General features: G+C 67.1%; 56 protein-coding genes and 1 pseudogene (2 of these 57 running past the window's edge). 22 read left to right on the plus strand and 35 right to left on the minus strand.

Annotated elements, in window-relative coordinates:
• Together AC0CH8_RS06665 and AC0CH8_RS06670 are read left to right on the plus strand one after the other, a co-directional pair.
• A pseudogene (locus tag AC0CH8_RS06665) lies at positions 1 to 922 on the plus strand (glycoside hydrolase family 43 protein); its annotated part reaches 101 nt to the left of the window's first position; the annotation flags it as partial.
• Positions 923 to 924: 2 nt separating this feature from the next.
• Positions 925 to 2934, plus strand: coding sequence for an MGH1-like glycoside hydrolase domain-containing protein (locus AC0CH8_RS06670; RefSeq protein WP_465239206.1), 2010 nt, complete (start codon positions 925 to 927; stop codon positions 2932 to 2934).
• 178 nt (positions 2935 to 3112) lie between these two features.
• On the opposite strand, the gene AC0CH8_RS06675 is transcribed toward AC0CH8_RS06670, so the two are convergent.
• Both AC0CH8_RS06675 and AC0CH8_RS06680 read right to left on the minus strand, forming a co-directional pair.
• Positions 3113 to 3883, minus strand: coding sequence for a FadR/GntR family transcriptional regulator (locus AC0CH8_RS06675; RefSeq protein WP_204199644.1), 771 nt, complete (start codon positions 3881 to 3883; stop codon positions 3113 to 3115).
• Between the two features lie 73 nt (positions 3884 to 3956).
• On the minus strand, positions 3957 to 4961 hold the full coding sequence (locus AC0CH8_RS06680; protein WP_465239207.1) for a family 43 glycosylhydrolase: 1005 nt from the start codon (positions 4959 to 4961) through the stop codon (positions 3957 to 3959).
• 153 nt (positions 4962 to 5114) lie between these two features.
• Between AC0CH8_RS06680 and AC0CH8_RS06685 the strand changes: the two genes are divergently transcribed.
• Positions 5115 to 6278: a cellulase family glycosylhydrolase gene (locus AC0CH8_RS06685; protein ID WP_465239208.1), complete on the plus strand. Its 1164-nt coding sequence runs from the start codon at positions 5115 to 5117 to the stop codon at positions 6276 to 6278.
• 55 nt (positions 6279 to 6333) lie between these two features.
• Here AC0CH8_RS06685 and AC0CH8_RS06690 read toward each other — a convergent pair whose 3' ends face one another.
• Genes AC0CH8_RS06690 through AC0CH8_RS06700 form a run of 3 tightly spaced genes read right to left on the minus strand, consistent with a single transcriptional unit; the run spans position 6334 to position 7935 of the window.
• A complete protein-coding gene (locus AC0CH8_RS06690) occupies positions 6334 to 6786 on the minus strand; it encodes a cytidine deaminase (protein ID WP_465239209.1) in 453 nt (150 codons plus the stop codon).
• The gene (locus AC0CH8_RS06695; RefSeq protein WP_465239210.1) at positions 6783 to 7460 is read right to left on the minus strand and encodes a GH25 family lysozyme; all 678 of its coding nucleotides are present in this window, start codon (positions 7458 to 7460) and stop codon (positions 6783 to 6785) included. Before AC0CH8_RS06695 ends, AC0CH8_RS06690 begins: the two co-directional genes overlap by 4 nt.
• A complete protein-coding gene (locus AC0CH8_RS06700) occupies positions 7453 to 7935 on the minus strand; it encodes a UPF0262 family protein (protein WP_465239585.1) in 483 nt (160 codons plus the stop codon). The genes AC0CH8_RS06695 and AC0CH8_RS06700 overlap by 8 nt, the downstream gene beginning before the upstream one ends.
• Positions 7936 to 8005: 70 nt before the next feature.
• On the opposite strand from AC0CH8_RS06700, the gene AC0CH8_RS06705 reads away from it, so the two are divergent.
• A complete protein-coding gene (locus AC0CH8_RS06705; RefSeq protein WP_204199639.1) occupies positions 8006 to 9496 on the plus strand; it encodes a replicative DNA helicase in 1491 nt (496 codons plus the stop codon).
• A 134-nt stretch (positions 9497 to 9630) separates the two neighbouring features.
• Complete coding sequence (locus AC0CH8_RS06710; protein WP_204199638.1) at positions 9631 to 9930, plus strand: hypothetical protein; 300 nt, start codon at positions 9631 to 9633, stop codon at positions 9928 to 9930.
• A 189-nt stretch (positions 9931 to 10119) separates the two neighbouring features.
• Here the strand turns inward: AC0CH8_RS06710 and AC0CH8_RS06715 are convergent, their stop codons facing one another.
• The gene (locus AC0CH8_RS06715; RefSeq protein WP_465239211.1) at positions 10120 to 11223 is read right to left on the minus strand and encodes a helix-turn-helix transcriptional regulator; all 1104 of its coding nucleotides are present in this window, start codon (positions 11221 to 11223) and stop codon (positions 10120 to 10122) included.
• Positions 11224 to 11389: 166 nt separating this feature from the next.
• Between AC0CH8_RS06715 and AC0CH8_RS06720 the strand changes: the two genes are divergently transcribed.
• The gene (locus AC0CH8_RS06720; RefSeq protein WP_465239212.1) at positions 11390 to 12064 is read left to right on the plus strand and encodes a hypothetical protein; all 675 of its coding nucleotides are present in this window, start codon (positions 11390 to 11392) and stop codon (positions 12062 to 12064) included.
• Between the two features lie 324 nt (positions 12065 to 12388).
• Here the strand turns inward: AC0CH8_RS06720 and AC0CH8_RS06725 are convergent, their stop codons facing one another.
• Genes AC0CH8_RS06725 through cobA form a run of 5 tightly spaced genes read right to left on the minus strand, consistent with a single transcriptional unit; the run spans position 12389 to position 16342 of the window.
• The gene (locus AC0CH8_RS06725) at positions 12389 to 13147 is read right to left on the minus strand and encodes a phosphoadenylyl-sulfate reductase (protein WP_204199635.1); all 759 of its coding nucleotides are present in this window, start codon (positions 13145 to 13147) and stop codon (positions 12389 to 12391) included.
• Entirely contained in the window at positions 13140 to 13574 is a 435-nt protein-coding gene (locus tag AC0CH8_RS06730) for a DUF934 domain-containing protein (RefSeq protein WP_465239213.1), read from the minus strand. The genes AC0CH8_RS06725 and AC0CH8_RS06730 overlap by 8 nt, the downstream gene beginning before the upstream one ends.
• A complete protein-coding gene (locus tag AC0CH8_RS06735) occupies positions 13567 to 15198 on the minus strand; it encodes a nitrite/sulfite reductase (protein ID WP_465239214.1) in 1632 nt (543 codons plus the stop codon). The genes AC0CH8_RS06730 and AC0CH8_RS06735 overlap by 8 nt, the downstream gene beginning before the upstream one ends.
• A 47-nt stretch (positions 15199 to 15245) precedes the next feature.
• Positions 15246 to 15542, minus strand: a complete 297-nt coding sequence (locus AC0CH8_RS06740) for a DUF2849 domain-containing protein (RefSeq protein ID WP_465239215.1) — start codon at positions 15540 to 15542, stop codon at positions 15246 to 15248.
• Positions 15539 to 16342: a uroporphyrinogen-III C-methyltransferase gene (cobA, locus tag AC0CH8_RS06745; protein WP_465239216.1), complete on the minus strand. Its 804-nt coding sequence runs from the start codon at positions 16340 to 16342 to the stop codon at positions 15539 to 15541. The genes AC0CH8_RS06740 and cobA overlap by 4 nt, the downstream gene beginning before the upstream one ends.
• A gap of 151 nt (positions 16343 to 16493) precedes the next feature.
• Between cobA and parE the strand changes: the two genes are divergently transcribed.
• The gene (gene parE / locus AC0CH8_RS06750) at positions 16494 to 18470 is read left to right on the plus strand and encodes a DNA topoisomerase IV subunit B (RefSeq protein ID WP_465239217.1); all 1977 of its coding nucleotides are present in this window, start codon (positions 16494 to 16496) and stop codon (positions 18468 to 18470) included.
• A gap of 79 nt (positions 18471 to 18549) precedes the next feature.
• Here parE and AC0CH8_RS06755 read toward each other — a convergent pair whose 3' ends face one another.
• Both AC0CH8_RS06755 and AC0CH8_RS06760 read right to left on the minus strand, forming a co-directional pair.
• Complete coding sequence (locus AC0CH8_RS06755) at positions 18550 to 19974, minus strand: hypothetical protein (RefSeq protein WP_465239218.1); 1425 nt, start codon at positions 19972 to 19974, stop codon at positions 18550 to 18552.
• A 38-nt stretch (positions 19975 to 20012) separates the two neighbouring features.
• Positions 20013 to 20846: a TIGR00266 family protein gene (locus AC0CH8_RS06760; RefSeq protein ID WP_465239219.1), complete on the minus strand. Its 834-nt coding sequence runs from the start codon at positions 20844 to 20846 to the stop codon at positions 20013 to 20015.
• Between the two features lie 151 nt (positions 20847 to 20997).
• On the opposite strand from AC0CH8_RS06760, the gene AC0CH8_RS06765 reads away from it, so the two are divergent.
• Positions 20998 to 21831, plus strand: a complete 834-nt coding sequence (locus AC0CH8_RS06765; protein WP_465239220.1) for a PEPxxWA-CTERM sorting domain-containing protein — start codon at positions 20998 to 21000, stop codon at positions 21829 to 21831.
• Between the two features lie 119 nt (positions 21832 to 21950).
• On the opposite strand, the gene AC0CH8_RS06770 is transcribed toward AC0CH8_RS06765, so the two are convergent.
• Positions 21951 to 22358 (minus strand): hypothetical protein, encoded by a 408-nt coding sequence (locus tag AC0CH8_RS06770; protein WP_465239221.1) that lies wholly within the window; start codon positions 22356 to 22358, stop codon positions 21951 to 21953.
• A 337-nt stretch (positions 22359 to 22695) separates the two neighbouring features.
• Here AC0CH8_RS06770 and AC0CH8_RS06775 point away from each other — a divergent pair, with 337 nt between their 5' ends.
• The 5 genes from AC0CH8_RS06775 to queE all read left to right on the plus strand — a co-directional run bounded on the left by AC0CH8_RS06775 (position 22696) and on the right by queE (position 27382).
• On the plus strand, positions 22696 to 23886 hold the full coding sequence (locus AC0CH8_RS06775; protein ID WP_465239222.1) for an acetylornithine transaminase: 1191 nt from the start codon (positions 22696 to 22698) through the stop codon (positions 23884 to 23886).
• Positions 23887 to 24015: 129 nt separating this feature from the next.
• The gene (gene argF / locus AC0CH8_RS06780) at positions 24016 to 24933 is read left to right on the plus strand and encodes an ornithine carbamoyltransferase (protein ID WP_465239223.1); all 918 of its coding nucleotides are present in this window, start codon (positions 24016 to 24018) and stop codon (positions 24931 to 24933) included.
• Between the two features lie 31 nt (positions 24934 to 24964).
• Positions 24965 to 25879, plus strand: coding sequence for an Hsp33 family molecular chaperone HslO (gene hslO, locus AC0CH8_RS06785; RefSeq protein WP_465239224.1), 915 nt, complete (start codon positions 24965 to 24967; stop codon positions 25877 to 25879).
• A gap of 154 nt (positions 25880 to 26033) precedes the next feature.
• Positions 26034 to 26753 carry a 7-cyano-7-deazaguanine synthase QueC gene (queC, locus tag AC0CH8_RS06790; protein ID WP_204199622.1) on the plus strand — a complete coding sequence of 240 codons (720 nt, stop codon included), beginning with the start codon at positions 26034 to 26036 and terminating at the stop codon, positions 26751 to 26753.
• Positions 26750 to 27382, plus strand: a complete 633-nt coding sequence (gene queE, locus AC0CH8_RS06795; protein WP_465239225.1) for a 7-carboxy-7-deazaguanine synthase — start codon at positions 26750 to 26752, stop codon at positions 27380 to 27382. The genes queC and queE overlap by 4 nt, the downstream gene beginning before the upstream one ends.
• A gap of 314 nt (positions 27383 to 27696) precedes the next feature.
• Here the strand turns inward: queE and AC0CH8_RS06800 are convergent, their stop codons facing one another.
• From AC0CH8_RS06800 to lipB, 3 genes are all read right to left on the minus strand, one after another.
• Complete coding sequence (locus AC0CH8_RS06800) at positions 27697 to 28443, minus strand: hypothetical protein (protein ID WP_465239586.1); 747 nt, start codon at positions 28441 to 28443, stop codon at positions 27697 to 27699.
• Positions 28444 to 28680: 237 nt separating this feature from the next.
• A complete protein-coding gene (locus AC0CH8_RS06805) occupies positions 28681 to 28944 on the minus strand; it encodes a hypothetical protein (RefSeq protein ID WP_204199619.1) in 264 nt (87 codons plus the stop codon).
• A gap of 90 nt (positions 28945 to 29034) precedes the next feature.
• The gene (lipB, locus tag AC0CH8_RS06810; protein ID WP_465239226.1) at positions 29035 to 29703 is read right to left on the minus strand and encodes a lipoyl(octanoyl) transferase LipB; all 669 of its coding nucleotides are present in this window, start codon (positions 29701 to 29703) and stop codon (positions 29035 to 29037) included.
• A 101-nt stretch (positions 29704 to 29804) separates the two neighbouring features.
• On the opposite strand from lipB, the gene AC0CH8_RS06815 reads away from it, so the two are divergent.
• Positions 29805 to 30602, plus strand: a complete 798-nt coding sequence (locus tag AC0CH8_RS06815; RefSeq protein WP_465239227.1) for a hypothetical protein — start codon at positions 29805 to 29807, stop codon at positions 30600 to 30602.
• Between the two features lie 3 nt (positions 30603 to 30605).
• On the opposite strand, the gene AC0CH8_RS06820 is transcribed toward AC0CH8_RS06815, so the two are convergent.
• The 3 genes from AC0CH8_RS06820 to AC0CH8_RS06830 are packed head-to-tail and all read right to left on the minus strand — an operon-like array spanning position 30606 to position 32524.
• A complete protein-coding gene (locus AC0CH8_RS06820; protein WP_465239228.1) occupies positions 30606 to 31190 on the minus strand; it encodes a GNAT family N-acetyltransferase in 585 nt (194 codons plus the stop codon).
• 4 nt (positions 31191 to 31194) lie between these two features.
• The gene (gene hemF, locus AC0CH8_RS06825) at positions 31195 to 32037 is read right to left on the minus strand and encodes an oxygen-dependent coproporphyrinogen oxidase (protein ID WP_465239229.1); all 843 of its coding nucleotides are present in this window, start codon (positions 32035 to 32037) and stop codon (positions 31195 to 31197) included.
• 40 nt (positions 32038 to 32077) lie between these two features.
• On the minus strand, positions 32078 to 32524 hold the full coding sequence (locus AC0CH8_RS06830) for a tRNA (cytidine(34)-2'-O)-methyltransferase (RefSeq protein WP_465239230.1): 447 nt from the start codon (positions 32522 to 32524) through the stop codon (positions 32078 to 32080).
• Between the two features lie 177 nt (positions 32525 to 32701).
• Between AC0CH8_RS06830 and petA the strand changes: the two genes are divergently transcribed.
• From petA to AC0CH8_RS06850, 4 genes are all read left to right on the plus strand, one after another.
• A complete protein-coding gene (gene petA / locus AC0CH8_RS06835) occupies positions 32702 to 33286 on the plus strand; it encodes a ubiquinol-cytochrome c reductase iron-sulfur subunit (RefSeq protein WP_465239231.1) in 585 nt (194 codons plus the stop codon).
• A 10-nt stretch (positions 33287 to 33296) separates the two neighbouring features.
• The gene (locus tag AC0CH8_RS06840; protein ID WP_204199613.1) at positions 33297 to 34583 is read left to right on the plus strand and encodes a cytochrome b; all 1287 of its coding nucleotides are present in this window, start codon (positions 33297 to 33299) and stop codon (positions 34581 to 34583) included.
• Positions 34584 to 34601: 18 nt separating this feature from the next.
• Complete coding sequence (locus AC0CH8_RS06845; protein ID WP_211534533.1) at positions 34602 to 35450, plus strand: cytochrome c1; 849 nt, start codon at positions 34602 to 34604, stop codon at positions 35448 to 35450.
• An 82-nt stretch (positions 35451 to 35532) separates the two neighbouring features.
• On the plus strand, positions 35533 to 36063 hold the full coding sequence (locus AC0CH8_RS06850) for an adenine phosphoribosyltransferase (RefSeq protein ID WP_465239232.1): 531 nt from the start codon (positions 35533 to 35535) through the stop codon (positions 36061 to 36063).
• A 201-nt stretch (positions 36064 to 36264) separates the two neighbouring features.
• Here AC0CH8_RS06850 and AC0CH8_RS06855 read toward each other — a convergent pair whose 3' ends face one another.
• Positions 36265 to 37050: a hypothetical protein gene (locus AC0CH8_RS06855; protein WP_465239233.1), complete on the minus strand. Its 786-nt coding sequence runs from the start codon at positions 37048 to 37050 to the stop codon at positions 36265 to 36267.
• A gap of 167 nt (positions 37051 to 37217) precedes the next feature.
• On the opposite strand from AC0CH8_RS06855, the gene AC0CH8_RS06860 reads away from it, so the two are divergent.
• Positions 37218 to 37817 (plus strand): hypothetical protein, encoded by a 600-nt coding sequence (locus AC0CH8_RS06860; protein ID WP_465239234.1) that lies wholly within the window; start codon positions 37218 to 37220, stop codon positions 37815 to 37817.
• Positions 37818 to 37853: 36 nt separating this feature from the next.
• On the opposite strand, the gene AC0CH8_RS06865 is transcribed toward AC0CH8_RS06860, so the two are convergent.
• The 6 genes from AC0CH8_RS06865 to AC0CH8_RS06890 all read right to left on the minus strand — a co-directional run bounded on the left by AC0CH8_RS06865 (position 37854) and on the right by AC0CH8_RS06890 (position 42599).
• Positions 37854 to 38306: a MaoC family dehydratase gene (locus AC0CH8_RS06865; protein ID WP_465239235.1), complete on the minus strand. Its 453-nt coding sequence runs from the start codon at positions 38304 to 38306 to the stop codon at positions 37854 to 37856.
• Positions 38307 to 38372: 66 nt separating this feature from the next.
• Positions 38373 to 39068: an HAD family hydrolase gene (locus AC0CH8_RS06870; RefSeq protein WP_465239236.1), complete on the minus strand. Its 696-nt coding sequence runs from the start codon at positions 39066 to 39068 to the stop codon at positions 38373 to 38375.
• Positions 39069 to 39099: 31 nt separating this feature from the next.
• Positions 39100 to 40200: a redox-regulated ATPase YchF gene (ychF, locus tag AC0CH8_RS06875; protein ID WP_465239237.1), complete on the minus strand. Its 1101-nt coding sequence runs from the start codon at positions 40198 to 40200 to the stop codon at positions 39100 to 39102.
• 85 nt (positions 40201 to 40285) lie between these two features.
• Entirely contained in the window at positions 40286 to 41527 is a 1242-nt protein-coding gene (locus AC0CH8_RS06880; protein ID WP_465239238.1) for a DUF2254 domain-containing protein, read from the minus strand.
• A gap of 46 nt (positions 41528 to 41573) precedes the next feature.
• A complete protein-coding gene (locus AC0CH8_RS06885) occupies positions 41574 to 42176 on the minus strand; it encodes a TIGR02466 family protein (RefSeq protein ID WP_465239239.1) in 603 nt (200 codons plus the stop codon).
• 54 nt (positions 42177 to 42230) lie between these two features.
• Positions 42231 to 42599, minus strand: a complete 369-nt coding sequence (locus AC0CH8_RS06890) for a hypothetical protein (protein ID WP_465239240.1) — start codon at positions 42597 to 42599, stop codon at positions 42231 to 42233.
• Between the two features lie 146 nt (positions 42600 to 42745).
• On the opposite strand from AC0CH8_RS06890, the gene AC0CH8_RS06895 reads away from it, so the two are divergent.
• Positions 42746 to 43192 carry a hypothetical protein gene (locus tag AC0CH8_RS06895; protein ID WP_465239241.1) on the plus strand — a complete coding sequence of 149 codons (447 nt, stop codon included), beginning with the start codon at positions 42746 to 42748 and terminating at the stop codon, positions 43190 to 43192.
• Positions 43193 to 43420: 228 nt separating this feature from the next.
• The gene (locus tag AC0CH8_RS06900; RefSeq protein WP_465239242.1) at positions 43421 to 43948 is read left to right on the plus strand and encodes an FxDxF family PEP-CTERM protein; all 528 of its coding nucleotides are present in this window, start codon (positions 43421 to 43423) and stop codon (positions 43946 to 43948) included.
• A 117-nt stretch (positions 43949 to 44065) separates the two neighbouring features.
• Here the strand turns inward: AC0CH8_RS06900 and AC0CH8_RS06905 are convergent, their stop codons facing one another.
• From AC0CH8_RS06905 to AC0CH8_RS06940, 8 genes are all read right to left on the minus strand, one after another.
• Complete coding sequence (locus AC0CH8_RS06905) at positions 44066 to 44758, minus strand: FadR/GntR family transcriptional regulator (RefSeq protein ID WP_465239243.1); 693 nt, start codon at positions 44756 to 44758, stop codon at positions 44066 to 44068.
• On the minus strand, positions 44755 to 45504 hold the full coding sequence (locus AC0CH8_RS06910) for a helix-turn-helix domain-containing protein (protein ID WP_465239244.1): 750 nt from the start codon (positions 45502 to 45504) through the stop codon (positions 44755 to 44757). Before AC0CH8_RS06910 ends, AC0CH8_RS06905 begins: the two co-directional genes overlap by 4 nt.
• A gap of 44 nt (positions 45505 to 45548) precedes the next feature.
• Complete coding sequence (locus tag AC0CH8_RS06915; RefSeq protein WP_204199599.1) at positions 45549 to 46859, minus strand: MFS transporter; 1311 nt, start codon at positions 46857 to 46859, stop codon at positions 45549 to 45551.
• Entirely contained in the window at positions 46859 to 47806 is a 948-nt protein-coding gene (locus AC0CH8_RS06920; protein WP_465239245.1) for an alpha/beta hydrolase, read from the minus strand. Before AC0CH8_RS06920 ends, AC0CH8_RS06915 begins: the two co-directional genes overlap by 1 nt.
• An 8-nt stretch (positions 47807 to 47814) precedes the next feature.
• Complete coding sequence (locus AC0CH8_RS06925; RefSeq protein WP_465239246.1) at positions 47815 to 49245, minus strand: FAD-binding oxidoreductase; 1431 nt, start codon at positions 49243 to 49245, stop codon at positions 47815 to 47817.
• A 1-nt stretch (position 49246) separates the two neighbouring features.
• A complete protein-coding gene (locus tag AC0CH8_RS06930) occupies positions 49247 to 51433 on the minus strand; it encodes a TonB-dependent receptor (protein WP_465239247.1) in 2187 nt (728 codons plus the stop codon).
• 114 nt (positions 51434 to 51547) lie between these two features.
• Positions 51548 to 52309 carry an SDR family NAD(P)-dependent oxidoreductase gene (locus AC0CH8_RS06935; protein WP_465239248.1) on the minus strand — a complete coding sequence of 254 codons (762 nt, stop codon included), beginning with the start codon at positions 52307 to 52309 and terminating at the stop codon, positions 51548 to 51550.
• Between the two features lie 12 nt (positions 52310 to 52321).
• Entirely contained in the window at positions 52322 to 53815 is a 1494-nt protein-coding gene (locus tag AC0CH8_RS06940; protein WP_465239249.1) for a carboxylesterase/lipase family protein, read from the minus strand.
• Positions 53816 to 54497: 682 nt separating this feature from the next.
• On the opposite strand from AC0CH8_RS06940, the gene AC0CH8_RS06945 reads away from it, so the two are divergent.
• Positions 54498 to 55287, plus strand: the 5' portion of a protein-coding gene (locus AC0CH8_RS06945; RefSeq protein ID WP_465239250.1) for an aldo/keto reductase. The gene runs 197 nt beyond the window's last position; the window shows 790 of its 987 coding nt (coding positions 1-790); the start codon lies at positions 54498 to 54500; its stop codon lies beyond the right edge, outside the window.

The following is a 55287-nucleotide window of genomic DNA, read 5'->3' on the forward strand; positions in this document are numbered from 1 at the left end:
CCGCCAGCGCGCCGATGCGCAGGTGTTCCGCCACACCGACGGCTGGTATTACTTGACCGGCTCGGTTCCCGAGTACGACCGGCTCGTCCTGCGCCGGTCGAAGACGATCGCCGGGCTGACGACGGCGAAGGAAGCGGTGCTCTGGCGGCACGAGGCGTCGGGGCCGCGGTCCGGCTTCCTGTGGGCACCGGAACTGCACCTGATCGACGGTCGCTGGATCATGTATTTCGCCGCCGGGCCCAGCGGCGGCGGCGAGGACGTGTTCCGCATCCGCACCTATGCGGTCGTGTGTGACGGTCCCGATCCGATGACGGGCAAATGGTCCGTGCTCGGCCAGCTGGAAACGCCGTGGGACAGCTTCAACCTCGATTCCACCAGCTTCGTCCACCGCGGCACGCGCTATCTGGCGTGGGCCCAGCGGGAGCCGGGGATCGAGACCAACTCCAACCTGTATCTCGCGCCGCTGGCGACGCCGCTGACGCTCGCGGCCAAGCCCGTGCGTCTGACGGTACCGACGCTGCCGTGGGAAATCCGCGGCTACAAGGTCGCGGAGGCGCCGGCGCTGCTCGCCCGCAACGGGCGGCTGTTCATGACCTACTCGGCCAGCGCTACCGACGCGCGCTACTGCCTGGGTATGCTCACCACAAAGGACGACGCGGACATCATGGACCCTGCGGCCTGGGCGAAGTCGCAACAGCCGGTGATGAAGACCAGCGCCGCGCACAAGATCTACGGCCCCGGCCATAACAGCTTCACGGTCGACGAGCGCGGGCGGGACATGCTCGTCTTCCATGCGCGCGATTATGAGCCGATCAAGGGCGACCCGCTCTTCGATCCGAACCGCCACACCCGCGTCCAGCCGATCCGCTACGACGCGGCCGGCGTGCCGCAGTTCGACCCGCCCGTCGCCAACGGGCCGGTGCGTTGAAGGCGCTGCTGCTGGCGGCGACCGCCGCGCTTCTCTGTGCGGCGGCGTCACCGCCGGCGCTCGACACGAAGGCGATTGCCAAGTCGCGGTTCGGCAACGATGCACCCTGGTACGAGAACCGCATCCCGTTCTTCGAATCCGCCGACCCGAAGATCGACGCGGTCTATTATTATCGGTGGTCGCTTTACCGGGCGCATCAGCGTGACCTCGGCGAGCGTGGTTACATCTCGACGGAATTCCTCGATGATGTGGGCTGGCAGCTCGAACCCTGGGCCAGCCTGAACGACGCTACCGGCTTCCATCTGGGCGAGGGGCGGTGGTTGAACGACCGGCGCTTCGCCGACGATTACATCGCGCACATGTATAATGGTGGCAACGACCGCCACTTTACCGACTACATGGCCGACAGCGTGTGGGGCCGGTATCTGGTGGACGGCGATCGCGCGGGGGCGACGCGGCACCTGACGGCGATGCGGACGCTCTACGGCCAGTGGGACGATCATTTCGACAAGGCGAAGGGGCTGTATTGGGTCGAGCCGCTGCTCGATGCGACCGAGTATACGATCTCCTCGATCGACGCTTCCGGCGGGCAGGAGGGGTTCACCGGCGGCAACGCGTTCCGCCCCTCGATCAACGCGTATATGTTTGCCAACGCCCGTGCGATCGCGGAGATCGCGGCGCTGTCCGGCGATGCCGCGACGGCGAGGGACTATACCACGCGTGCCGCCGACATCCGGACGCGGGTGCAGCGTGACCTGTGGAGCCCGGCGCTTGGCCACTTCATCGACCGGTACAAGGTCGACAATCAGTTCGTGAAATACTGGGAGCCGATCCGCGGTCGAGAACTGGTCGGCTATCTGCCCTGGACGTTCGATCTGGCCGCCGACGATCCCCGCTTCGCCGCCGCGTGGAGCCACGTCCTGTCGCCGACCGAACTCGGCGGTGCGGGCGGGATGCGGACGGTCGAACCCTCCTACCAATATTATATGCACCAATATCGGTACGAGAACGGCGTGTTCACCGGCGGTCGGCCCGAATGCCAGTGGAATGGTCCCGTCTGGCCGTTCCAGACCACGCAGGTGCTGCTCGGCATGGCCAATTTGCTCGATCACTACAAACAGTCGGTGGTGACGCGCGGCGACTATATGCGCCTGCTGCGCCAGTACACGCAGCTCCATTACCAGGGCGACGCGCTGGATCTGGAGGAGGACTACCATCCGGACACCGGCCGGCCGATCGTCGGGTTGGGCCGTAGCCATCATTACTTCCACTCGGGCTATGCCGATCTGATCCTCGGTGGCCTCGTCGGTATCCGTCCGCGTGCGGATGACGTGCTGGAGGTGAACCCGCTGCTGCCGGACGCGCGCGATCCGCAGGCGCTGGCGTGGTTCCGCGTGCAGGATGTGCCCTATCATGGCCACCGCGTTGCCGTGACGTGGGACGCAACCGGCCGGCATTACGGGCGCAAGGGCCTGTCGATCGAGGTCGATGGCCGCGCGGTGGCGCAGCGCGCGACGCTCGGTCGTCTGACCGTGCCGGTGACGCGCTCCGCCCCGCCGCCCATCGATCGCCCGATCGATCGCGCGGTGCAACTGAAGCGCACCGACTTCCCCAAGGGCAGCGCGTCCACCGCCGACGAAGCGGAAAACGTCCACGACGCGATCGATGGCCGCGTCTGGTTCTTCCCCGAACTCGGCAATGGCTGGTCCTCAAAGCCCTCTCCGGCGCAGCAATGGTATGCGATCGACCTCGGCAAGCCGGTGAAGCTGGAGCGCGCCGAACTCGCCTTCTTCGCGGACGGCGGCCACTTCGCTGCGCCGCGTGCGTACCGGATGCAGGCGTGGGTTGGCGGCACGTGGCGCGATCTGCCCGCACGGGCGGATCCACCGGTGGCGAACGGGATCACGCACGCGCGCTGGTCGGCGACTACGACCAGCAAGGTGCGCGTGATGTTCGACTTGACCCCCAACCGGGCGATGCGGCTGGTGGAGGCGAAGCTGTACTGATCCGGGCTGGCGGCCGGCATCCCACTCTCTCGTCACCCCAGCGAAAGCTGGGGTCTCTGGCTGTCGGAGTACGCCTCTCCACGAGACCCCAGCTTTCGCTGGGGGGGCGGATGGGCGGCTAGGATCGTAAGCGTTCTCGTCATGCCGGGACTAGCCCGGCATGACGTGTCCGACGCTTTCACCCCCCGATCGACAGCTGCGTATCCTCCAGCGCCAAATCGACCAGCGTCTTCATCGCCGCGCTCGCGGCCGGACCGTCGCCCGCTGCGATCGCGTCGAGCACCACGCGATGGTCCGGGATCGGGTTGCGGGGCAGGGCGCGCTGACGCTGCTTGAACTGCGTCGTCCAGTTCACCGCCGCCCCGATGCTCGCGCTCAGCACCATCAGCGCCGGATTGCCGGTGGCATGCAGGATCGCGTTGTGGAAATCGCGGTCCGCCGCGCGACCCGCCTCGCTCGCCAAGGTATGGCGGGTCATCGCCGCCAGCGCGTCCTTCATCGCCTTTAGCTGCACACGGTCGCGCCGCTCGGCGGCCAGCGCCGCCGCTGCCGGTTCGACGATCCCGCGAAGTTCGAACAAGCCACGGATCAGATCGCGGTCGGGCTCGCCCGAGAACGCCCAGGCGAGCACCTCCGGGTCGAGCAGGTTCCACCGGTCGCGCGGCAGCACGCGGGTGCCCGCCTTGGGCCGGCTTTCGACCAGCCCCTTCGCCGCCAGCACGCGCACGGCTTCGCGGTAAGCGCTGCGCGACACGTCGAGCGCTTCGGAAAAGGCGACCTCGCCCGACAGAACTTGCCCCGGCACGTACTCGCCGGACAGGATGGCGATGCCCAGCTTGCGCGCGATGCCGCCATGCAGCCGCCGGCCGGTGCCACGCGGCACGCGCACGCCGTCCACGGTCCGGAGAACGCCCGGCAACAGGGCGTCGGGCAGGTCGGTATCGGTCATCGGCATCTCTCCCCGCCCGACTATTATCAGGCGATCCGGGAGCCTAACAGCCAATTGTCCGAGCGGAAACGGATCATCGCGTCGCCAGCGTGGGGGCCGCCGCGCCGTCCGTCATCCGGACCGGCAGGATCGCCCCGTTCTTCCCATAGCTGAGCCGATCGATCGCAACGACGCGCTCGCCCTTGAACGGGGCGGGACCGGGGCGCTGCTCCCACCGGTGATAGACGATCAGCGTGCGCCCGTCCGGCGTCGGCACGATGCTGTGATGCCCCGGCCCCTGATGCTTCGCGTCGCTCGTCAGGATCGCGCCGCGGTACCGCCACGGGCCGAGCGGCGAGGATGACGTGGCATAATGGACGGAGTAGTCGGGTCCGTTGAAGCGGCCGTGACTGTACGACAGGTAGTAGGTGCCGGCGCGGTAGTTGACGAACGCGCCCTCGGTGAAGTTCTTCGGTGTCGTGACCGGCATCTCGCGTACGACCGACATCATGTCGTCGGCCATCTGCCACACGCGCAGCTTCGCGCCGGCGCTGCCGCCCGCATACAAATAGGCGACGCCGGTCTTCGGATCGACGAATACCATCGGATCGATCGCTTCGAACCCGTTGCCGCCGGTGACGAGCGGCTTGCCGCTGTCGCGGTACGGCCCCTGCGGGCGATCGCCGACGGCGACGCCGATCCGACTGGGCGTCGGGTTCTGCGGCCCGACCGAATAATAGAGATAGTATTTGCCATTGCGCGTCGCGATGCCGGGTGCCCAGAGGAAATGTTCCCGCGCCCCGTCGTCGCCGATCCACTTGATCTGGTCGCGCCGGATCAGTTCGCCGCGCGCGGTCCAGTGCCGCAGGTCGCGCGACGACCACGCGCCGAAGCGGTCGGCGTCCCAGCTTCCGGTCGCGGTGCCGGTCTGGTCCTTGGGGCCGCCAGTTGGAAACACCCATAGCTCGCCGTCGATCATCATCGCGTGCGGGTCGGCGCCTTCGAACTGCGGGTTTCCGGGCGTGCCGCCGTCGCGCGGCAGCGGCGCGGCGGCGCCGAGGGTCAGGACGGCGAACAGGCCGAACAGGGCAGGGCGCATGGCATATCTCTCCCGAAGTTTCGGATGACGTATTTTCGTGCAGCATATCATGCGACGCTGGAATATCGAGGCTTGTTATAAGACTAATATGCCGTGATACTCGGAGCTTAGCGATCAGGCCGCGATAGACGGCGAACTGGAGGAAGAGGCGCGATGAAGATCCTTTGGGCGACCCTGCTGGCGAGCGTGGCACTGGCCGCAACGCCTGCCGACGCGCGCAGCCGCTGGACGGAGGCGCAGGCCAGTGCGTGGTACGCGAAACAGCCCTGGCTGGTCGGTGCGAACTACGCCCCCGCCACTGCGATCAACCAGCTGGAGATGTGGCAGGCGGAGACGTGGGACCCGAAGCGGATCGACTACGAACTCGGCCTAGCGCAAGGCATCGGCATGAACACCATGCGCGTGTTCCTGCACGATCAGCTCTGGCAGCAGGATGCGGAGGGCTTCAAGCGCCGCATAGGTGAGTTCCTGACGATCGCGCAGCGTCACGGCATCAAGCCCCTGTTCGTGCTGTTCGACAGTTGCTGGGACCCGAACCCCGTGTTGGGGCCTCAGCATCCGCCGATCCCCGGCGTCCACAACAGTGGCTGGGTGCAGGGCCCCGGCATGCCCGGCCTGCGCGATCGCAGCCGCTATTCCGGCTACAAGGCCTATGTTCAGGGCGTGATCCGCGCGTTCGCGACCGACGATCGTATCCTCGGCTGGGATGTCTGGAATGAGCCCGATAATGGCGCGGACCAGTATAAGGGGCAGGAGGGCAAGGAGCCGCTGGTCCGCGCGATGCTGGCGCAGGTGTTCGACTGGGCACGCGATGCCGATCCGTCGCAGCCGCTGACCTCGGGCGTGTGGCTGGGCAACGACTGGACGCCGAACGGCAAGTCGTCGCCGATGGAGAAGCTGCAATTGACGCAGTCGGACGTCATCAGTTTCCACGACTATAACTGGCCCGAGACGTTCGAGGGGCGCATCCGCCAGTTGCTGCCCTATGGTCGTCCGATCCTGTGCACCGAATATATGGCGCGCGGCAACGGATCGACCTTCGACGGCAGCCTGCCGATCGCCAAGCGTTACAACGTCGCGGCGATGAACTGGGGCTTCGTCGACGGCAAGACGCAGACGCGGCTGCCGTGGGACAGTTGGCAGAAGCCATACGTCATGGCCGAGCCGACGATCTGGTTCCACGAGGTGTTCCGCAACGACGGCACCCCGTATCGCGCGGCCGAAACCGACCTGATCCGCCGCCTTGCTGCCGCGCCGAAGGGCGTGGTGCCGGCTCCAGTTGCCGCTCCGCCGCCGCCGGCGCGCAAGCGGCGCTGAGGCCACTCTCCCGAACCTTCGTCATGCCGGCTCGCCCCGGCATGACGAAAGTTCGCTACCTGATCCCCAGATCCGCCGGCCCGAACGCATCGGGCAGCAGTTCCGAAAGGCGATAGCTGCGCACCGCATCGCCCTGCGCCGCGCCGCAATGTACCGGCAGGTCGCGTCCGCCGAGTTGCGCGGCCTCGTTCAGCACCTGACGGCATCGGCCGCAGGGGCTGACCGGCACCGTGCCGGTGGCAAGTCCGTCGGCGTCCATCGCGCCGCCGATCACGCCCACCGCCACAACCTCGCGCAATCGTCCCGCGGCGCTGGCTGTCGCGACCGCCACCGTTTCAGCACAGAGCGACAGGCCGTAGCTGGCATTCTCCACGTTGGCGCCCGTCACGATGCTGCCGTCGGTCATCAGCAGCGCCGCCCCGACCGCAAAGCGCGAATAGGGTGCGTGCGCGTGGCGCGCGGCCTCCCGCGCGGCGGCGATCAGGCGAGTCGCTTCGGTGTCGGTCATGGTGCCACTACGTCCCAATTCACGGGTCCTTCGATGCCGTCGACACGGCGGATATCGGTCGCGCGCCATATCTGCCAGGGATGCGCAGGGTAGGCGGGCGTGAAGAAATTGCCCGTCGCCCAAACCGGCCGGGCAAGGGCGGCGGTCAACGTGTACTCACGTTCCACCGACTTCGCGATCCGGAGCAGGGCGGGCTTGCCCGTGTGCGTCTCCACGATCGTCAGGAACCGGCGCAGCTCCGCGATCAGCGCCGTACGCTCCGGCCGGGCGGCGCAATCCTCCCGGAACGACAGGTCGACCGCAGCGGGCAGCGCATCGCCGGTGCGCGGCACCACCGTGTTGAACGCGTTCGCCTGATCCTCCGCCGGTTGGCACAGCGAGTAGAGGTGCACCGCGCCGCGCCGCATCCCCGCGTCGGGCAGAGCCTGCCAGTTCGTCTCGAAATTGGGCGCGCGACGGTCTGTGCCGCTGGTCGCGACCAGATACGCGAAATCCGCGCCGCGGCCGCGCACCGTCGGCCATTCGGGGACGGCGGCATCCTCGCCGAGATCGACCCCCTGCAATTTGTAGCGCTCGGTCGACGGCGCCCAATGCGTGACGAGATGCCAGCCGCCGACCCCTAGCGCGCCGACCGTCGCCAGCCCGCCCACCAGTGCATGCCAGACTTTAACCACGGATATGCAGGACGCAGATCAGCGTGAAGAGGCGACGGGCGGTGTCGAAATCCACCGCGATCTTGCCGTCGAGCCGTTCCATCAACAGCTCCGCCGCCTCGTTGTGGACGCCGCGCCGGGCCATATCGACGGTTTCGATCTGTTGCGGGGTGGAGGCGCGGATCGCCTGGTAATAGCTGTCACAGATCGCGAAATAGTCGCGGATCGGCCGCCGGAAACGCGCCATCGACAGGATGAGCGTTTCGAGCGGCGTATCGTCCTCGCGCTTGATCGCCAGCACCAGCCGACCCTCTTCGACGGAGATCGCCAGCCGGTACGGGCCCTCGTATCCGTCCGGCGCGGGCCGCTGCGGCGCGAAGCTGTTGCCCTCCAGCAGGTCGAAAATCGCGATTCGCCGCTCCTGCTCGACGTCCGCGGATCGCCACAGGATCGTGCGCTCGTCCAGCGTGACGTCGATGATGCGGCGATCGGCCATGACCCCGATTACGGTGAACCGCATGCCCCGGCAATGGCGCGGGGCGGGCCACGGCGCTACAGCACGGCGCATGGCCACACTCGCATTTCCGACTCCCGCTACCCCCGTCGTGGAGCAGCAGCTTCCCCGCAACGTCGAGGCGGAGGCGGCGATGCTCGGCGCGATGATGATCGACAACCGGCTGGCCGACGATCTGGTCGACCGGCTCGAGCCGGTGCATTTCTTCGAACCACTGCACGGCCGCATCTTCGCGGCGATCAAGACGCTGCGCGCCAACGACATGCTGGCGACGCCGGTGACGCTGCGCCCGATGTTCGAGGCGGACGAGGCGATGCGCGAACTGGGCGGACCGTCCTACCTCGCCGGCCTGACCGGCTCGGGCGCCGGCCTGATCGGCGCGCGCCAGTTCGCGACCCAGATCTACGACCTCGCCATGCTGCGCGCGCTGGTGACGGTCGGCCGGACGCTGGTCGACCGGGCGATGGACACGTCGGAAGAGGTCAATCCGCGCGCCCAGATCGAGGCGGCCGAGGAGGAGCTTTACAAGGTCGCGGGCGACGGCGGCGCGGAAAACGCGACGAAGACGTTCGCGCAGGCGACGACGATGGCCGTCAAGATGGCGGAGCGCGCGCTGAACAGTGGCGGCAACCTGTCGGGCGTGACCACCGGCCTCGACTCGATCAACGCCAAGATCGGCGGCATGCATCATTCCGACTTGATGATCCTCGCCGGCCGACCCGGCATGGGCAAGACGTCGCTGGCGACCAACATCGCCTTCAACGCCGCCCGCCGCTGGATGCGCGACATGGCGGACGGGATCGCGCCCGCCGATTCGGTCGGTGCGAAGGTCGCGTTCTTCTCGCTGGAAATGAGCGCCGACCAGCTCGCCACGCGTATTCTGGCCGAACAGGCGCGGATCAGCTCCGAAAACCTGCGCATGGGCAAGATCAGCCGCGCCGAGTTCGCGCAGCTGGCGGCGGCGGCGGCGGAGCTGGAGAATCTGCCGCTGTTCATCGACGATACCGGCGGTCTCAGCATCTCGGCGCTGCATACCCGCGTCCGTCGACTGCAGCGGCGGCATAATAACGAGATCGGACTGGTCGTTGTCGACTATCTCCAGCTGCTGACCGCGGGCGGCAAGGGCTCGGAGAACCGCGTGCAGGAAATCTCCGAAATCTCGCGCGGGCTAAAGACGTTGGCCAAGGATATGAACGTGCCCGTGCTGGCGCTGTCGCAGCTCAGCCGCGCGGTCGAAAGCCGCGAGGACAAGCGGCCGATGTTGTCGGATCTGCGCGAATCGGGATCGATCGAGCAGGACGCGGACATGGTCTGGTTCGTGTTCCGCGAGGATTACTACATCGCCGCCAAGGAGCCGAAGCGCCCGACCGAGGGTGACGACAGCCGCATCTTCGAGGATCACCAGAAATGGGCGACCGAGATGGAGCGCGTCTACGGACTCGCCGAACTGATCGTCGCCAAGCAGCGCCACGGTGCGACCGGCAAGGTGGTGATGAAGTTTGACCCGACGATCACCCGCTTCTCCGATTATGCGGGCTATTGATCGGCCCCAGATCGACGGCCCCAGATCGAAGGCCGCGCTTGAGGCGGATCGATCGGGCGGCGCGCGACGCGTGGCCCGCAACGTGCTAACGATCGCGGCGTGACGGACAGTCCGCCGCGGATCGGGAGTGCCGGATGTACAAATGGCCGTATGCGGATTGGGCGAAAGCGGGCTTCGACGCCTGGGCCCTGGGGATGGAAGCGTCGGCGGTGATCGGCATGCGCGTCGCCAAGATCGCGTCTGGCGGCGACGCCGACCAGCGCGAGACACGTCTGATGATGCAGGAAAAGATGCAGGCTGCATTGGAACTGCAATTCGCGATGGCGACCGGCGGGCTCGGGTCTACGCCGCTGGCCGGCACGCAAAAGGTGCTGAAGCACTACCAGCGCAAGGTCGGCGCGAATCGTCGCCGGCTGGGCAAGGCCGGGGGGTAGGGGCGGAGTTATCCTATCGTATAGTTCCCCTCCCCTGAAGAGGGGCTGGGGTATGACGCACGATCGATCCACCCAATCCGTTCGCCCTGAGCTTGTCGAAGGGCATGGGTTTCACCTGTGCTTCGACAGGCTCAGCACGAACGGATTGGGTTCGTATCAAACTTTAGAAGCCTTGCAGCGACTCCACCCTCAACAAAACGGCCGGATCGCCAGCACCAGTTCCGTCTGACGGTTCGTCCCCGTCTTCTCGAACAGCGCCTTGACCTGATTGCGCACGGTGCCCGTCGCCGCACCCCGATGCGCAGCGACGGTGGCGATGTCGTGTCCTTCCGCCAGCATCAATGCCACCTCCGCCTCCGCCGGGGTCAACGCATAGGCCGCCTGGAGCAGCGCGACGGGATCGGCACTCCGCCGCTGCGTGCGAATCGTCAGCACGGCGCGGGCGGCCGATAACGGTCCTTCTATCCGGGTCGGCAATGGGGCGAGGTCGACGATCGCCGGCTCCCGCCCCCGCACCGGCCGCAGCGCGACGGACACGCGACCGGCCATCGGCCGTTCGGGACAGGTCACCTCGCGGAATGCCGCGTCCAGGGCAGCATCGGCCCCCGGACCGGTGGCGATCACGCGACCGTAGCGGATCGTCAGGTGGTTTGACGTGCGCAGGATCGCCTCCGCCGCCGCCGACAGCGATGCCAGCTTGCGGTCGAAGCCCAGCAGGATCGTCGGGCCCGACAGATGCTCCGCCGTGCGCACCAGCGCCGTGTCGATCGCGGTGCCGAGCATCAGGCTGGCACCCAAGGTCGCGGCGATGGCGGGAGCGACCGCCTCCAGCAGACGGCGTTCCTCGTCGCCCGCGTCGCCGCTGCGCGCCGGCCGCAGCACCGCCATCGCCATCTGCGCGCTGTCGCCGGTGTGGCCCAGCGGCACGATGCACGAATGCGGGATGTCGTAATCGGTGAACAGGCCTGTGTAGATCGGCAAGCGATCGCGCATCGCGTCCGTCGTGAAATCACGGTCGGTCCGACATCGGAACGCCGGCCCCTCGATTGCAGCCCGCGTGCGCGGATTGTGCGTCGGATCGGCCCCGCCGGCGCGCAGATAGTCATGTTCGACGTAGCGACCGAAATCGGACAGCAGGTTGACGAACAGCCCCCGGCGCGGATCGATCGCCGCGATCTGCGCCGCGGCACCGCCCGTCGCGCGGGCAAGCGTCTCCAACGAGTCGGCCCAACTCGTCATGCCCATCGCAGCTTGTCGAAATCGTTCGACCAGCGCCTGTGCGTCCGGCGTCATGCGTATTCCCCCCCATCCGACGTCCCCACGCCGGAATGTTCGAAAATGCATCTAAATATAGGATTTGCAAGGTGGCTTATCCCAAATGGGACATGCGCGGCGCGTCGCCGCATCGCAAAAGCCGGGCGGGGATAGGACAAGTTTTGTTCTAACGGGGGAAATGTTGATGTTAGTGAAATACTTGATCGCCGCAGTGGCGATCGGTGTCGTAACGCCGGCGATGGCGCAGGATGCGGGATCGGATGGGGGCATCCGGTTCAGTGCGGCCGTGACCGGCGGTACTTTGGGCGTCGGGCCGGAAGTCGGCGCCCGCTTTTCGGACCATGTCGGTGTCCGCGCCAGCGCCACGTTCCTGGGCGTCAGCGGCGATATCGATCCGGACGACATCACCTATGACGGCAAGCTGAAGCTGGAAAGCTATGGCCTGATGGCGGACATCTACCCGCTGGGCGAGCATTTCCGCATCTCTGCGGGCGCGCGCATCAACAAGAACCGCGCGCGGGTGAGCGCGACGCCGGCGACCGACGTCGACGTCGGTGACGAGACCTATACGCCGGCGCAGATCGGGACGCTGCGCGGCCGCGCCGAGGTGAAGAAGTTCGCCCCGGCGGTGACGGTCGGCTGGAGCGGCGGCAACCGTCGCGGCTTCATGTTCGGCTTCGACGCCGGCGTGCTGTTCCAGGGATCGGTCAGGATCCGTGAATTTACCTCGACGGGATCGCTGTCCAACAACGCCGCGTTCCGCGCCAATCTCGAAGCGGAGCGCCGCGACGTTCAGGACGATGTCGACGATTACAAGCTCTACCCGATCGTACAGTTCAGCATCGGCTATCGTTTCTGACAGCCGACACTGGGCACGGGTCTGCGGAGTCGGGGCCGCAGACCCGATCGCCCGATCTCCAGGGGGAGACCTCGGCCGGGCACCGCGATCGCGGTGACCCGGCCTTTTTCGCGGGCGCTACGCCGAGCCTAGCCGGTTAGTTCAGCGATCCGACCGTAAGCTCGGCCTGGCGCTGTCGTCCCAGCCTCCGGTCGAGAGCGGGGATCGCACCCAGTCATCCCAGCGGAAGCTGGGATCTCCTTGAGGAGAGGTCGTCCCGCTACGACGAAGATCCCAGCTTCCGCTGGGATGACGCTCCGGGCTCGGGGAACGATAGCCGCCGCCCTAGAACGCCGGCTCTTCCCCCGACGGGCTGGACACGTGGATACCGCATTCCACCTTGTCCCACCCGCGCCAGCGGCCCGATCGCGGGTCCTCGCCCGGTGCGACCTTGCTGGTGCAGGGTGCGCAGCCGATCGACAGATAGCCCTGCGCCTCCAGCGGATGCCGGGGCAGGTCGTGCTCCGCGAAATACGCCTCCAGCCGCTCCTTCGGCCAGTCGGCGAGGGGGTTGATCTTCAGCCGCCCCTCATCCTCCTCGAACCGTGGCAGCGCGATGCGGGTGCCGGACTGGAAGCCCTTGCGGCCCGAAATCCACGCGTCGAACGGCAACAGCGCGCGGCGCAGCGGTTCCACCTTGCGCAGGTCGCAGCAGCCATCGGGATCGTAGGACCAGCGTAACCCCGTCTTGTCCTTCGCCGCCAGCCGCCGCGGGTCGGGCCGGAACACGCGCAGGTCGGTCAGGCCCAGTCGCTCGGACAGTTCGTCGCGGTATGCCAGCGTTTCGCCGAACATCTTCTGCGTGTTGGTGAAGATCACCGGCACGTCGACATCGATGCTCGCGACCATGTGAAGCAGCACCGCCGATTCCGCGCCGAACGAAGATACCGACGCGACCCGCCCCGCCAGTTCGCCGGTCAGCAATTGGCGTAGCATCTCCGGTGCCTCGACGCCGTCGAACCGCACCTGCATCGCCGCCGCATCCGCCGCCGTGAACGCCGGCCGCGCATCAATCATGTCGAGGACGCGTGCCGCCTCAGCCATGACGCAGTTTCCATACCGGCACCGTCGTATCCGCCGCACGCTGGTAACGGAAATCATACCGGTCCAGCGCCCGCGTCAGCGCGTCGGCGTCGATCTCCGCCTCGGGCGCGAAGCTGTCGAACCCGCAGCGGCGCATCAACGGCAACTGGTCGACCAGCACGTCGCCGGCCGCGCGCAGTTCGCCGGCATAGCCCGCCTCGCGCAGAATACGCGCCGCCGAATAGCCGCGTCCGTCGCGGAACGTCGGAAAGCTGACCTCCACCAGCGCCAGTTGCTCCATGTGCGGCAGCAGCGCGCGCGCATCGTCACCCGCCTCCAGCCGCACCGCGGTGGCGTTGGTCTGGCCCGCCAGGAACGCATCGAGCGTCACCGCGGGACCGTCATGCGGGGCATCGTCGCGAAAGCGCAGATCGGCCGCATCAACCATAGATCGCCTCCTTGAACGGCTCCATCCCGACCCGGCGATAGGTGTCGAGGAAGCGTTCGCCCGGCGTCCGTTCCGCCAGATAGCGGTCGGTGACGCGCTCGATCGCGTCGACCACGCCGTCTTCGGAAAAGCCGGGACCGGTGATCTTGCCGAGTGACACGTCCTCCGCCCCCGACCCGCCGAGCAGCAACTGATAGTTCTCCGTGCCCTTCCGGTCGACGCCGAGGATGCCGATGTGCCCGGCATGGTGGTGGCCGCACGCGTTGATGCAGCCGCTGATCTTCAGCTTCAGCTCGCCCAGATCGCGCTGCCGTCCCGCATCGGCGAAGCGGTTGGCGATCTTCTGTGCCAGCGGGATCGAGCGGGCATTGGCCAGCGCGCAGTAATCCAGGCCGGGGCAGGCGATGATGTCGCCGATCAGGTCCAGATTGGCCTCCGCCAGACCCGCTTCGGTCAGCGCCTGCCACACCGCGTACAGGTCGCGCGCGGCGACATGCGGCAGCACGATGTTCTGCGCATGGGTGACGCGCAATTCGTCGAAGCTGTACCGCTCCGCCAGATCGGCCATCACATCGATCTGATCCGCCGACGCGTCACCGGGGATGCCGCCGGTCGGCTTCAGGCTGATCGTGACGATCGCGTATCCCGCCTGCTTGTGCGCCCGGACGTTCTGGTCGAGCCAGACGGCGAAATCCGGGTCCGAACGGTCGACCTCCGCAGAGGCCGCCGGATCGAACGCGGGCGGCGCGAACATCGCGGTGATCCGCGCCAGCTCCGCCGCCGGAGGGTCCAGCCCCAGTGTCTTGACCAGCACGAACTCCTCCTCGACCTGCCGGCGATATTCGTCGGGGCCGATCTCGTGCAGCAGGATCTTGATCCGCGCCTTGTAGATATTGTCGCGCCGGCCGTAGCGATTGTAGACGCGCAGGCACGCCTCCAGATAGCTCATCAGGTCGTCGGCGGTGACGAAGTCCCTGATCTCATGTGCGATCATCGGTGTGCGGCCCATGCCGCCACCCACGAAGATCTTCGCGCCCAGCACGCCGTCGCGCTCCCACAGCTGGATGCCGATGTCGTGCAGCCGCATCGCCGCGCGATCCTCGTCGGCGGCGATCACCGCGATCTTGAACTTGCGCGGCAGATAGCTGAATTCCGGGTGGAAGGTGGACCATTGCCGGATCAGTTCCGCCCAAGGGCGCGGATCGGTGACTTCATCGGCGGCGGCGCCGGCGAACTGGTCGGACGAAATATTGCGGATGCAATTCCCGCTCGTCTGGATCGCATGCATCTCCACCGTCGCCAGCTCGGCGAGGATGTCCGGCGCATCGTTCAGCGTGATCCAGTTATACTGGATGTTCTGGCGCGTCGTGAAATGGCCGTAGCCGCGATCGTACTTGCGCGCGACATGCGCCAGCATCCGCATCTGCCGACCGTCGAGCGTGCCGTACGGCACCGCGACGCGCAGCATGTAGGCGTGCAACTGCAGATACAGACCGTTCATCAGCCGCAGCGGCTTGAACTGGTCCTCCGTCATCTGCCCGGACAGGCGACGCTGCACCTGATCGCGGAATTCCTCCACGCGGGCATCAACGATCGCCTGATCATACTCGTCGTACTTGTACATGTTACCTCAATTCCCCGGCGTGCCGGGGAGGAGCGCCGTTGGCATCGTCATATCACCCAACTCCCCGCCGCCGGGTCCGCCGGCTTCAGCGTCAGGTCCGGCCGCACGGTGGGACCGAGCGCGCGGATGCGGTCCTTGATATGCGCCGGCCGCGGCCCCTCCGGCGTCGCGGTCGCGTCGATCACATAGGGTCCGTTGACCCGCCGCGCGCCCTCTTCGGCGCGGCCGATCGCCTCGCCGTCCGCGCCGACATCGTCTGCATCCTCGACATGGCGCGACCAACCCGAGCCGGTCCACCAGATCACGTCGCCCGTGGGCAGGTCGTTCCCGGTCAGCAGCTTCATGCCGCATCCTCCACCGCAACGGCTGCGGCGACGCGCGCCCAGCGCGCCAGCTTGTCCTCCGCGTCCGATAGCTCGACGACCTCGCCGACGACGATGATCGCCGGGCTACGCACTGCCTCCCGCGTCACCATCGGGCCGAGATCGGCGAGCAGCGTCTTCATCGCGCGGTGCCCCGGCTGCGTGCCCTTCTCCAGGACCGCGACCGGCATGTCCGGCGCGACGCCGTCCGCCATCAGCTTGTCGGCGATGTCCGACGCGGTCGCGACGCCCATATAGATCACCAGCGTGCGGCCCTGGCCGGCCAGCCCCGACCAGTCCTGTTCGGACAGGCCCTTGCACTGGCCCGCAACAAAACTGACCGCGCTGGAATGATCGCGGTGGGTCAGCGGGAGCATCGCCTCCGCTGCGCAACCGAGCGCGGCCGAGACTCCGGGAATGACCTCGACCGGCAGGCCGGCGGCGCGCACCGCCTCGACCTCCTCGCCGCCGCGACCGAACACGAACGGGTCGCCGCCCTTCAGCCGGATGACGACGCTGCCCGCCTTCACATGCGCGACGATCAGCGCGTTGATCGCGTCCTGCGGCAAGGTATGGCGCGCCCGCGTCTTCGCGACCGAGATGCGGTGCGCGGTCGCGGGTGCCAGATCCAGCACGCGCGGATCGATCAGCCCGTCGTGGACGACCACCTCCGCCGTCTTCAGCGCCTCCACGGCGCGCACGGTCAGCAGGCCGGGATCGCCCGGTCCCGCCCCGACGAGGATGACGCGCCCGCGCGCCTGCGGATCGAGTAACGTTGCCATGATCCCGGAGATGGCGCCCGGGGCGGCGTGGCGCGAGGCACATCTGCTTGGCGAAGGGCTAGTTGGGCTTCACCCGCTATTCTCGTCGGAGGCGAGGGAGTTCGAATCGCCCGACTTGCCCTCCGCCCCACCGTACCCCATACGTTCGCGCATGGCCGAGGACCTGTTCGCTGCGCCGCAATCCGGCACCCCCTATGATGCATCGTCGATCGAGGTTCTGGAGGGACTGGAGCCCGTTCGCCGCCGTCCCGGCATGTATGTCGGCGGCACCGACGAGCGCGCGCTGCACCACCTCGCCGCAGAGGTGCTGGACAACGCGATGGACGAGGCCGTCGCGGGTCACGCCACCCGTATCGAGGTCACGCTGGAACCGGGCAACCGCCTGACCGTGGTCGACAACGGCCGCGGCATCCCGGTTGATCCGCATCCCAAGTTTCCCGACAAATCGGCGCTGGAGGTGATCCTCTCGACACTTCATTCCGGCGGCAAGTTCGCCGGGAAAGCCTATGCCACCAGTGGCGGTCTCCACGGTGTCGGCGTGTCCGTGGTCAATGCGCTGTCCAGCGATACGGTGGTGGAAGTCGCCCGCGAACGCGTTCTCTACCGCCAGCGCTTCAGCAAGGGCGTGACGCTCGGTCCGCTGGAAACCGTCGGCGCTACACCCAACCGGCGCGGCACCTCGGTGACCTTCACGCCGGACACGGAGATTTTCGGGCCGGAACTGAACTTCAAGCCGCAGCGGCTATACAAGCTCGCGCGCTCCAAGGCGTATCTGTTCGCCGGCGTCGAGATCCGCTGGAAATGCGCGCCCGAACTGATCGATGGCGACACCCCGGCAGAAGCGGTGTTCCAGTTCCCCGGCGGCCTCGGCGATCACCTGCGCGAACAGATCGGTACGCGCGAATGTGCGACGACCGACTTCTTCGCCGGGCGACAGGATTTTCCGGGCGATCAGGGCCGCGTCGAATGGGCGGTAGCGTGGCCGCTTTGGTCGGACGGCAGTTATAGCTGGTATTGCAACACCATCCCGACTCCCGACGGCGGCACCCACGAACAGGGGCTGCGGCAGGCGCTGGTGCGGTCCTTGCGCCACTTCGCCGAGTTGGTGAGCAACAAGAAGGCCAAGGACCTGACCGCCGACGACGTGATGGTCGGCAGCGAGCTGATGCTGTCCGTCTTCATCCGCGAACCGCAGTTTCAAAGCCAGACCAAGGATCGGCTGACCAGCCCGGAGGCCGCCGGCCTAGTCGAGCGCGCCGTCCGCGACCATTTCGACCATTGGCTCGGCCACAATATGGAGCGGGGCAAGGCGCTGCTCGGCTACGTCCTCGACCGGATGGACGAACGGCTACGCCGCAAGGCGGAGCGCGAGGTCAAGCGCAAGACCGCCACGTCCGCGCGCAAGCTGCGCCTGCCCGGCAAGCTGACCGACTGTTCGGCGGACGATCCCGCCGGGACCGAGTTGTTCATCGTCGAAGGCGATTCGGCGGGTGGTTCGGCGAAGCAGGCGCGCGACCGAAAGACGCAAGCGATCCTGCCGATTCGCGGTAAAATTCTGAACGTCGCATCCGCGACGATGGCCAAGATCATGGCCAATCAGGAAATCGCCGACCTCGCTCTCGCGCTCGGCTGCGGTACGCGCAAGGACTGCAACGCCGACCTGCTCCGCTACGAACGCGTCGTCATCATGACCGACGCCGATGTCGACGGCGCACACATCGCGACGCTGCTGATGACGTTCTTTTTTCAGGAAATGCCCGACATTGTCCGGCGCGGGCACCTGTATCTGGCGCAGCCGCCTTTGTACCGGCTGACCGCGGGCACGAAGTCGCTGTACGCCCGCGACGACGCACACCGCGCCGAGCTGGAACGGACCGCGTTCAAGGGCAAGAAGGTCGATGTCGGCCGCTTCAAGGGGTTGGGAGAGATGAACCCCGGCCAGCTCCGCGAAACGACGATGGACCCGAAGACGCGCAGCATGATCCGCATTACCCTGCCGCAGGAATATGAGGAGCGGGCAGGGGTGAAGGACCTCGTCGACCGCCTGATGGGCACCAATCCCGCCCACCGTTTCGCCTTTATCCAGGAGAATGCGGCCCGGCTGGACGAGGAATCGCTCGACGCTTGAAAACGCTATCTCCCTCTTGGGAGAGGGAAGGGTGCGGCCGGCTTAGCCGTTGGGAATGGTGAGGATGACCCCGCGGCCCTCAGTCGAAGCGCGCCACCGCCCCTCCAGATCCAGGCGCGCGCCGCGCATACACCGCCACCATTTTTCGCCCCAGCGTCACCCGCGTCGTGAGCCGGTATTCGCGCGCGATCAGTGCCAGCGCCAGCGCCCGGACGTCCGCCCGCTCCCCCCTGTACGGCGGCCCGACGACCACGACGGCCGGCCCCGCCGCCAGAACGCGGCGCAGCTCCGTCGCCTGATCGACGCCGATCGCGCCCTGTTCCCGCAGTCGCGTCAGATGGCTGGGAAAGACGTAGCGCGACAGCGAGCAGCGGCCGGTCGCCGGATACAGCATCGCCGTGGAGGAATAGACGTAGAGGCAGCCCGGCCCGCCCCCCACCGCGCGCACCAGCGCGGCGAACTGCGCTGGCGTCCCGCGTCGGACTCGGTCGACGACCAGCGACACCTGCCCGATCACGATCACCAGCGCGACGAGTCCGTATCCTCTGCGCCGCCAGTCCGGCCGCGCCAGGAAACCCGCCGCCAGCGCCGCCGCGGGCACCATGACCGGGAGCGTATAATGGTCGAACCACGGCGCCACGAGCCCGAACGCGATCAGCGCGGCGGTCAGCCAGCCCTTGAGGAACCGGCGGACGAGGACATCGCCGCCCTCCACCGGCCCCCGCAGCACCGCCATCGCCAGCAACGGCCCGAGGATCGCGGCGCAGATCGCCAGATTGCCCGCCAGCTCCCCGAATGCATCCGGCCGCCGCCCCAGGATCGACAGGACATTGGCGTAGAAGAACGCCGGCCAACTTCCGATCGCGACATAATACAGCGCCACCGCCAGCGTCGGGATCAGCGCGATCCCGACCAGCAGCGCGCCGCGTGCGACGGCCGACCACGCGCCCCGCTCGCACTGGCAGCGGTGCATCAGCCACAGGCCGATCCACACGCCCTCGACGCCGGCGGTGTATTTGATCTGGATCGCGATGCCGACCAGCAGCATCGCCGCGGTCGCGTCGCGCGCCCGCGCCTCCGGTCGTGTCGCGAACCATGCCGCCGCCGCGACGAACAGGTTGTAGAAGACCGGCGACTGCCCGCCCTGACCGCCTGCGACGGTCAGCCATGCGAGATATGCGACCCCTGCCGCCGTCCCGCCCCGGACCCAGCCGGCTCGGTCGGCCAGTCGTGCGATCAGCCACGCCGTCGCCGCCGCGCTCGCCAGCGCCATAGCCTGGTATAGCCAGATACCCCACGGCCACGCCAGTGCGGCGGGTAGCAGGTATAGCGCGAACAGCCCGACCGGCTTGCGATCCCAGATGTCGACGAACGGGACCGCCCCGTTCCCGATCGCGCGCGCGGCGGCGAAATAAAATTCCTCGTCCGAATACAGGATCGGGTTGCCCAGCGTCAGCGCCCGCGTCAGCAGCGCCGCCAGCACGATGACGAGCAGGCGAGGCATTCCCGAGTTATAGAACGCCCCGCCACGCTGCGACATCATCAGTCGTTTCCGCCGATCCAGTCCCCCAGCGATCCCAGCGCCGAACCCTCGCCGCGATTCTGCCCGCCGCGGCTACCCGCCGCCGCCAGCATCCGGCCGGCGAGGCGAGAGAAGGGCAGCGACTGGATCCACACCTTACCCGGCCCCCGCAGCCGCGCGAAGAAGACGCCCTCGCCACCGGAGAACATCGTCCGGATGCCGCCGACCGTCACCAGATCGAAATCGACCGACGGCGTATAGGCCGCCAGGCACCCCGTATCGACGTGCAGTTCCTCGCCGCTGCGCAGCTCGCGCTCCACCACGGTGCCGCCCATCTGCACGAACACCCAGCCGTCACCGTCCAGCCGCTGCATGATGAAGCCTTCGCCGCCGAACAGGCCGGTCATCACCCGCCGCTGAAACTGGACGCCGATCGACACGCCCTTCGCCGCCGCCAGAAACGCGTCCTTCTGGCAGATCAGCGTCCCGCCCAGATCGGCAAGGTTCAGCGGCAGGATCGAGCCGGGGGTGGGGGAGGCGAACGCGACCCGCGCCTTGCCGCGGCCTTGATGCGTAAAGACGGTCGTGAACAGGCTCTCCCCCGTCACCAGCCGCTTGCCCGCGCCGAGCAGCTTGCCCATGAACCCGCCGCCGCTATCGCCCGACCCGTCGCCGAACACCGTCGTCATGTCGACCGACGCGTCCTTCCAGACCATCGCACCGGCTTCCGCGACCGCGCTTTCACCCGGATCGAGTTCGATCTCGACGAACTGCAACTCCTGTCCCTTGATCTCGAATTCGACATCGTCGGCAACGCCGCTGCTACGGTGGTGAGCCCAGGGGGAAGAGGTCATGACTGCATTCTCCGCAATGAAACCGGCGCGCGTCCCTAGCGCAAGCGCCGGCGCACGCGCCATGCTCTATGTCCCGCATCGGGACGTTAACCCCAAATTGACACTTGTTCGGGACTCGTCTTAGCGTCCGCCCAAACGGGGGATGATTCTGATGCGTAAGATGTTTGCGGCGCTCGCCTTTGCCACGACCCTTCTGTCCGGGGCGGCCGATGCCGGAACGCTGGTGGTGGGTGGCGATACCACGCCGACCTTTTCGCTGAACGCCTTCGATGCGGGCAACACGGGTAACCGCGCCTTCTACGACAATGTGCGCGGCGCGGCGACGCGCGTGGTGATTTCGGAGCGCAGCTTTTCGCCTCCGGGTTTCCCCAGCTTCGTCAACGCCAATCTCGCAAATTTCTACCGCGCAACGGCCGGCGTCGACGTCGTTCAGACGGCGGGCGACATCACTACGGACATCCTCGCCGGCACGGGCCTGCTGGTGCTCCAGTTCCGCAATGACGCCTTCGCCGGCGACGAGATGATGGCGATCGAGCGCTATGTGCGCAGCGGCGGCAGCCTGTTGCTGGTCGGCGAGGCGTCGATTATCAACAGCACCTTACCCGCTCCCGCCTTCACCGAAGGATCGCAAGCGAACGCGATCGCCAACGGGTTGCTCGCCGGCATCGGTTCCTCGATCCGTCTGGTCGACGATACGATCGGCTGCTGCGGAACGTTCGACGCCACCGGCGCGCAGATCGCCGCCGACCCGTTGACCGCTGGCGTCACCCGGTTCCGCTACGGCGCCGCGACCTCGGTGTCGGGCGGCAAGGCCCTCTTCTTCGCGCCTGACGCCAGCGGCGATCTCAAGCCCTTCTTCGCCACCGAGATGCTCGACGCGATCGCTGTCGTCCCTGAACCCACGACCTGGGCGATGATGATCGTCGGCGTCGGCCTCGTCGGCGGCGCGACCCGCCGCCGCCGTAGCGCGCCAGCACTCGCCTGAAGCTTCGGATACGGGCCTTTGGCGCTGGCGATTTAGGCGCCCCACGACGAGAGCGACCCGTCAGACAACGGTGCCAGTCCCGTAAGCACCGGCGGACCTTCAGGTAGGGGCGACCTGCTTCACTTGCCGGGACGGCAGGTCAGATAGCGTCCCTTCATGCCGACCTCGGCGGTTTCGCCGCTGGCGAGGTCGACGGATGCGTTGCCGCGCTTGGTGCCCACGATGATCCTCGCAGGACCGGACACGCGGCAGGCGATGGCCGCTTCCTCCTGCTGACACGCCTTCTCCAGCGCTTGCTCCGCCGTCGATCCCTCGATCGGCTGCACCTGAAACGTCGCGCCGGTCGTACCGCCGAACAGGGCCGCTCCCACGCCGCCCAGCATGTTCGCGCGCCAACTGCCATCGCTCTGCTGTTTCAGCCCCGTCTGCGCAGCCAGTCGCGCGCAGGCCCCGCCGGCATCGGTGGTCTGAGCAGGGGCCGAAGCCGCGGCGACCAAGGCGACCAGCGCCAGCATCGTTTTCAACACCGAACGGCTCCCCGAATTACTCGGCGCGGTGTTACGGGTGAAAGACGATAGCTGCCAGTGAAATTCGCCGCCTGCGGTGTTCTGCACACGGTGCGTGATTTATATCGCCTACGTTGTAGACGGGTCGCATCTGGCAGCCCTTCCGGGTCTGTTGTTCCACCCACTATGGAATGGTCCCGGCTTAACGCGTTCTCCCGTGACCTTTGCGACCATTCGCCAGTTCCACTGGTTTCGCCGGGCGATACCCGGTGTTGACGCCCTACTACCGCCCCCGGTATCGTCTATGTCGGGCGGTCCGGTTCGGGGCCGCCCTTTGCTGTTTGAAGGAGTCGTCGTCGTGACCATCACCCCCCTGATGCCCGTCTATCCGCGGTGCGGGGTGCGTCCGGTCCGAGGCGAGGGCGTTTACCTGTACGGCGAGGACGGCCAGCAGTATCTGGATTTCGCCAGCGGCATCGCGGTCAACGCGCTCGGCCACGGCCATCCTCATCTGGTCAAGGCGATCGCCGATCAGGCGGCGACGCTGATGCACGTGTCGAACCTCTATGGCAGCCCGCAGGGGGAGCATCTGGCGCAGCGGCTGGTCGACACGACCTTCGCCGACACGGTGTTCTTCACCAATTCGGGTGCCGAAGCGGTCGAGTGCGCGATCAAGACCGCGCGCCGCTATCATTTCGCGGGCGGCAATCCGGAGCGTCATACCCTCATCACCTTCAACAACGCGTTCCACGGCCGCACGCTGGGGACGATCTCCGCCACCAATCAGGCGAAGATGCGCGACGGCTTCGAGCCGCTGCTGCCCGGCTTCCAATACGCGCCCTTCAACGATCTCGCCGCCGCGCTGGCGTTGGTCGATGACAACACCGCCGGCTTCCTCGTCGAGCCGATCCAGGGCGAAGGCGGCCTGATGGCGGGCAGCGAGGAGTTCCTGCGCGGCTTGCGCGCGGCCTGCGACGAGCACGGCCTGCTGCTGGTGCTGGACGAGGTCCAGTGCGGCTACGGGCGCACCGGCAAGTTCTTCGCGCACGAACTCTACGGCATCACGCCCGACATCATGGCGGTGGCGAAGGGTATCGGCGGCGGCTTCCCGCTCGGCGCTTGCCTCGCGACCGAAGAGGCGGCGCGAGGCATGGTCGCGGGAACGCACGGCTCGACCTATGGCGGCAACCCGCTGGCGATGGCGGCGGGCGAGGCGGTGCTGGACGTGATCCATGGCGAAGGCTTCCTCGACCACGTCACGCAGATGGGCGAGCGGCTGCGCGCCTCGCTCGAACAGATGATCCCCAATCACGATCACCTGTTTCAGGAGGTGCGCGGGCGCGGGCTGATGCTCGGGCTGAAGCTGAAGAGCGACAGCCGCCGCTTCGTCGCGCATTGCCGCGATCATCACGGGCTGCTGACCGTGGCGGCGGGCGACAACGTCGTCCGCGTCCTGCCGCCGCTGGTGATCGACGACAGCCATGTCGCGGAATTCACGCAGAAACTGTCGGATGCGGCGCGGGTGTATGTCCCCGTCAGCGATGATTGAAACGCTCCTCCCCTGGAAGGGGAGGTGGCAGGCGCAGCCTGACGGAGGGGTGTCTCGCGTCGTAACGGAGGGTTTCACCCCTCCGTCGCGCTTCGCGCGCCACCTCCCCCTGCAGGGGAGGACTAGATAATGCCGCATTTCCTGAACTTGACCGATGCGGGCGCCGACGGCGTCGCGGCGATGCTGGCCGACGCGCTGGATCGCAAGGCCGCCCGCGCCAGCTGGCCCAAGGGTATGGTCGATACCGACGCGCCGCTCGCCGGCCGCGTGCTGGCGATGGTGTTCGAGAAGAACTCCACCCGCACCCGCGTGTCGTTCGACATGGCGATCCGTCAGCTCGGCGGCACCTCGATCGTCATGGATGCCGGCTCGATGCAGCTCGGTCGCGGGGAGAGCATCGCCGATACTGCGCGCATCCTGTCGGGCTATGCCGACGCGATCATGATCCGCACCGACGATCATGCGAAGATCGAGGAGATGGCGGCGCACGCCTCCGTCCCCGTCATCAACGGCCTGACCGACGCGTCGCACCCGTGCCAGATCATGGCCGACCTGCTGACCATCCTCGAAACCGGCCGGGCGCTGCCCGGCCTCAAGGTCGCGTGGCTCGGCGACGGCAACAATGTGCTGGCCTCGATCGTCGAGGCGGCGTCGCTGATGCAGTTCGACGTCGTTGCGGCCTGCCCCCCGGGCTTCGCCCCTGCGGAGCAGGCGATCGCCGCCGCCTCCGGCCGCGCCCGCGTCGTCACCGACCCGTACGAGGCGGTGGCGGACGCCGACATCGTCGTCACCGACACGTGGATTTCGATGGGGCAGCTTCATGCCAAGGAGAAGCTGGCGGCACTCGATCCATATCAGGTCGATGCCGCGCTGATGGCCGCTGCGAAGCCCGGTGCGGCGTTCCTCCACTGCCTGCCCGCGCACCGTGGCGAGGAAGTCACGACGGAGGTGATCGACGGTCCGCAGTCGCTGATCTGGCAGGAGGCGGAGAACCGGCTGCATGCGCAGAAGTCGGTGTTGCGCTGGTGCTTCGGTCAGATCGGTTGATCGCTGCCGCCGCCTCCCCACATCGGGCCGCATGCACGACATGACCGATACTCTCGACCGCTCGCTCGGTTTCGCGATCCCGGAGCGGCACGCCCGCGGCCGGATCGTGCGGCTCGGCCCGACGCTCAACACCATATTGGCGGCGCACGCTTATCCGCCCGCGATCGAGGCCTTGCTGGCGGAGGCGCTGACCCTGTGTGCGTTGATGGGGGCGACGTTGAAGGACGAGGACGCTCAGTTAACGATGCAGACGCGGTCGGAGACCGGCGTCGTGCAGTTGCTGGTGTGCGACTATCGTGCCGGCGAATTGCGCGGGTACATCCAGTACGATGCCGATCGTCTCGCCGAGGCGCCGGAGCAGCCGACGCTGTTCGCATTGTTCGGCAAGGGATACCTCGCGATCACGTTCGACATGGCGACCACCGGCGAGCGCTATCAGGGCATCGTCCCGCTTGACGGCGAGACGCTGGCCGCCGCCGCGCAAAGCTATTTCGTGCAATCCGAACAGATTCCGACGCTGGTGCGGTTCGGCATGGCGCGCCGGCCGGACGGTTCACTGGTGTCCGGTGGTCTGCTCCTCCAGCATCTGCCGGAGGGAGAGGAGGGTCGCGAGCGCCTGCACACCAAGCTCGACCATCCGGAATGGGAGCATGTCGCCGCGCTGGGCGCGACGATGGGTGTCGACGAACTCGCCGATCCGGCCCTGCCGCTGGAGACACTGATCTGGCGATTGTTCAACGAAGAAAGCGAGATCCGCGTCCTTGCCGGGCAAGAGCTTTCGCGCGGCTGTCGCTGCACGCCGGAGCATATTCTGGGCGTGCTGGCGAAATTTTCCGTCGAGGATCGGCAGGAGATGGCCGATGACAAAGGCGTCATTGCCGTCGACTGTGCCTTCTGCGCGACGACCTTTCCGGTAAATGCCACCGATCTTGCTCCGGTTCGTTAACCATATCGTAACGTTACTGCCGTTATGAAGCGGATGTGCTTCTTGATTGCAGCATGGTTTTCTCCCTCGATGGGCTCGGCCCATACACCTCCAAGGGCCGCGGACGTCGCGGCCCTTTCTTTTTGGGGAAGAGCGGAGTAGCCGCCCGCGGATCATGACAGTCTCGAATCTCACGTCTTCCCCTGCGGCGACGGGGTCGCTCGCCGTGGCCCTGGTGTCCGGCGGCCTCGATTCGCTGGTCGCCGCCGCCCGCGCTCGGGAGGATGGCCACCGCCTCCTCGCCCTGTCGGTCGACTACAACCAGCGCCACCGCGTCGAACTTGCTGCTGCGGCGCGCGTCGCGACGATGCTGGGTGCCGAGCGCCATGTCGTCCTGCCGCTCGACCTGTCCGCGTTCGGCGGCTCCGCGCTGACCGCCGACATCGCCGTGCCAAAGGGCGGCGTCGAACCGGGCATCCCGGTTACCTACGTCCCCGCCCGCAATACCATCTTCCTCAGCCTGTCACTCGGCTGGGCGGAGGCCGCGGGCGCCCGCGACCTCTATATCGGCGTCAACGCGCTCGATTACTCCGGCTATCCGGACTGCCGCCCCGAATTCATCCGCGCCTTCGAAGGGCTGGCCGAACTCGCCACCAAAGCCGGCGTCGAGGGCGAACGGTTCCGCATCCAGGCCCCGCTCCAGCACATGAGCAAGGCCGACATCGTCCGCGAGGGCGTACGCCTCGGTCTCGACATGGGCGTGAGCTGGTCCTGCTACGATCCGGTCAAAGGTGCTGACGGAGAGGACCTGCATTGCGGCCTCTGCGACAGTTGCCGCCTGCGATCGAAGGGGTTCGAGCAGGCGGGCGTCGTCGATCCGACCCGCTACGCATGACCTATGCGGTCAAGGAGATGTTCCTGACGCTGCAGGGGGAGGGCGTCAACGCGGGCGCGCGGGCGGTGTTCGTGCGGTTCGCGGGCTGTAACCTGTGGTCGGGCCGCGAGCAGGATCGCGCAACCGCGGTTTGCCGGTTTTGCGACACCGATTTTGTCGGAACGGATGGACTCGGCGGCGGCAAGTTCGTCGATGCCGATGCGCTGGCCGCGGCGGTCGCGGATCATTGGGGCGAGCACCTCGAGCGACGTTTCGTGGTCCTGACCGGCGGCGAACCGATGCTCCAGATCGACGATGCGATTGTCGAGGCGCTGCACGCCAGAGGTTTCCGAATCGCGGTCGAGAGCAACGGCACCTTGCCCGTGCATCCCGGCATCGACTGGATCTGCATCAGTCCCAAGGCGGGCAGCGATGTCGTGCAACGATCCGGCGACGAGCTGAAGCTGGTCTGGCCACAGGCGGGGATCGATCCGCTTGCGCTGGAGGATTGGGGATTCGAGCATCATCTGGTGCAGCCGCTCGACGACCCTCAGGCGGACGCCAACCGCGATGCGTGCGTGGCGCTGGCAATGGCACGCCCCCGCTGGCGGCTGTCGCTCCAGACCCACAAGTATCTGGGGCTCCGCTAGGGCGGCGGTTATGTGTCCCGCGAAGGCGGGGACACAGTACTAGGCTCCCGCTTTCGCGGGAGCAATTGGATGCCGAGCATCGGTCCGAAATCGCGCCGCTGCCTGTGTCACCGAGCCCTCTCCGGTGAAGGTCAGAGTACAGTTGGGCAGCGTTCTCGGTCGATGACCAGCGTCATCCCTACCGGACCCCGACCTTTACCGGGGTGGCAGAAAAGGTCGTGCAACGATCTCTGCGGAGGAGAGATTGGGAGGGGGCTTCTTGCACGCGAACCGCCAGCAATCTCGCCCCCATTCCGTCCGCGAGGAAGTGACCGTCAGCGCGAGGCAGACACCACCGGTGCGGGCTGCGCCACCAGCGGCGCGGGCGCCGCCGCGATCGTGGTCGCCGCCATGGGCCACGTCAGCGGGCCGCACTTCTTGTCCTGCCAGCGTGCCTTCTTGTCCCAGCACAGCGCGTCGAGGCGCGGGGTCGTCGCGCGGTCGAAACCGATCGAACGTGGGAAATGCTGCTCGCCATAGGGCGTCAGGCTGTTGCGCAATTCCTTCATCCGCGTCTGCGCCAGCGACGACAGGCCACCGCGCGGGCTGAACAGCGCATCCCGTCCTATCGAATTGGCAGTGCGGCAGAAACCGTATTGCGATGCGACGGTCGCAAAGCTGGAATAGGTACGGGTTCCGAACTGGTCGAGCGCACCCTGCGCAGCGCGAGGCACCTTGTTGGTGCGCTGGAAATACTTCGTCAGCGTCGTCCAGGATCTTGCCAGCTCTTCCTTGTGATCGGTCAGGATGGCGTTGTAATTCCCCACTGTCAGCAGCGTCGGCTCGAACTGGCACTGCAACGCGGCTACATTCAGCGCAGACCGCATCGTCCAGACCAGCGCCGCCTGCGTCTCGTCCGCCGTCGCGCCCGGCAGCGGCTGCATCATGCCCGGCTCGTCGCCGCGCACGGCATCGCCGGCATATTGAAAACTGCGCAGGAAGAACTGCGCGGATGCCGGTGCCGCTACCAGCCCACTCGTCGCCGCGATCGCAAAAGCCGCGATCCGAACCGCCCCCATCATATTCGTCACCCCGAAGGCTCCCACAGAAGCAATATACGTCCGAATCTACCGCATTCGCGCGGATCGCGCATCCGGAATTAACGATAACGATCGACCGAACGAGTCAGGTGCGCGACGAACCGCCGGTCGCAAGCGGAACGATTGCAGTTCCAGAGCGCGGCGGGGCTTGCTGACATGAAAAGGGCCGCCCGGTCGCCCGGACGGCCCTTCTCGCATCATGTAATCCCAGACGGGAATTTACATCATGTTGTTCGACATCGCGGTGTCGTTCGACATCATCGTGTCGTTCGCCATCATCGTGTCGTTGGCCATCATGCCACCGTTCGACGCGCCGTCGACGGCGGTCATGTTGTCGGTCATGGTGTCCATGCCCTCGGTGGCGTTCATGTCGGTGACCATCGTGTTGTCGGTGGTCTCGGTCTTCGGACCGCAAGCGGCGACCGCGAGCGCGGCGCCGGCGATCATCGAGCCGGTCAGGACCTTGGAGAGGATTGCACGCATTTTGGAAGCTCCCTAGATAGAGGATTTGGTTTGGCCTGTTGCCGTTAACACCCAAATCGACGTAGACATTAACTGGATATCACTGCGCCCTCAAGCCACGATTTCCGCGGCACAAGAAAGAGTTTCGAGAAACCCTGACGCGGTCAACGCCAGGGCGGCGTCAAAGGTTTCCAAGGGGATAGCGCGACCCAGCGCAGCCAGACTGGTGACCGGGTACTCCGGCAGTCCGCACGGCACGATTCCGCCGAAGTGGCTGAGATCGGGTGAAACGTTGACCGAAAAGCCGTGCAGCGTGACCCAACGCTTCACCCGCACGCCGATCGCGCCGATCTTCGCCTCCCGCCCCTCGCGGTCGATCGTCCAAATGCCGACGCGCCCGTCCGCGCGAAACGCATCGACACCGACCTGCTTCAGCGCGGCGATCACCCATCCCTCCAAGGCATGCACGAAGCATCGCACGTCGCGGCCCCGCTTGTTGAGGTCGAGCACCAGATAGCCGACGCGCTGGCCGGGGCCATGATAGGTGTATTTGCCGCCGCGTCCGGTCGGCACGACAGGGAAACGCGCATCGATCAGGTCGCCCGCCACCGCGCTGGTACCTGCTGTGTACACCGGCGCGTGTTCCAGCAGCCACACCAGTTCGTTTGCCGTACCGGCGACGACGGCAGCGGCGCGAGCCTCCATCTCCGCCAGCGCGTCGGAATAGGGGATCAGGCCGGTACTGTGCCGCCACTCGGGCGCGGGAAGATCGCTGGACATCGCGGTCGCATCTGGCGCGGAGCGCTGGCCCTTGCAAGCTGGCGGGTGCGTGCGTGCTTCGCTATGCGGGTCGGAACACGGGAAATGGAGTTACGGGCGGCATGGTCAGCATGGGCAATGTCTGGGATCGCACGGTCGAGGTCCTGCGAGGGCGGGCGAGCATCCTGGCGTCGATCGCGGGCATCGGCATCCTGCTGCCCTCGGTCCTGCGCGACCTGATCGGGCTGGTGGCACCGACCTCGTCCGGCCTGTACGCGCTGATCGGCCTGCTGGCGCTGGTCGCGACCGTGTGGGCGCAGCTGGCGATGCTGGCGGTCGCGACCGATCCCGCGACCGACCGGGCGGAGGCGAGCCGGCTCGCGCTGTCCCGCCTCGGCGTGGCGCTGGGCGTGGTGATCCTGCTCGGGCTGGCGTTTGCCCTGTTGTTCATCCCGGCGGTCATCGCCCTGGCGCAGAGCGGCGTGGACTATTCGACCGGTGCCATCGACCCGACCTCGATCCCCGCGGGGCTGCGCAGCTTCCTGACGATCTATTTCCTGCTGTTCTTCGCTGCGGCCTTCTGGCTTGGCGCGCGCCTGCTGCTGCTGAACGCGGTGATCCTGCGGGAGCGTCTGGGGCTGGGCGCGATCATGCGGTCGGTACGGCTGACCCGCGGCGCGACGTGGCGGATCATCGGCGTGATGTTGTTGTTCGTGATCCTTCTGCTTGTCTGCGCCGGCGCCGTCCAGGTGGTGATCGGACTGATGCTGCGGCTGCTGTTGGGTGCAGGCTCGATCGCGACGGTCGCGTTCCTCGCCAGTCTGGTCGCATCGATCGTCACGACGGCGTTCAGCGTCGTTGCCGCGGCGTTCACCGCGCAGCTCTACGTCGCCGCGCGCGAGGGGCAGGACGCGGCGTAGCCGTCAGCCCAGCAACGGAACCTGAGGCGCGGCGTCGCGTGGCAGGATCCCGCTGACGCGGGGGTCCGGGAACGTCTCGGTCGTGCGTTTGATCGCGATGAAGCCATGCCGCCGGTAGAAGCCCAGCGCGGCCGGGTGGTCCAGCGTGCAGGTATGCACCCAGACGCGTGACACATTCGGCCGCCATGCGCGCATCAGCGCCTCCGCCATCAGCCAGTCGCCGTGACCCTTGCCGGCGAGTTCGGGGACCAACCCGACATAGCCGAGCTCGCACGCACCGGTGGTACGGTGATCCAGTTCCAGCATGCCGATCTCCACGCCGGCACGGTCGACCACGGCAAATACCGTGATGCCCGGATCGTGGATGATCGCGGTCAGTGCCCGGTCGTCCATGACCAACCGCGAAAACCATAGCCAAGGCGAGCCGACGCGGCGGAACAGCGCCCGGTAACGCTCGGGGGCGGGCGACGGCCAGTTTATCAGCCGAAAGGGAGAGACGGGAAGCGGGCGCAGGGGAGGGCGGCGGGTCATTTCGAGCGTCGTGACGATCGTCGCGACGTGATCGTCCGGGACGGCGGTCAGACCCACTCGATCACTCCCAGGTCGCGAGGGGGGGCAAGCTCATCAGGATCGCATCGATGTTGCCGCCGGTTTTCAGCCCGAACAGCGTCCCGCGATCGTAGACGAGGTTGAACTCGGCATAGCGCCCCCGCCACGCACGCATCGCTGCGACATCGGCATCCGTGAAGGTGTCGTGCATGCGGCGGCGGACGATGCGCGGGTAGGTGGCGAGGAATGCCTCTCCCACGTTGCGGACGAAGGCGAAATCACGATCGAACCCGTGTTCCAGATGGTCGAAGAATATCCCGCCGACGCCGCGGTGGACCTTTCGATGCGGCAACCAGAAATACTCGTCCGCCCATTGCTTGAAGCGCGGATAGTAATCCGCGTCGTGCGCGTCGCATGCCGCCTTCAGCGTGGCGTGGAAATCCTCGGTGTCCTCCACGACGGGCAAGGGCGGGTTGAGGTCGGCGCCGCCGCCGAACCACCGCTTCGTCGTTGCCAGGAACCGGCAGTTCATGTGCACCGCCGGCACGCGCGGGTTCGCCATGTGCGCCACGAGGCTGATGCCGGTGGCGAAGAAGCGCGGATCCTCCGCCGCGCCGTTGATCGAGCGGGCGAAATCCCCTTCCAGCGTGCCGCCGACAGTCGAGACGTTGACGCCGACCTTTTCGAAGACGCGCCCCTTCATCACGCCGCGCACGCCGCCGCCGCCGGGCTCGCCCGACGGGTCGACCCGGTCCCACGTGAAATAGTCGAACGCGGCGTCCGAACCTGCCTCGCGCTCGATCGCCTCGAACGCCGTGCAGATGCGGGTGCGGAGCGATTCGAACCAGTCGCGGGCGGTCTGTTGTTCGGCGTCGAGCGTCAGCATGGCGCGGCCGCTAGCAAATCCCGTGCGAGTACGGGAGCGGTCAAATTGTCCAACCCGTCTGGCGTAACGCCTCGGCGAGCACGATTCCGCCTGCTACCGCAACGTTGAGCGATCGGAAGCCCGGTCGCATGGGGATCGCGACACGCAGGTCGGCACGGTCGTGGACGGCCTCCGGCACGCCGGCGCCTTCCGATCCCAACAGCAGCACGTCGTCCGTGCGGAAGCTCGTGTCGGGCAGCGGGACCGCGCCCCTCGTCGTCAGCAGCACGATCCGTCCCGCGACCTGTCGCTCGAACGCCGTCCAATCGGCATGTCGCGCCACATCGGCGGTACGGGCATAGTCCATCCCGGCGCGGGCGAGCGCGCGGTCGCCCCAGGGAAAGCCCATCGGTTCGATCAGGTCGATGCCGACGCCGAAGCAGGCGGCGGTGCGGATCAGGGTGCCGACATTGCCCGCAATGTCGGGTTCGTGGAGGGCGAGGCGCATCCCGCGGCGATAACCCACGCGGCTCGCCGGGCAAAATGCTGTTGGCAAATCCGTGTTACGGCGGCTAACAGGGCGGCGGGCTCGCCGTGGGGACGGTATGGGGCCCGGCGGGCGATACGCAGCCGGATGGCGCGGTTTTCCGTGAAATATACGGGTTCTGAGCAAGGGTTCAGGTGAATGGCGACTGTCGACGATAGGCTTCCTCCGGGCGAAGACCCCACGCTTCTGCACGAGGAGGTTCCTGATCCGCGTCGTCGCGACTTCATCAACATCGCCGCCGTCTCGTTCGCGGGCGTCGGTGCGGTCGCGATCGTCCTGCCGCTGGTCAACCAGATGAACCCCTCCGCCGATGTGCTCGCGCAGTCGACGACGGAGATCGACATCTCCAAGATCGAGCCCGGTCAGGCAGTGAAGTCGTCGTTCCGCAAGCAACCGTTGTTCGTGCGCAACCTGACGCCGGCAGAGATCGCCGAGGCGAACAAGGTCCCCGTGAACAGCCTGCGCGATCCGCAGACCCTGGCCGAGCGGACCAAGCCCGGCAAGGAGAACTGGCTGATCACGCTGGGCGTCTGCACCCATCTCGGCTGCGTGCCGCTGGGCGCGGGCGAGGGCGAGAACAAGGGGCCGTTTGGCGGCTATTTCTGCCCGTGCCACGGTTCGGCCTACGACACCGCCGCGCGCATCCGTCAGGGACCTGCGCCGCGCAACCTCGAAGTGCCGCCGTACAATTTCAATTCCGACACCGTCGTGACGGTGGGTTGAGGTCGCCGATATGAGCTTTCCCTGGGCCAAGCAGTACGAGCCGAAGCAGCCGCTGATGCGGTGGCTCGACGAGAAGCTTCCCGTTCCGCGTCTGGTCTACAACGCGGTCGGCGCGGGCTATCCGGTGCCGCGCAACCTCAACTATTTCTGGAACTTCGGCGTGCTCGCGGGCGCGGCGCTCGGCATCCAGATCATCACCGGCATCGTGCTGGCGATGCACTATGCCGCCAATGCCGGCGTCGCCTTCGGGTCGGTCGAGGGCATCATGCGTGATGTCAACGCAGGCTGGTTCCTGCGCTATGCGCACGCCAACGGCGCGTCGATGTTCCTGCTGGTCGTCTACATCCATATCGCCCGCGGCCTCTATTACGGGTCGTACAAGGCGCCGCGAGAGATGGTGTGGCTGCTCGGCGTGACCATCTTCCTGCTGATGATGGCAACGGCGTTCATGGGCTACGTTCTTCCCTGGGGTCAGATGTCGTTCTGGGGCGCGCAGGTCATCACCGGCTTCTTCTCGGCTATTCCGCTGGTCGGCGAGACGATCCGCATCTGGCTGCTGGGCGGCTATGCGCCGGACAACGCCGCGCTGAACCGCTTCTTCTCGCTCCACTATCTGCTGCCGTTCGTGACCGCGGGCGTCATCATCCTGCACATCTGGGCGCTGCACATTCCGGGTTCGAACAACCCGACCGGCGTCGACGTGAAGGGCGAGCAGGACACCGTTCCGTTCCACCCCTATTACACCGCGAAGGACGCGGTCGGGCTGGGCGTGTTCATGCTGATCTTCGCGCTGCTGATCTTCTTCAGCCCGAACCTGCTGGGTCACCCCGACAACTACATCGAGGCGAACCCGCTCTCGACGCCCGCGCACATCGTGCCCGAATGGTACTTCCTGCCGTTCTACGCGATCCTGAAGAGCTTCACCGCGGACTTCATCCTGCCGGCGAAGCTGTGGGGCGTGCTGGCGATGTTCGGGTCGATCCTGCTGCTGTTCTTCCTGCCCTGGCTGGATAGCTCGCCGGTCCGCTCGGCGAACTATCGCCCGAAGTACCGTGCGTTCCTGATCGTGCTGCTGTTCGACGTGCTGCTGCTCGGCTATGTCGGCGGTGCGGAGGCGAATGCCCGCAACGTGGTGCTCGGCCAGATCGGCAGCGCCTATTACTTCCTGCACTTCCTCGTGATCCTGCCGCTGGTCGCCGCGTCGGAGCGGCCCCGTCCGCTGCCCAACTCGATCACCGAGGCGGTGCTGGAGAAGCATGCAGGTACGAGCCCGGCCAAGACCGCGCTGGCGAACTGATAAGGACTGACACGCATCATGGTTCGCTTCATCGCAATGCTGGTCGGCGCGGCGTTCACGTTCGTGCTCGCCCTCGCTCTCTGGGGCACGGTGTCTACCGCGATCACCGATCCCGCTCCGGAGTCGGCCGAGCACGTCTTCCACCTTCATCCGAAGGATGCGGAGCTGTCGTCGGCGGGCTTCTTCGGCAAGTTCGACAATCGTCAGGTCCAGCGCGGCTTCCAAGTCTTCAAGGAAGTCTGCGCCGCCTGCCACTCGCTGAAGTATGTCGCCTTCCGCGATCTCGCCGAGATCGGCTATTCCGAGGCCGAGGTAAAGGCGATCGCCGGTCAGTGGGTGATCGAGCAGCCGTCGGTGAATCCGGACACGGGTGAAGCCGCGACGCGCAAGAATGTCGCGTCGGATCGCTTCCCGTCGCCCTTCGCCAACGAGGTCGCTGCCCGCGCCGCCAACAACAACGCGCTGCCGCCAGACCTGTCGCTGATCGCCAAGGCGCGTCATGACGGTGCGAACTACGTCTATTCGCTGGTCGGACCGGACGGTTACCGTCCGCAGCCGGCGGCGCTGGTGAAGGAGTTCCCGGGTGCGAAGACGCCGCCGGGCCTGCACTACAACCCGTATTTCGCGAACCTCAACATCGCGATGCCGCCGCCGCTGACCGCAGACGGTCAGGTCACCTACACCGACGGAACGAAGGCGACGCGCGACCAGATGTCGAAAGACGTCTCGGCGTTCCTGACCTGGACCGCGGAGCCGAAGCTGGAGTCGCGCCACGGTGCGGGTCTGGCTGCAGTGATCTTCATCGCGATCTTCTGCTTCCTGGCATGGGGCGCGTACCAGAACGTCTGGCGCGACGTGAAGCATTGATCGGACAGGCCTAAGGCCGCGATCGAACAGGGGGGCGGGGCCGGTGGCTCCGCCCCTTTTGCGTGCAGCGAAGGAGTTGGCGATGAACGACGATCTGAAGGCGCTGATCCGCACCATTCCCAACTTCCCGAAACCGGGCATCCAGTTCCGCGACATCACCACGCTGCTGCTCGACGCGCATGGGCTGGCGACGGCGGTCGATCGGATGGCGGCGGCCGCGCCGGGATCGATCGACCTCGTCGCCGGGATTGAGGCACGCGGCTTCCTGTTCGCGGCGGCGCTCGCCGTGCCGTTGAAGGCGGGATGCCTGCTGATCCGCAAGGACGGCAAGCTGCCGGGAGCTACGATTGCGGAGGATTACGCGCTGGAATATGGTGAGGACCGGATCGCGATGCACGCCGACGCCTGCGCGCCGGGTGCCCGTGTCCTGCTGGTCGACGACCTGATTGCCACCGGCGGCACCGCCCGCGCCGCCGTCCGCCTGCTCCGCAAGGCCGGTGCGGAGGTGGTGCAGGCGCAATTCTTGATCGACTTGCCCGATCTGGGCGGCGCGGGCGCATTGGCGGCGGACGGCGTTCCGGTCGCTTCGCTGGTGGCGTTCCCGGGGCACTGACAGTTTTACGTCTGGCGCAGGGACGACGAAGGATCATGCCCCCTGGCCCGCCGCAGCGAGGAGGCAGAGAAGCGATCTCCACACCCGCCGCGGTTTGAAGGGCGGGGAGCTTCAGCATGACGCCGTTCCGCCCTGGCCTTCGTCAGAGCCGGTGAGGCGCAGCATCCCGCCCGCTCCCATGCGATCGAACCCGCACGTCGGTCAGTGCGTAATCGCCGGCGCGGCTGCCGTCGTACCGCCGCCCAGATGATAGGTCGCGTCCCATGATCGTTCGGCATTCTTGTCGAACGTGATGCCCGCCACCGCGGGCTGCGGCGGGCCGCTGTCATGTTCGCGACATCCGTCGCTTTCGCACGTCCACGCCGTTCCGCCGATGCCGATGACATTGATCGACACAGTCTGCCTTCGCGGCATCAGCGACCCGGCGGTGATGATCGTCCGATCTCCAAAGATCGCGGGCTTGCGCATGGCATGGACGTTGCCGACGAGGATCAGGACGAGGTCGCGGTCGTTCTTCGGAATGGCGGTCCATGACGCCGCCATCGCCGCGTCGCGGGTTTGTCCGGGCGGCGTCGAACGCCCCACATCCGACGCGACGACGCCGGTGATCGTGCCGGACTGCTTCATCACCCGCAGCGTGTTCCAGAGTCGCAGAAAAGCGACGCTGCTCCGACCGTCTTGGGATTCTTTGCTCCAGATCGGCAGGGTGAGCAGCGCCGATGGTGCCGCGGTATCACCGTCGGATGCCAGCCATGCGTCGATCACGGCCTGCCCATCCGCCGGATATTCCAGCGCGACCGTCACGGGGCGGCCGGTCGCCGCCGCGAGGCAGACGAGATTGGCGAAGGCGTCGGGCGTTTCGTTGGTGCCGTGGAGCTCGCCGGCGATGACCCAGCGCGTGGTCGCGCTCCATAATCGATCCGCCCCGGCGACCGGAATGCAGGGCGCGGTCGTGGCACCGAGCAAAGCAGCGAGCATCGCAATCATGCCGGTAAATCTCCCGAGGGAAGCGGCAGGTGTCGCATGATGCCAGCAGAGCTTCAATCCCTTGGCGCGCCATGAACGGCCTAAACGGAACGAGAGCCCCCGCCTCTCGTTACACCCTCACTGGCGGCGCGTTTTCGCCGCGAGCCTCATGTACGGGAGGTTCCTTCATGTTCCTGAAACGTCTCGGCCTCGTCGGCGTCCTTGCCGGCCTGGGTATTGGATTGTCCGCCTGTGCGGACGGCTATGGCTATGGCGGCATCGATGCCGGCTATGGCAGCGCCGGTTATTACGACGGCTATGGCGGCGGCTATCCGGGATATGGCTATGCCGGTGGTTATGCACCGAGCTATTACGGCTGGTACGGCGACTATTACTACCCGGGGACGGGCGTGTATGTCTACGACCGCAACCGTAGAGCGCATCGGTGGAACGACCGTCAGCGCGGCTATTGGTCGGGGCGTCGGGGTAACGGCCAAATCCGCGACAATTGGGCCGACTTCCGCCGGGATTACCGCGGTGAGAGGCGGGATTATCGTGGCGATCTTCGGCAGAACCGCCAGGCTTATCGCGACGGCACGATCGACCGCGGCCAGTTCCGCGACGGTCGCCGCGCCGCCCGGCAGGAGTTTCGCCGCGATGTGAACCGCGATTATCGTCAGACCCAGCGGGAAAACCGCGGCGTTCGGCAGGGCGGCGGTGGAGACCGGGCAGCGCGCTCGGGCTTCGGGGCGCGTGGCGGTGGGCGGGGTGCGCGCAACGCGCAGTGACGAGCCACCGATCCGGGCGCGACCCTACCCGACGCGTCAGCAATCGGCGGGTCGCGTCCGGATCAGCCCGTTGGAGATGAAGCGCAGCACGGCGACATCGTCCTGGTTGAACACCGTCATCCGGGATTTGTAGAGGCCCATCTCCGGCCGACTGGCGGATCGCCGCTTTTCGGTCACTTCCGCTTCGCAGCGCAGCGTGTCACCGGGATAGACGGGCTTGAGCCATTTGAGTTCGTCGATGCCGGGGGAGCCGAGGCCGGCCTCTTCGCGTCCCTTCAGGTCCTCAACGATCATCGCCATGGTCATCGCACAGGTGTGCCAGCCCGAGGCGGACAGCCGGCCGAAATGCGTCTTCGCGGCGGCCTCGTCCGACAGATGAAAGGGTTGCGGATCGTATTTGGCGGCGAACTCGGTCACCTCCTCGCGCGTGACGGCGTAGTAGCCGAAGGCGCGTCGGGCGCCGACCTCGATATCCTCGAACCAGTGCATGCGCGCTCCTCCTTCGTTGCGGGCGTCATCGGCCAAACGGGGGGCGGGGACAAGCGCAGGAGGGTGTCACGCGATCGCGTCGATCCAGTCGGGAAGGTCTCCGAGCCGGCTGAGACGGCGGTAGCGCGGGTGGTCCGACGGCTCCCGGCCCTGTTCGTGCGACCAGCCGCCCGGCTGGGGCACGAACGCGGCCCATGCACCGGCATCGAGCGCGGGAAGCACGTCGGAGCGCATCGAATCGCCGGCCATGACCGCATGTTCGGGTGCGACGCCGTACCGTTTGAACAGGCGCAGAAACGTGTCGGGTGTCTTATCGCTGACGATCTCGACGCCCGCAAACCGCTCGCCCAGACCGGATGCGGCGAGTTTCGCCTCCTGATGGAGCAGGTCGCCCTTGGTCACGAGCACCAGCCGGCCCCGCCGGGCCAGCGCGTCGAGCGTCACGGCGATGCCGTCCAGCAACTCGACCGGATGCGCGAGCAGGCGGCGACCGGCGGCGAGGATGTCGGACACGACCGACACCGGCAGATCGTTGCCGACGAGTTCGATCGCGGTTTCGATCATCGACAGCGTAAAGCTTTTCGCGCCGTAGCCATAGTGGCGCAAGTTCGCGATCTCGCACCGTTCCAGCGCGGCGCGCGCCGCCTCGTCGTCGGTGAACGGCGCGAGCATGGCCGTGAACGCCGCCTCCGTCTCCGCAAAGAAGCGCATGTTGTGCCACAACGTGTCGTCGGCATCGAGGCAGATGAGGTCGATGGGCATCGCTGTGTGGTCCTCTATCGGCTCCGGCTGCTCACACGTTGAAGCGGAACAGCATCACGTCCCCGTCCTGCACGACATATTCCTTGCCCTCGGCGCGCAGCTTGCCGGCATCGCGTGCGCCGGTTTCGCCGCCCAGCGCGACGTAGTCGTCGAAAGCGATCGTCTCGGCACGGATGAAGCCGCGTTCGAAGTCGGAGTGGATCGCGCCCGCCGCCTGCGGGGCCCTGGCGCCGACATCGACGGTCCAGGCGCGGGCTTCCTTGGGACCGACGGTGAAGAAGGTCAGCAGGTGCAGCAGTTTGTAGCCGGCGCGGATGACGCGGGCGAGGCCGGTTTCGGATAGGCCGAGTTCGGACAGGAACTCGCCGCGGTCCTCGGCGGGCATCGTCGCGATCTCGGCTTCGATGGCGGCCGAGACGACGACGGCTTCGGCTCCCTCCGCCTTGGCCTTGTCAAAGACGCGCGCGCTGAAGGCGTTGCCGTCGGCGGCGTTGGCCTCGTCGACGTTGCAAACGTACAGGACGGGCTTGGCGGTGAGCAACTGCGCGGCGGCGAAGACGCGCTGCTCCTCGGCGTCCTTGATGTCCGTCAGGCGGGCCGGCTTGCCCTCGCGCAGCAGATCGAGCGCGCGGCCGAGGACGACGGCCCCCAGCTTGGCCTCCTTGTCGCCCTGCTGGCCCTTCTTGGCGAGATTGGGGACGCGCTTTTCGAGGCTTTCCAGGTCGGCGAGCATCAACTCGGTCTCGACGGTTTCCGCATCGGCGATCGGGTCGACCTTGCCCTCGACGTGAGTGACGTCGCCATCCTCGAAACAGCGCAGAACGTGGACGATCGCATCCACCTCGCGGATGTTGCCGAGGAACTGGTTGCCGAGCCCCTCGCCCTTGGATGCGCCGCGAACGAGGCCGGCGATGTCGACGAACGCCAGCTGCGTTTCGATGATCTTGGCGGAGCCGGCGATCGCCGCCAGCTTCTGCAGCCGGTCGTCCGGCACCGCGACGTTGCCTACGTTCGGTTCGATCGTGCAGAACGGATAATTGGCCGCCTGTGCCGCCGCCGTCTCGGTCAGTGCATTGAAGAGGGTGGACTTGCCCACATTGGGCAGGCCCACGATGCCGCAGCGGAAACCCATGCGTCGTTCCTGGGATGTGTGAGGATCAGCGTGCGCCGTTACGCCAGCAGCCGGGATATGACCAGCCCGCGGTCACGCGTCGGCGTCAGGTCCACAAGGCAGCGTGGGCGGCGCTGAAGGCCCTTCGGTCGCCATCCTCTTCGATCGCACGTGCTGCACGATGGGCGACGCCATCGGCGAAGCCGTGAATCTTTGCCCGCGCCTGTGGTAGCTGTGCGGCGAGGGCGGCGAGCGTTTTCGTGAGGCGGATCATCACTTCGACCGAGCTGGCGCCATCGCGGGCAATCGGCCGGAACGCGTCGACCAGCATCGTCGCGACGTCGTGGCTCGGCACGTACACCGATGCGCGTTCGGCCAGCACTTCCGGCGAGGGTCGTTCGGGTGGCAGGCATTGGAGCACGCGGTGCAGGGCGTTGAGCACTTCGATCGCGGTGCCGGGATCGTTGACGGCAGGGGACAGCGCGCGGCTGCCGATCTCCGACAGCGCGATCAGGCCGAGCCTTGGGTCCTGATCGAAGCTGCGATGACGCTCCACGGAGAAGGCGCGGCGGAGAGTGTTCTGTACGACATCGTCGGCGGCACCCTCGATCCGGAGCAGCGCGCGATTGGGATGCACGAGCGTGCCGGGCAGCGCGACGACGTGGATGGTGATGCCGGCATCGGCCGCGCACTTGCCCAGCGCGGCGATGTCGATGTGCGCGACATAGCCCACCGTCTCACAGGTCAGCGACGCGGCGTCGTCCGGGATCGGCACTGGCGGTCGTGCGCCCATGAACGGGGCAGCGGCGAAGGCGGTCATCGTCTTCGTCGCGGCATCCTCGACACGGTCGATCACGTCGGCCATGCGGCCGAAGGCGGTGATGTGCGCGATCCAGCGCAGCAGCGTCACCACGACGACAGCGACCACCAATACGGTCCCGCCGAACAGGATGATCCGGCCCTCCTCCCCATACGCGCTCGTCTGCAAGCCGATGATGCCGACGACGGAGAACACGAACGCGCCGAGGAAGGTGGACAGCGCGTTCTGCGAGGTCGGGTCGCTGATCATCAACTGCGTCGCGCGCGGCGTCGCCAACTGGGTCGCGGAGGAATAGGCGCTGACCATGGCCGTCAACGAGAAGGTCGTCACCGCCAGCATGCTCGACGCCATGATCTGGAGGATCGTGCCGACCGAGTCCTGCCCGACCTCTCCGCCGAAGCGGTAGGGGAGGTAGGGGCCGATCAGGGCGGCGGCGACGGCCAGCGCTATGCTCAGGGCACTGATGACGGCGGCGCGGAACCAGATCTGCCGCACGACCCGGCTGAGAACCCACGACCAATGCCCCATCGACCACTCCCTTTCGCCGCCAACGCGCGGCCGGGGCGAGTCGGGCTCAGCGATAGTTGAAGCTGATGCTGATCCGGTCGCCCTTGGCCCCGTTCGGCACCACTTCGTGCCGCAGCCAGCTTTCCCAAAGCAGGACCGTGCCGACATCGGGCTGGATCGTCTCGAACGTGCGCGACCCCTCCGGCGCGTCGGCGCGGCGGGGTGGGGCGGCCATCAGCATCGGCAGGCGCGGGTCCTCCAGCTTCAGGCCGCCGGCACCTTCGGGCACGGCGATGTAAACGGTGCCGGACACGACGCTGTGCGGGTGGAGGTGGGCCGAGTGATGGCCACCCGGCTTCATCAGGTTGACCCACAGGCTGTCGAGTTTCAGCCGCTTGCCGCCGAGATCGAACGCACACGCCTCCGCGAATTTTGCGACGTGACGGTCGAGGACGCGCTTCAGGTCGGCAAAGGCGGGATCGCGCTGGGGCAGATCGTTGAGCGAGGCGTAGCTGGTATAGCCGCGATAGCCGTGCTCCTTCGACCAGCGTCGCCCGGCCCCGTCATCGGCAGCCAGCGCGCGGACAGAGTGATCCAGATCGGCGAGCAGCGCCGCGTCGTCGAGTTCGGCGCGGTATAGCAGCGTGGGAAACAGCGCGCGGACGGTCATGCCGGCGACCTGCCCCGCGGATCGGCTCGCGTCAATCGCTCGGGTCGCAGTCGCTCAGCGAGCGGTGAAGACCGGCAGGGCGCGCATCATGCCTGCGACGAACTCGCGCGCGGCATCGGGGGCGACGAGTGCAGCCGCAGCGGCGCGAGCGGTGCCGATCCGGTCGGCGCGGGCCAGCCGCCAGAGAGACAGCACGACCGCCTCCGTCTCCTCGACGGTGGCGTGGCAGGGGCGCTGGAACACCAGCGTTTCCGACGAGCCGCGGTCGAGCGCGCGCATCGCGTCGTCGAACGGCTCGCCATCCGGGCCGGCGGGCGCGTGACCGGCGAGCGTCAGGGCATGAACCCAGCGGCGCGTGGCATTCAGCACCCGCGCCTCGAAGGCAGGAAGGTCGGCGACGGGACGGTCGATCAGATCGTACATGCCAGCTCCGGAGCGACCAACTGCCGCTAATGAGAATGCCTCTCACTAAAAGCTGGCCGGTTAAGAGTCAATTACGATCGACGAACCAATGGGCGGTTCGCCGCACCTATAAACCGGCTCGCAATGTATTGAAGCTATCGAAGCGAATGGACATTTCGCTCCCTCTTGCCGCCCTGACCGATCATCAGAACCGGGCACTGGACGTGCTCGCGCGAAGCTGTGCATGCGTCGCCGAAGGGCCGGACGCGGTAGAAGCGCGACCGGCGACCTTACGCGCCGAGATGGCGACGGTGCTTGGCGACTATCAGGTGTTCAAGCACGAGCGAATCTTCAACCCCGCCCTGACGCACGCGGATCCGGAACTGGCGGGGTTGGCGCGCGAGATGAAGGTGGAGTGCATCGCGGCAGGGGAGACGTTTCGCGCCCATCTTCAGGGTTGGCGCGTGGAGGATATTCGAGGGGCTTGGACAAATTATCAGGCCGCCGCGCGACTGACCATCAACCAACTTCGACGGCATATCGATCGGGAGGCGGAGGGCATAACGGTGTTGTTGACCGCCCTGCAGGCGACATCAGCACGCTCCAAGCCGTGAACGATGAGTAAAGCGACGATGAATTAGTGTTCATTAATTATATCTCGTGAGCGATTGATGGTTACTGCCCTTGTGAGCATTTCACCCGACCGGTAATCGATATTTCGAAGGTATTTTTGGGGTGCGAAAAGGCGCTGAGCCTACTCCCCCTATTTTCCGCCTTTGGCGTTAGTAAGGGTGAGTGGCATGATTGATCTACGGAAATTACTTGGAGCTGCAGTTGCGGCGATGTTGTTGATACCGGCTACTGCCGGCGCGGTGACGACGAACGTCGGCACACCGTTCAACAAGTTTTCGACCATCGCATCGAGCGGGACGTTCGGTAACAATGGCGGGCTCGCGAATCGCAATTTCATCAACACCTTCACGTTCGTCATCACGCGCGCAGGTGATCTGGCGGCCGATTTCACCAACTCGGCGTCACGCAACAATGCGAACGGCGATATCGATTTCACATCCGCTAGGCTGACCGGCGGATCGCTGAGTACACCATTGTCATTCAGGCGGTTGCTCGGCGAACCGGTATCGCTGACCGAGGCGTGGGCACTTGCGCAGCCCCAGCGGATCGCTGCCGGGACATACACCTTGACGATCGCCGGCCGGGCTTACGGGGCGGCATCGACCTTTTCGGGCAATTTCAACGTGGCCGCAGTGCCGGAACCCGCCACCTGGGCCATGATGATCGCCGGCGTGGGCATGGCCGGCGGCGCCCTCCGTCGCCGCCGCGTTACGAAGGCGGAGTTCCGCCTGGCCTGAGGCATTGCCAAAAGATTGCGGAGAGATGCGCCGCCGGAATCGGGAGGTTCCGGCGGTATAACTCTGTGCCAGTGCACCCACGTCGGCGCAGAGCGATCATCGACGAGGCAGAAGCGGTTACAGGACGGCCCCAATGGCGGTGTCGAAATGGGCGTTCATTAGCAGGATCGCGCCTTCGGCATCCCGGTCTCCGATGGCGCAGGCAATTTCCGCATGACGATGCAGGACGATACGCCGGGCTTCGTCGGTGTCGCGTGTCTTCCACGCCAGCGGCACGGCCTCCACCATCAACGGTTCGAAGGAGCGCACGATCTGGAGGAACAGCGCGTTGCCACTGGCGCGCGCCACCGCCTGATGAAAGACGATGTCGTGGCGGGTGACGGCAGCGATGTCAGGAGCGTTCGCCATCGCCGTCGCCGCGGTCAGAATGATCGCCGCATCCTCGTCGGAGCGGCGGGCTGCGGCGAGTTCGACGGTGCGCAGCTCCAGTGTACGACGAACGTCCCACACTTCTGCGACGGACACCTGCGCGGTCGAGACAGCGTGATCGAGCGACGTGCCCATTACCGACCCGTCGATCGCCCCGACGCGGGCGCGGCGGCCATTGCCGACATCCAGCAAGCGCAGCGCAGCGAGTGCTCCGAACGCTTCGCGCATTACCGCGCGGCTGACGCCCAGCTCGATCGCGAACTGGCCTTCCCCGGGCAGCGTGTCGCCGACCTTCAGATCGTGGTCGCGGATATGGTCGCGGATGCGGCGGACCGCGAAATCGACCAGGGAGCCGCTTTCCTCCACGCGCGCCGCCCTCACGCCGCCAGCTCCAACGCGCGCAGACGGGTTGGGGCAAGACCGAAACGGCGCGTGAAGGCGCGGCTGAAGCTGGCGTTGTTCTGGTAGCCGCAGCGATAACCGATCGAGGACACCGGTAGGTCGGTAGCGAGCAGCAGGCCGTGCGCGCCGTGCAACCGCCGGTCGGCGATGGTGGTGGCGACGGTGGAGTTGAAGAGGGTGCGGAAGCCGCGTGTGAGCTTTGCGCGGTTGAGGCCGCAGGCGCGGGCGATGGAATCGAGCGTCAGTTTCTCCTGCCAGCGCTCGTCGATCAGGCGGCGGGCGGCGACCAGCCGCGCGGCGTCGAGTTCGGAGAGTTCGCCCGATCCGTCGGCGGGGACCAGGTCGTCCAGCCGCGCGAAGGTGGCGCAGAGCAGTTCGATGCTCTTGGCCAGCCGCATCGTGTGGCAGGCGGGTTCGGGAAAAGGGCAATCGCGCACGGCGAGCACCAGCGTGCGCAACTCGCTGGGCAGGTGCCAGGCGGCGGGCGCATCGGGCAGGGCACCGAACAGGCGGCGGCAGGCGGCGGCGCTGACCGACAAGATGACGGTGGCATCCGTGTCGGCCCCTTCGCCGTAACGGCAGACCGGCGGGTGATCGGCATCGCCAAGCTGAAAGCGCAGCGTCACCGCATCGGCGAGTCCATGATCGTCAGCGACAGGCCCGCTGCCGACGAAGGCCAGCATTTCCGGTGAAACGTCGATCCGTTGTTTGCACGCCACCGCCATGATCCTCTCCTTATCAGACCATCATGCACCTTTATGAAAGGTCGTCAATAGCTATCTGACAGGTCCGCTGTTGCAGATAGCGGTGCACGGCGGATCGCGAGGAAGAATGCGCCGACCGAGAGCACGCCCGTGACCCCGCCGACGATCGCCAGAGCGGGGGCGAGATGGCCCTCCCCACCCAGCAGCGCGCTGACGCCGGTCACCAGCGACGGTGCGATGCCGAAGCCGATCAGGCCGGCAAAGGCGATGAACGCCCCGATGCACAGGCCCCGCAACTCGTTCGGGATGAGGACGGTGAGCGCGACGGATGTCGCGAGCCCCGTCACCGCGCCGCACAGCGACAGCGTGCCGAAGGCGAGTGCGAACCCCGTGACCGAAGGCGCGATCGGGAACAGGGCCGCCGGCACGCCGATGATCGCCGCGACCAGTGCCCCGATCAGCAGGCCGCCGCGCCGTCCGCTCTTTTGCCCTAAATCAGCGGTGAAGCCGCCCAGCAGCGTGCCGCCCAGACCGCTGACCAGCACCAGCGCGCCCATCCAGCCGGCGAAATCGCCCGGTTGCAACCCGAAGCGGCGCGACAACACGGGTGCGGCCCAGACAAGCGCGGCATTGTCGGCCATGACCACCGCGACCTGCCCTACGAACAGGGGCAACAGGAACCGGCGGCGCGACCAGAGTTCGGCCGCCAGAACCTTGAACGGCGCGTGCGTGGCCGCAGCGACTTCACGCCGGGCGGGTTCGCGCAGGAGCAACAGCGGCAGGATCAGCGTCAGGCTGATGACGGCCAGCACTGCATGCGTCGCGCGCCACGGTGCCAGGCCGGCGATCGACGTCAGCGTGCCGCTGGTAAACGCGCCGAACAGCCAGCCGCCGACCGCGAATGCGCCGGCAAGGCCCATCATCTTGCCGATGTTAACGACCAGCATCCCGCGCCCGCGTTGCGCCGGCAGGCAGAGGTCGGCGGTCAGCGACAGCGCGGCGGTCAGCGCGCCGGTCACACCGGTGGCGGTCAGGACGCGCGCGATGAACAGCATGACCGCACCCTGCGACACCGCCGTGAGGACGGTGCCGAGCGTCCAGACCAGCGCCAGCGCGATCATCAGCCGTACCCGGTTGAACCGGTCGACCAGCAGCCCGACCGGGATGGAGAATACCACCAATGCCAATCCCGCACTGACCCCCTGAATAGCGCCCAGCGATGCGTCGCTAAGGCCCAGTTCGGCCTTCACGCTTTCCTGCACGGTGCCGAACGATCCCATCATCGCAAAGCCGATCGTCATCGCCAGCGTCAGGGCGAGAAGCGAGGGCAGCGCGCTGCGGAAGCCGGATTTCGGTGCGAGTGCGATCGTCGCCATTATGCGATTGCTCCTGACAGGGCGCGGGCCAGCGCGTCGATACGGGCGGCCTGTGCGCGGTTCGCCACGGCGGGGCCGGGCAACGCGTCGAAGCCGTGGAAGCCACCGGAGTGGACGTGAAGTTCGGTCGGTACGCCCGCGGCGATCAGGCGGCGGGCATATTCGATATCCTCATCGACGAAGAGGTCGAGTGCGCCGGTCATGATGAAGGCCGGCGGCAGACCGGACAGGTCGTCGGCGCGCGCCGCGGCGGCATAGGGCGACACGGCGTCCATGCCGGGTTCGTGGCCGAGCAGCGCCGACCAGCCGAAGCGGTTGTTGTGCGGCGTCCAGATGAACTCGCCCGCGAAGGGATGCGGCGGCCGGATGCAGGTGCGGTCGTCGATCATCGGATAGGTCAGATGCTGGAACGCCAGTCCGATCTCGCCCCGGTCGCGCGCCATCAGCGCGAGGGCCGCGGCGAGGCCGCCGCCCGCGCTTTCGCCCATCACGCCGAGGCGGGCCGGGTCGATGCCCAGTTCGTCCGCATACGCGACGGTCCAGCGCAGGCCGGCATAGCAATCCTCGATCGCGCCGGGGAACACCGTCTCCGGCGCGAGCCGATAGTCGACTGACACGATGACGCAGCCGAGCGTGCCGGCGAGCGGGCGGTGGACGAACTCCAGCTCGCGCGCCGATCCGCCGACATAGCCGCCGCCGTGAATGTGATAGATGCAGCCGGTCGAGCTGGTCGCGTCGCGCGGGCGATAGATGCGCAGGCCGATGTCGGGCGCGCCGTCCGGGCCGGCGATGCGCCGCTCCGTCACGTCGACGCCGCTGTCGGGGGCCGGCGGCAGGGGCAGGTCGCGGGCGCGGAGTTCGGCCAGCGTCGCGTCCGTCAGCCGCACGGTGGGCCACGCCGCCAGCAGGGGATTGAGTTCCGGATCGACGAGATGCCGGCTGGTCATTGGTCGGGTCACAGGGTGAAGATCTTGCCGGGGTTCATCAGGTTCAGCGGGTCGAGCGCGCGCTTGATCGTCCGCATCGTATCGACCGCGTCGCCCAGTTCGGCGACCAGCCAGTCCTGCTTGCCGATGCCGATGCCGTGTTCGCCGGTGCAGGTGCCGTCCATCGCAATCGCGCGGTCGACGAGACGGCGGTTGATCGCCTCCACCTCCGCGAACTCGTGCGGGGCGGCGGGGTCGATCGAGAAGATGACGTGGAAATTGCCGTCGCCGACATGGCCGAGGATCGAGGCCGGGACGCTGCCGGCATCGATGTCGGCCCGGGTCTGGAGGATACATTCGGGCAGGCGGCTGATCGGCACGCAGACGTCCGTCGTCCAGCCGACGGCACCGGGGCGGACGTTGACGGCGGCGTAATAGGCCTCGTGCCGCGCCTTCCACAGCTTCGCGCGTTCCTCCGGCTGGTTCGACCATGCGAACTGGCCGCCGCCATTCGCATCGGCGAGGGCGGCGACGATCTCCACCTGCTCCGCGACGCCGTTGGGCGACCCGTGAAATTCGAAGAATAGCGTCGTGATCTCCGGATAGTCGAGCTTCGACCAGCGATTGACCGCCGCCATCTGGCGGTCGTCGAGAATCTCGACGCGGGCGAGGGGTACGCCGCACTGGATCGACTGCACGACGGTATCGACCGCGCCCTGCAAGGTCGTGAACCCGCAGACGGCGGAGGATATCTGTTCGGGGATCGGGTGCAGGCGCAGCGATACCTCGGTGATGATGCCCAGCGTGCCCTCCGCACCGACGAACAGGCGGGTCAGGTCGTAGCCGGCGGCGGACTTGCGCGCGCGGGTGCCGGTGCGGATGACTGTCCCGTCTGCAGTAACGACGGTGAGCGACAGCACCGCGTCGCGCATCGTGCCGTAGCGGACGGCGTTGGTGCCGCTGGCCCGCGTCGAGGCCATGCCGCCGATCGTCGCATTCGCGCCCGGATCGATCGGAAAGAACAGGCCGGTGTCGCGGAGATGGGCGTTGAGTTCCTCGCGCCGCACGCCCGCCTGCACGGTGCAGTCGAAATCCTCGGCATGGATCGCGAGGATCGCGTCCATCCGCGACAGGTTGATGCTGACCCCGCCGTTCACCGGCAGCGCGTTGCCCTCGATCGAGGTGCCCGCGCCGAACGGGACGATCGCCACCCCCGCCGCCATGCACAGCCGGACGCAGTCGGCGACCTCCTCCGTCGAGGCGGCGAAGACCACCGCGTCGGGAAGCGCCTCCGCGAAATGCGCCTCGCTGGTGCCGTGCTGGCGGCGGATGCCCTCACCCAGTGCCAGCGCGTCGCCGAAGCGCTGGCGGAGGGAGGCGACGAACGCCTCGTCTAGCGGCGGGCGGACGGGGTTGCCGGACTGGCCAGGTCCGGACTGGGGGAGAGGTGCGTGGATCATGTCAGAACCGGATCGTGCCGCGGATACCGATGCGCCGGCGTGGCGACTGGATCGCGAGGTTGGAGACGAGCGGCGCCGGCAGGCCGGCGCGGCGCAGCAACGAGGCGTCGAGATACGTCTCGACATATTTCTCGTTGAGCAGGTTGGTGGCGAAGGCGGCGACCTCCAGCGGCCCGGCCTGCCAGCCGAGCGACGCGTTAACGAGGTAATAGGGCGACAGGATCGGCACCGATGCGGCATCGAGCGAACCGCCGGTGCGAGCGCCCTTGGCGACGACGTTGGTGTCCAGCACGATCGCCTGATCGCCGTGGAAGGGCAGGCGCAGGTTGGTGCCGACCGAGTAGTTGGCGTCGGGCACGAACAGGATGCGGTCGCCCGGATAGGCATAGCCGGTCACCGCCTGGAACTGGCGGGCGTCGGTGACGCGCGAGTGGAGCAACGTGGCATTGGCGTAGACGCGCCACAGCTTGCTGATGCTGAACGACAGTTCCGCCTCCGCGCCGTAGCTTTCGACGTCGCCGGAATTGAGGTTGATCGCGACGAAGCCGACCGGCTGGCCGGTTGCGGGGTTGAGGATGGTCGACGGGGCGAGGGCGTTCGCGCCGATGAAGTTCTTGTAGTCGTTGTAGAAGGCGGCGACGTTGGCGGTCAGGCGGCCGTCGAGGGCGCTGGCCTTCGACCCGACTTCGTAGGTCCAGACGCTGTCGCCCCGGTAGGTCAGGTTCGGTGCGCCGGGACCGTTCTGGCCACCGCCGCGCACGCCGCGCGCGACCGAGGCGTAGGTCATGAAGTCGGGCGTCCAGCGCTTGGTCAGCGTCGCGCGCGGCTGCCACTCGTTCGCCTTGTAGGCGGCGGGCAGGCCGGCGGTGGAGGCGCTGAGCGTCTGGTGGTCGTAGCGGATGCCGACCGCGAGATCGAGGCCGTCGCCGAAGTTGAGGAAGCCGGTGGCGAAGCCGGCAATGTTCTCGTTCTTCGCGGTGGCGGTCGCCGGCACGGTCAGGTTTGCGGGCACCACGGTCGTGGTCGAGACCGCATCGGTGGTCGAGCGGCCGTAGAATGCACCGATCAGTGTCGAGAAGCGGTCGCTCCATTTGGTGTCGAAACGAAGCTCGCCGGTGCGCGTCTTCAGCGTGCGGTCGGAGGTGACGCGGAAGAAATCGAGCGCGCTATAGTCGCCGTCGCCCGCGCTGACCGTGTCGCTCTGGTTATAGGCGGCGATCGCGGTGATGGTGGTGTCGATGCTGTCGACGTCGAACTCGCCCTTCAGGTTGGCGGCGTAATAGTCGATCGTCGCGAGGCTGCGCTGGTTGGTGCTGTTGTCCAGCGTGTAGTCGCGCGGGCCATTCACGTGGAAATACGGCGTCGAGCCGCCGAAGACGCGGTCGTAGCCGCCGTTGAGCGTGAAGCGCGCCCAGCTGGCGGGAACGAAGCGCAGCGTGCCGTTGATGCTCTGCGTTTCCAGCGGGTTCTGGTTGCCGCCGGCCAGCAGGTTGCGCTGGAACCCGTCCTCGCGGTGGTATGCGGCGCCGATGCGGAATTGCAGGACATCGTCGACGATCGGGCCGGAGATGCTGCCCGACACGGACGCATAATTGTCGCCGGTCGCCAGCGCGCCGTCGATGCGGCCCTGCCAGTCGTTGGTCGGCTGGCGCGTGACGACGTTGATCGCGCCGCCCAGCGTGTTGTTGCCGAACAGCGTGCCCTGCGGACCGCGCAGTACCTCGACGCGGGCGACATCCACCAGCGGTGAATTCAGATAGGTCGTGTTGGGCTGGTAGATGCCGTCGATGAAGATGCCGACGCCGGGCTGGACGGTATCGATCAGCGTCGTGCCGACGCCGCGGATCGACACGAATGCGCGGCCGACCGAGTCGGAATTGATGTTCAGGCCGGGCGTGTAGGCGGCGACGTCGCGCACCACGACCAGTTGCTGCTGCTTGATGGCGTCGCCGGAGATGGCGGTGACGGCGATCGGCACGTCCTGCAACCGCTCCTCGCGACGGCGGGCGGTGACGACGATGTCGGAGGCGGCCGGATCGGTACCGGCTTCGAGGTCGACCTGCGGATCGGCGGGCGTGCCCCGATCGGTGGTCTGGGCGTCCTGTGGCTCGGCCGTCTGTGCCTGCGCCAGGGCGGGCATGACGAGAGCGAGGGCGGTGGATAGCGCGAACAGCGAACGACGACGCATGCAGAACCTCTCCGTGAGCGGCGGATCGTTGTCGTCCACCTGTCAGAAAGGTATGCGCTCGTCGCTACCTATCGGAAAGGCCGGCGGCTGTGCCGATCGGCTCTCCGGCTTGCCTCACCAGCAGGAATAGCCGCCGTCGACGAGGACGATGCTGCCCGTCATCAAGCTGGCGGCATCGGAGGCGAGGAAGTGGACGACGGACGCCACCTCTTCCGGTTCCCCAAGGCGGCCCTGTGGTGTGGCGTCGATCCAGCGGCGGTACATCTCGCTCGTGCGGTCGGCGAAGGCGTTGAGCGGGGTCGCGATGTAGGTGGGGGCGACGGCGTTGACGCGTACGCCGCGGCCCGCCCATTCGGCGGCGAGGCTCTTCGTCAACTGATGCACCGCGGCTTTCGAAGCATTGTAATAGCTTTGCGGTTGCGGGCGGTTGACGATGACGCCCGACATCGAGCCGATGTTGACGATCGATCCCGATCCTTTCGCCAGCATCCGCCGGCCGAAAGCGCGCGCGCACCAGAAGGTGCCGTTGAGGTTCACGTCGAGGACGTTCAGCCAATGCTCGTCCGCGACATCCTCCGCCGCGGTGTCGCTGCGCGCGATGCCGGCGTTGTTGACGAGGATGTCGGTGCCGCCGCTGCGCTCCGCCGCCGCCTCGACCGCGGTGGAGTCGGCTACGTCGAGGACGCAGCCGTCGACCCGGTGGCCCTTCGCGCGCAGCCCGTCGAGGCCGCGTTCCAGCAGGGCGGGGTCGCGGTCGGCGATCGTCACCGCCGCGCCGAACTCCGCCAGCGCGTCGGCGCAGGACCAGCCGATCCCCTGCGCGCCGCCGGTGACGAAGGCGGTGCGGCCGTCCAGCCGCAGGCGTTGAGCGTACATCGGGTCGATCCTTCAGGGCAGGTAGGCGGCGGCGGGCATCGCCGGTTCGTGCGCGGCGCTGCCCGCCTCGATGCGGTAGACCTGCCGCGTGTCGCGGTCGAACTCGGCCCACGGCAGCGAGCCGTCGCGTGCGAAGTCGATCCACAGGCGGTGCATGCGATCCGCCAGCTCCTGCGGCGCGGTCTGGCCGAGCAGACCCTCCGGCCCGGTCGCGGTCGCCAGCGTATCGAACACGAACGGGATCTCCACCGCGTGCGCCGCGCCGAGTTCGCCGCCGAACGCGGTCGAGCGCCATTCGAACTCGTAGACATGGGTGCGGCCGCGATGCTCCTCCGCGAAGCGACGCGCGGGCCAACGGAAGACGAGGTCGGTCATCGCATCGGTCAGCGCGCGTCCGCCGGACTGGCGACCCGCGCCGTACGCGTTGAGGACGCTCCACGCGCGCGGCTGCGACCGGCGGAGCGCCAGCCACGCGATGAGGCGGCCGATCTTGTCGCGTACTCCGCTGGAGACGAGGTACAGGTTCATCTCCTCCGCGTTCGATCCGATCAGCACGTCGATCTCCGCCCCCGCGCCGGTCTTCAAAGCGTCGAGCGGCTCGACCGGCAGCACGTCGTCGCCGTGGACGGGCACGAAGCGGCTGATGCCGAACACCGGCTCCCGCCCGTCCGATCCGCGCAGGTCGATGCGCGTGGTGGGTAGCGACACCGTTTCGATTGCGTCGAGCACAGCCTCGATCGGGGCGGAGGCGAAGCCGTCGCGAGTCGCGGCGACGCCGAGCAGCTTGGCCATCCTGGCGACGAGGCGCCGGGCGACGCCTATGTCGCGCGTCATGCCGCCGTGCCCGCTCTGGATGATGGCACGGCGGAACAGGCCCTTGGCGAGTGGCGAAGTGACGAGGTCGGCGATGGCCATCGCGCCGGCGGACTCGCCGAACACGGTGACGTTGTCGGGATCGCCGCCGAACGCCGCGGCCTCCTGCCGGACCCAGTGCAAGGCTGCGATCATGTCGCGCAGGCCGAGATTCGTGGGCACGCCCGGGATCGGCAGGAACCCGTCGACACCCATGCGGTAGTTGATCGCGATGCACACGACCCCGTCGCGCGCGAAGGTCGCGCCGTCCTGCACCGGCGCGTCCTTGCTGCCGACCACGAAGCCGCCGCCGTGGATGAAGACCATCACGGGCAATCCGGTGCGGTCGTCGTCCGGCCGCCAGACGTTGAGCGTCAGATAATCGTCGCCGGGTGCCCAGCCGTCGCCGATCAACGCCGCCACGTCGAGACCGGGGACGGCCCTGGTCCGTTGCGGGGCGTTCGGTCCCGGTTTCAGCGTATCGCGGATGCCCGCCCAGGCCGCGACCGGCTGCGGCGCGGCGAAGCGATGTTCGCCGGTCGGCGATGCGGCATAGGGGATACCGAGGAAGCGTCGGACACCGTTGATCGAGCGGCCGCGCAGTTCACCCGCCGCGACGCGAGCGATGACCGTGCTGTTGGAGTCGGATGACATACCGCGACGCTAGCCGATGCCGGTGGCGGCGGGGCGGCGAACAGTTTGCCGATCGGCAAGTTGCGCGTGCCGGCACAGCCCGTCAACCGCCGTTCATGCCCAAATAGCGGATGACGGTGTCGGTGCCGGTAGGCGGCGCTGTTGAGCGTCATCGTCGATAGCGTGATCCGCTCTATCAGCGCGTCGATCGGATCGTGATTTTCGGACGTGAACGACAGCGCGTCGTCGTTCTCCGCGTCCAGGACGGTGAAGCCACCGTCTTGACGATGCCCAGCCCCTTGCGCGTCGCGCGCTGTGGGTGGGAGGTCGCGCCGACGAACGCGCCGCCGCCAACGATCGTGACGTTCGACAGCCGACCGCGGGTGCGGTGGTCGGGCAATAGTGGGTGCCGACGGCGGGGCCGGGGTCGTTGTACAGGTCGCCGGCCGGCGCGCTGGGAGACGGTCCGGATCGCCGTGAACGACGGCGCCCAGTTGGGTGGCTCCGGCAGCAGCAGGCGCACGTCTCATCTGGCGGTCGAACCCCGCCGCCGGTTATCATTCGACACATCGCGAACCGCCTGCCGGGTGGCGTCCAGAGGAATGTCGCCGAAGCGGCACGGGCGATCGCGGGGCGTGGAACCTGCGCGATCCTGATCCGCTGTCGCCCGATCGCTCCCCGGTTCGGAAGAAGAGGTTCGGCTATGGAAATGCGCAAGCTCGGCTCGCAAGGGCTCGAAGTGTCCGCTCTCGGTCTCGGTTGCATGGGCATGTCGGAATTCTACGGGGACCGCGACGACACCGAGTCCGCGGCGACGATCCACCGCGCGATCGACCTGGGCGTGACGTTCCTCGACACCGCCGACATGTACGGGGTCGGCCGCAACGAGGAACTGGTCGGGCGGGTCGTGCGCGAGCGGCGCGAATGGGTCGTGGTGGCGACGAAGTTCGGCAACGTTCGCGGCGACGACGGCAGCTTTCAGGGGATCAACGGCCGCCCGGACTATGTCCGCCAAGCCTGCGACGCCAGCCTGAAGCGGACCGGGCTGGACGTGTTCGACCTCTATTATCAGCACCGCGTCGATCCCGACGTGCCGATCGAGGAGACGGTGGGCGCGATGGCGGAACTGGTGACGGCGGGCAAGGTCAGGTTTCTCGGCCTGTCCGAAGCCGCGCCGGAGACGATCCGGCGCGCGCATGCGGTGCATCCGATCAGCGCGTTGCAGACGGAATATTCGCTGTGGAGCCGCGACCCGGAGGCCGACATCCTGCCGACCGTGCGCGAACTGGGTATCGGTTTCGTGCCCTACAGCCCGCTGGGCCGCGGTTTTCTGACCGGGCAATTCCGGACGCCCGAGGACATTCCGGCCGACGATTACCGGCGCAACAATCCGCGCTTTCAGGGCGAGGCGTTCGCAAAGAACCTGGATCTGGTGAAGGAGATCGAGGCGATGGCAGGCGAGAAGGGCTGCACGCCCGCGCAACTCGCGCTCG

The sequence above is a fragment of the Sphingomonas sp. AC435 genome, assembly GCF_979253005.1.

Coding starts and splice junctions, on each gene's coding strand:
- AC0CH8_RS06675 (WP_204199644.1), bottom strand. CDS start 3,883: ATGACCGATACCGACCTGCCCGACGCCCTGTTGCCGGGCGTTCTCCGG.
- AC0CH8_RS06680 (WP_465239207.1), bottom strand. CDS start 4,961: ATGCGCCCTGCCCTGTTCGGCCTGTTCGCCGTCCTGACCCTCGGCGCC.
- AC0CH8_RS06685 (WP_465239208.1), top strand. CDS start 5,115: ATGAAGATCCTTTGGGCGACCCTGCTGGCGAGCGTGGCACTGGCCGCA.
- AC0CH8_RS06690 (WP_465239209.1), bottom strand. CDS start 6,786: ATGACCGACACCGAAGCGACTCGCCTGATCGCCGCCGCGCGGGAGGCC.
- AC0CH8_RS06700 (WP_465239585.1), bottom strand. CDS start 7,935: ATGGCCGATCGCCGCATCATCGACGTCACGCTGGACGAGCGCACGATC.
- AC0CH8_RS06705 (WP_204199639.1), top strand. CDS start 8,006: ATGGCCACACTCGCATTTCCGACTCCCGCTACCCCCGTCGTGGAGCAG.
- AC0CH8_RS06710 (WP_204199638.1), top strand. CDS start 9,631: ATGTACAAATGGCCGTATGCGGATTGGGCGAAAGCGGGCTTCGACGCC.
- AC0CH8_RS06715 (WP_465239211.1), bottom strand. CDS start 11,223: ATGACGCCGGACGCACAGGCGCTGGTCGAACGATTTCGACAAGCTGCG.
- AC0CH8_RS06720 (WP_465239212.1), top strand. CDS start 11,390: ATGTTAGTGAAATACTTGATCGCCGCAGTGGCGATCGGTGTCGTAACG.
- AC0CH8_RS06725 (WP_204199635.1), bottom strand. CDS start 13,147: ATGGCTGAGGCGGCACGCGTCCTCGACATGATTGATGCGCGGCCGGCG.
- AC0CH8_RS06730 (WP_465239213.1), bottom strand. CDS start 13,574: ATGGTTGATGCGGCCGATCTGCGCTTTCGCGACGATGCCCCGCATGAC.
- AC0CH8_RS06735 (WP_465239214.1), bottom strand. CDS start 15,198: ATGTACAAGTACGACGAGTATGATCAGGCGATCGTTGATGCCCGCGTG.
- AC0CH8_RS06740 (WP_465239215.1), bottom strand. CDS start 15,542: ATGAAGCTGCTGACCGGGAACGACCTGCCCACGGGCGACGTGATCTGG.
- cobA (WP_465239216.1), bottom strand. CDS start 16,342: ATGGCAACGTTACTCGATCCGCAGGCGCGCGGGCGCGTCATCCTCGTC.
- parE (WP_465239217.1), top strand. CDS start 16,494: ATGGCCGAGGACCTGTTCGCTGCGCCGCAATCCGGCACCCCCTATGAT.
- AC0CH8_RS06755 (WP_465239218.1), bottom strand. CDS start 19,974: ATGCCTCGCCTGCTCGTCATCGTGCTGGCGGCGCTGCTGACGCGGGCG.
- AC0CH8_RS06760 (WP_465239219.1), bottom strand. CDS start 20,846: ATGACCTCTTCCCCCTGGGCTCACCACCGTAGCAGCGGCGTTGCCGAC.
- AC0CH8_RS06765 (WP_465239220.1), top strand. CDS start 20,998: ATGCGTAAGATGTTTGCGGCGCTCGCCTTTGCCACGACCCTTCTGTCC.
- argF (WP_465239223.1), top strand. CDS start 24,016: ATGCCGCATTTCCTGAACTTGACCGATGCGGGCGCCGACGGCGTCGCG.
- hslO (WP_465239224.1), top strand. CDS start 24,965: ATGCACGACATGACCGATACTCTCGACCGCTCGCTCGGTTTCGCGATC.
- queC (WP_204199622.1), top strand. CDS start 26,034: ATGACAGTCTCGAATCTCACGTCTTCCCCTGCGGCGACGGGGTCGCTC.
- queE (WP_465239225.1), top strand. CDS start 26,750: ATGACCTATGCGGTCAAGGAGATGTTCCTGACGCTGCAGGGGGAGGGC.
- AC0CH8_RS06800 (WP_465239586.1), bottom strand. CDS start 28,443: ATGATGGGGGCGGTTCGGATCGCGGCTTTTGCGATCGCGGCGACGAGT.
- AC0CH8_RS06805 (WP_204199619.1), bottom strand. CDS start 28,944: ATGCGTGCAATCCTCTCCAAGGTCCTGACCGGCTCGATGATCGCCGGC.
- lipB (WP_465239226.1), bottom strand. CDS start 29,703: ATGTCCAGCGATCTTCCCGCGCCCGAGTGGCGGCACAGTACCGGCCTG.
- AC0CH8_RS06815 (WP_465239227.1), top strand. CDS start 29,805: ATGGTCAGCATGGGCAATGTCTGGGATCGCACGGTCGAGGTCCTGCGA.
- hemF (WP_465239229.1), bottom strand. CDS start 32,037: ATGCTGACGCTCGACGCCGAACAACAGACCGCCCGCGACTGGTTCGAA.
- AC0CH8_RS06830 (WP_465239230.1), bottom strand. CDS start 32,524: ATGCGCCTCGCCCTCCACGAACCCGACATTGCGGGCAATGTCGGCACC.
- petA (WP_465239231.1), top strand. CDS start 32,702: ATGGCGACTGTCGACGATAGGCTTCCTCCGGGCGAAGACCCCACGCTT.
- AC0CH8_RS06840 (WP_204199613.1), top strand. CDS start 33,297: ATGAGCTTTCCCTGGGCCAAGCAGTACGAGCCGAAGCAGCCGCTGATG.
- AC0CH8_RS06845 (WP_211534533.1), top strand. CDS start 34,602: ATGGTTCGCTTCATCGCAATGCTGGTCGGCGCGGCGTTCACGTTCGTG.
- AC0CH8_RS06850 (WP_465239232.1), top strand. CDS start 35,533: ATGAACGACGATCTGAAGGCGCTGATCCGCACCATTCCCAACTTCCCG.
- AC0CH8_RS06855 (WP_465239233.1), bottom strand. CDS start 37,050: ATGATTGCGATGCTCGCTGCTTTGCTCGGTGCCACGACCGCGCCCTGC.
- AC0CH8_RS06860 (WP_465239234.1), top strand. CDS start 37,218: ATGTTCCTGAAACGTCTCGGCCTCGTCGGCGTCCTTGCCGGCCTGGGT.
- AC0CH8_RS06865 (WP_465239235.1), bottom strand. CDS start 38,306: ATGCACTGGTTCGAGGATATCGAGGTCGGCGCCCGACGCGCCTTCGGC.
- AC0CH8_RS06870 (WP_465239236.1), bottom strand. CDS start 39,068: ATGCCCATCGACCTCATCTGCCTCGATGCCGACGACACGTTGTGGCAC.
- ychF (WP_465239237.1), bottom strand. CDS start 40,200: ATGGGTTTCCGCTGCGGCATCGTGGGCCTGCCCAATGTGGGCAAGTCC.
- AC0CH8_RS06880 (WP_465239238.1), bottom strand. CDS start 41,527: ATGGGGCATTGGTCGTGGGTTCTCAGCCGGGTCGTGCGGCAGATCTGG.
- AC0CH8_RS06885 (WP_465239239.1), bottom strand. CDS start 42,176: ATGACCGTCCGCGCGCTGTTTCCCACGCTGCTATACCGCGCCGAACTC.
- AC0CH8_RS06890 (WP_465239240.1), bottom strand. CDS start 42,599: ATGTACGATCTGATCGACCGTCCCGTCGCCGACCTTCCTGCCTTCGAG.
- AC0CH8_RS06895 (WP_465239241.1), top strand. CDS start 42,746: ATGGACATTTCGCTCCCTCTTGCCGCCCTGACCGATCATCAGAACCGG.
- AC0CH8_RS06900 (WP_465239242.1), top strand. CDS start 43,421: ATGTTGTTGATACCGGCTACTGCCGGCGCGGTGACGACGAACGTCGGC.
- AC0CH8_RS06910 (WP_465239244.1), bottom strand. CDS start 45,504: ATGGCGGTGGCGTGCAAACAACGGATCGACGTTTCACCGGAAATGCTG.
- AC0CH8_RS06915 (WP_204199599.1), bottom strand. CDS start 46,859: ATGGCGACGATCGCACTCGCACCGAAATCCGGCTTCCGCAGCGCGCTG.
- AC0CH8_RS06920 (WP_465239245.1), bottom strand. CDS start 47,806: ATGACCAGCCGGCATCTCGTCGATCCGGAACTCAATCCCCTGCTGGCG.
- AC0CH8_RS06925 (WP_465239246.1), bottom strand. CDS start 49,245: ATGATCCACGCACCTCTCCCCCAGTCCGGACCTGGCCAGTCCGGCAAC.
- AC0CH8_RS06930 (WP_465239247.1), bottom strand. CDS start 51,433: ATGCGTCGTCGTTCGCTGTTCGCGCTATCCACCGCCCTCGCTCTCGTC.
- AC0CH8_RS06935 (WP_465239248.1), bottom strand. CDS start 52,309: ATGTACGCTCAACGCCTGCGGCTGGACGGCCGCACCGCCTTCGTCACC.
- AC0CH8_RS06940 (WP_465239249.1), bottom strand. CDS start 53,815: ATGTCATCCGACTCCAACAGCACGGTCATCGCTCGCGTCGCGGCGGGT.